We start from the raw sequence: 42062 nt of genomic DNA on the forward strand, positions 1-42062 counted from the left end.
CCCCCCCCCCCCCCCCCCCCCCCCCCCCCCCCCCCCCCCCCCCCCCCCCCCCCCCCCCCCCCCCCCCCCCCCCCCCCCCCCCCCCCCCCCCCCCCCCCCCCCCCCCCCCCCCCCCCCCCCCCCCGCCGCGATGGTGCTGTGGTCCCTGTCAGGCGACGACCACGCGCTCGTTCGGCACGCAGTGCGTCATGACGTGACCGGTCACGTCCCGCGGACCGTTCTTGCCGAGGTTGGCCGCCCGCTGCAGCTCCTCCTCGGACAGGGTCTGCGTCTGCAGCGGCTCCAGGCCCCGGACGTCGTCGGCGGAGATGCCGAGGGCCTCGCCGACCCGCTGGCCCCACTCGTCGTCGCACATGAAGAAGTGCCAGACCATCCGCTCCTGGATCTCGCGGCGGCACTGCTGCAGGGCGCCGACCAGGTTGGTGACCAGGTCGTCCTTCTCCCACTGCTCGGAGAGCTGGTAGCGCTCACCGGCCTGCTTGTAGTCGTTGGTGCGCGGGATCCGCTTGCGGGTGAGCCGGCCGGTGATGACCGGGCCCTGCTCGTCGTGCGTGGGGTAGGTGTCCTCACGCAGGCCGCCGGTGATCGACGGCTCGTAGTTGACGTGCGGGTTGTCACCCACGATGTCGCGGCCGTAGGACATCGGGCCGCCCTGCTGGTTGGTCCGGACCTCGACCTTGGGCCGGTTCACCGGCAGCTGCAGGTAGTTCGGGCCCACCCGGTAGCGCTGGGTGTCCGAGTAGGAGAACGTCCGGCCGACCAGCATCTTGTCATCGGAGAAGTCCAGCCCGTCGACCAGGACGCCGGTACCGAAGGCGATCTGCTCGTTCTCGGAGAAGAAGTCCTCCGGCATCCGGTTGAGGGTCATCGTCCCGACCTTGCGGAGCGGGAAGACCTCCTCCGGCCACACCTTGGTGTCGTCGAGCGGGTCGAAGTCGAGCTCGGGGTGCTCGTCGTCGCTCATGATCTGCACGTGCAGTTCCCACGACGGGAAGTCGCCGGCGGCGATCGAGTCGTAGAGGTCCTTGGTGTGGGCACCCAGGGTCTGCGCCTGGATCTTGGCGCCGTCCTCGGCGGTGTAGGACTTCACACCCTGCTTGGGCAGCCAGTGGTACTTGACCAGCACGGTCTCGCCCTGGGCGTTGACCCACTTGTAGGTGTTCACGCCGAAGCCCTGCATGTGCCGGTAGCTGGCCGGCAGGCCGCGGGGGCTGAAGACCAGCGAGACCATGTGCATGGCCTCGGGGGTCTGGCTGAAGAAGTCGAAGGCCCGCTCGGCGACGCTGGCCTCGAAGGTGACCGGGTCGGGCTTCTGCGAGTGGATGAAGTCGGGGAACTTGATGGCGTCCCGGATGAAGAAGACACCCAGGTTGTTGCCGACGAGGTCCCAGTTGCCGTCCTCGGTGTAGAACTTCACGGCGAAGCCGCGCGGGTCGCGCGCCATCTCCGAGGAGTCCCGGCCACCGGCGACGGTGGAGAACCGCAGCGCGACGTCGGTGCGCTTGCCCTTCTCCTGGAACAGCTTGGCGCGGGTGTACTTGCTGACCGGCTCGTCACCGACGGTGCCGTCGGCCTCGAAGTAGCCGTAGGCGGTCACGCCGCGGGCGTGCACCACGCGCTCCGGGATGCGCTCCCGGTCGAAGTGGCTGATCTTCTCGAGGAACTGGTAGTTCTCCAGGGTCGCGGGACCACGGGCGCCCACGGTGCGCTGGTTCTGGTTGTCGTAGACCGGGTGGCCCTGACGGTTGGTCAGGACCGGCTTGCCGGCCTGGCTGGGCGCCGTGCCCTGCGATGCGACGTCGGTCATGCTCCTGCTCCTCCTCGGATGTGGTGCTGGTGTTCGACCTGCATGGAGTCGGTGCCTGCCGCGACCTCCCGGTCACGGCTCCGACAGGTGGCGCAGAGCCCCCAGAACACGACCTCGGCCTCGTCCACGACGAAGCCGGCGGTGTCCGACGGGCTCAGACAGGGGGCCGCACCCACGACGCAGTCCACGTCGGCGACCGCGCCGCACGAGCGGCAGACCAGGTGGTGGTGGTTGTCCCCCACCCGCAGCTCGAACAGCGCGGGCGCCCCGGCGGGCTCGATCCGGCGGGCGATGCCGGTGGAGACGAGGGCCTTCAGCACGCCGTACACGGCCTGGGGGGACAGCGAGGGGTGCAGCTGCCGCGCGCCGGTCACGATCGTGTCGGCGTCGGCGTGGGGATGATCGGCCAGCACGCTCAGCACCGACAGGCGGGGCCGCGTCACGCGCAGCCCGGCCTCCCGCAGCTCGTGCGCCCAGGTCGTCTCCATCGAGGACCATCGAACGCGCTTTTCTTGAACGAGTCAAGACAAGCGGGTGAACGATCGCGGACGTGTCCCCCTGCGGGGGCCCTGATGATCAGGTCACCTGATCACCAGGGGTCCTGGCTCACTTCCAGCACTGAGCCAGGACCCCGAACGATCAGGTGACCTGATCGTCCTGCGGGTCAGGCGAAGACGATGGTGCGGTCGCCCTCGACGATGACGCGGTCCTCCACGTGCCAGGTCACCGCCTGCGCGAGCACCTGCCGCTCGACGTAGCGGCCCACCCGGCGCATGTCCTCCACCGTGGCGCGGTGGTCGACGCGGGCGACCTCCTGCTCGATGATCGGCCCGGCGTCCAGCTCCGCGGTCACGTAGTGCGCGGTGGCACCGATGAGCTTCACCCCGCGGTCGTGGGCGGCCTGGTACGGGTTCGCGCCCACGAAGGCCGGCAGGAAGCTGTGGTGGATGTTGATCAGCCGCTCGGGGAACCGGGCGCAGAACTCCGGCGAGACGATCTGCATGTACCGGGCCAGCACCACCAGGTCGACGTCGCCCACGATCTCCAGCGCCCGCGCCTCGGCCTCGGCCTTCGTGCCCGGGGTGACCGGCACGTGGTGGAACGGGATGCCGGCCGCGGCGGCCACCGGCTCCAGGTCCGGGTGGTTGCTGATGACAGTGGTGATGTCGGCCCGCAGGTCGCCGGCGCGCACCCGGTAGATGAGCTCCTGCAGCACGTGGTCGGTGCGGCTGACGAAGACCGCGACGGTCGGGCGGTGCGCGGCCTCCACCAGCCGCCAGGTGAGCTGCCACGTGCGGGTCAGCTCGGCCAGCCGCTGCTCCAGCTCCGCCCGCCGGGCGGCCAGGTCGGCCAGCACGAACTCCAGGCGCAGGGTGAAGGTGCCGCCGCTCGGGTCGGAGGAGTGCTGCTGGGAGTCGGTGATGTTCGCGCCGACGTCGGCCATCAGGCCGCTGATCGCCGCCACGATCCCCGGCCGGTCGGGGCAGCGGACGACCAGTCGTCCCAGGTCGGCGGTGCGGTCGTCGAGCGGGCGGGCAGCAGACACGGTGCTAGATCGTCCCAGACCCGTGCGACGCGCGGTCGGGGCCGCCCCGGCGGAGGGCCGCGAGCACGGTGCACGCCGTCCAGACGACGTCGACGGCGAACACGATCACCCAGATCCGGCCCACCCCGTGGACGACGCCGGGCAGGCCCTCCAGTCCGGGCCGCGCGCCGCGCAGGAGGGCGTCCCACCCCTGCTCGGCGGAGGCCACGTCGACCACCCAGGAGAGGTCGACGAGCGCCAGCAGCACCTGGACGAGGACGAACAACACCGCGTGGGCGGCCAGGAGCGACAGCTGCCGGCGCGGGCCGCGGGAGCTCGCGCCGACCGTGCCGCGGCCCGCCGTCCGGCCGTCGAACCCGGCGGTGTCCCCGACGGCGGCCGCCGGTGCGGTGGCGGCTGCGTCCGGGACGGCGGGTGCGCCGGCGGGCACGGGAGCCGCCGCCACCTCCGGCGGGGCGGCGGCGGGCCGGTCCCGCACCCCCAGCCGGCCCACCGCCCACGGCCCGAGGACCGCGCCGGCCAGGCTGGGCAGTGCGAGGACCAGGCAGGCCGTCGTCCACGACCCGCCCTGGTAGAGCGCGCCGGCCAGCACCGCACCCACGGCGGCGCCCACCAGCGCGGCCGCCTCGTACAGGCCCATGCCGCGGCCGATGCCGGCGCCCGCGGCCTCGGCGACGACCGCCTGCTGCACGGGGATGACCGCCGCCCAGGCCGCCGCGCTCAGGACCCACGCCGCCGCCAGCACGCCCGGGGTGGGTGCGAAGGACAACCCGACCGCGAAGAGCGCGCTGGCCACCGATCCCAGCGCCAGCACCCGGCGGCGGCCGAACGCTACGGCGAGGCGGTGCAGCGGCCCGGGCAGCAGGCCCATGACGACGGCGCCCGGGAGGTAGACCAGCGCGATCTCCACCGGCTCCAGGCCGTGCCCGCGCTGCAGGTGCAGGAGCAGCAGGATGCCGACGGCGGACTCCGCGGCCATGGTGGCCGCGACGGTGAGCAGCAGCGGGCGCAGTCTCCGGCCGGTGCGCCGCAGGGCGGCAGGCGGCCCGGCACCGGCCACCGGGCCCGGCCGGATCGGCGCGGAGTACAGGAAGCCGGCACCCACCAGGCAGGCCGCGGCGCAACCGAGGAACAGCCCCCGGTAGCCCAGCGCCGGCAGCAGCGACAACCCGGCCACGAAGGCCACCCAGACGCCGGTCTCCTGCCAGGAGAGCAGCCGCGCGAAGACGGCGGGGTCCACCGCCAGCCGCTCACCGACGATGGCGCGCAGCGGCACCCACAGCAGCGCACCTCCCACTCCGCCGACCACCGCGGCCAGGAACGCGAGGGGAAGCGCGCCGGCGAACGCGTACCCGGCGGTGGAGAGCGCGTACAGCAGCGCGCCGACGGCGGCGACGGTCCGACGCTCCCGCGCATCCGCGAGCACGCCGGCCAGCGGCCTGGCGACCACGGAGACGGCCAGCTCGGTCGCCACGAGCAGGCCGACCTCCACCGCGGCGGCCCCGAGGGCGGCGCCCGCCCACAGCGGCAGGAGGAAGTCGAGCAGTTCAGCGGGCCCACGGGTCAGTGCGGCGGCCGCCAGCGCGCCCGCCTCGCGGCGTGCGGCAGGGCTCCGGTCGCGGTCCGCCATGCCCGGCAGCGCAGCGGAACAGCTGTTCCACTAACATCGGCGCATGCCCCGGTCCGTGGATCCCGACGAGCGCCGGCGGACCATCGCCGAGGCGCTCTGGCGCGTCGTCGCCCGCGACGGCCTGGCCGCGGCCACCGTGCGCAGCGTGGCCGCGGAGGCAGGGCTGTCACTCGGCGCGGTGACGCCCTTCTTCGACGGCCAGGAGGCGCTGCACCTGTTCGCGATGCGGCTCGTGGTGGAGCGCACGGCCGCGCGCGTCGCACGCCTGGATCCGCAGGGGTCGCCTCGAGAGGTGGCCGAGCAGCTCCTCACCGCGGCCATGCCGTTGACGGAGGAGACCCGGCAGGAGGCCGCGGTCTACTACGCCTTCCTGGCCCGCGCCCGCGTGTCCCCGTCCTTCCGCGCCGTGGCCGACACCGTCGACGACGACCTGCGCCGCCTGCACGCCCTCGTCGTCCGCCTGGTGCTCCCCGACGCGCCCCATCCGCATCGGGAGGCGGCGGTCAGGGAGCTCCAGGCGCTCAGCGAGGGGCTGGCCTTCCAGCTGGTCACCTGGCCGCACCGCTACTCGGTCGAGGACGCGCGCGCCGCAGTGCGGACGTGGATCGACCGGACCGCGGCACCGGCCGGCCGCTCCTCTTCCGCGGAGTAGGCCGGGGTCAGACCTCCGGCAGCGGGGCGCGCCGAGCGCCGGCGACGTCGAAGAGGTCGCCGTACTCCTCGACGCGGGCCAGCACCTGCTCCGTGGTGAACCGCAGGGCCGCGGGATCCAGGGAGCCGTCGCGGACCGCGTCGACCTCGTCCCAGCCGATCGGCGTGGAGACCGTCGCCCCCGCCCGCGCCCGCAGCGAGTACGGGGCGACGGTGGTCTTGGCCGGGTTGTTCTGGCTCCAGTCGACGAGCACCTTGCCCGGCCGCAGCGCCTTCTCCATCCGCCAGACGACGTCGTCGGGGGTCTCGGCCGACAGCTCCTGCGCCAGCTTCTTCGCATAGCGGCTGGGCTGCTCGCGGTCGGTGACCTCGATCGGCGCGTACACCTGCATGCCCTTGGAGCCCGACGTCTTCACCACCGGGTCCAGGCCGTCGGCCTCCAGCCGCACGCCGAGCCGCTCGGCCACCTCGCAGCACTCGGCGATGCCGGTCTCCGGGCCCGGGTCGAGGTCGAGCACCAGCAGGTCGGGCAGCTGCGCCACCCCGTCGTCGTCCACCCGCCACTGCGGGACGTGCACCTCCAGGGCGGCCAGGTTCGCCGCCCACGCCAGATCGGGGACGTCGGCCAGCAGCACCATGTCCAGCGTCTCGCGGCCGCGCGAGCTGCCCGGGCTCGGCAGGGTCACCCGGCGCACCCACTCCGGGGCGTGCCGCGCGCTGTTCTTCTCGAAGAACGCCGGGCCCTCGACCCCGTCGGGCCACCGGGTGAAGGTCACGGGCCGGCCGGCCACATGCGGCAGCAGCACCGGCGCGATCCGCACGTAGTAGTCGATGACCTGAGCCTTGGTGAAGCCCACCTCGGGGAAGAGAACCTTGTCCAGGTTGGAGACCGCCAGCTGCCGCCCGGCGATCTCCACCCGCTGCCTGGCGGGGCTCACGGTCCGCTACCGCGGCGCCGGCCGTTCACGACTCCCGCACCACGTCGTCGGGCTCCAGGTCGTCGCGGACCCCGCGCCAGACCGGGTGCCGGAGCCGCCCGTCCGCCGTCCACACCGCGTAGGCGACCTCGCCGACGAGGTCGGGCTCCACCCAGCGCGCGTCCCGGGTGACCTCGCGCGGCAGTGCGCCGGCGAAGGGCGAGGTGCGGCGCGGGGTGAGCAGCCGCTGCAGGTCGCGCAGCCCCTGGTCGGTGAACCCGGTGCCCACGTGCCCGACGTAGACCAACCGCCCCTCGTCGTCGGGGACGCCGACCAGCAGCGAACCGATGGTGCCGGCGCGCCGTCCCTGGCCCGGCCGCCACCCGCCGACGACGGCGGACTGGGTGGAGAAGTTCTTGACCTTGCGCCAGTCGGGGCTGCGGACGCCGTCGCGGTACGGGGAATCCAGCCGCTTGGCCACGATCCCCTCCAGCCCGTTCTCCTCGCTGGCGGCCTGCACGTCGGCGCCGCGGCCCGGGAACCACGGCGTGAGCACCCAACGGCGCCCGGCCGGGTCGAGCTCGTCGAGGAGCGAGCGGCGCTCGGCGTACGGGCGTCCGCGGAGGTCCTGCCCGTCGAGCTCCAGCAGGTCGAAGACGAGGTAGCTGACCGGAGCGGCGGCCGCCATCCGCGGCACCTCGGGACCGGTGCGGTGCATCCGGTTCTGCAGCGCACCGAAGTCGGGGCGGCCCTGCCCGTCCATCAGCACGATCTCCCCGTCGACGACGGCGTCCCGACCGGTGAGCGTGCCGGGCAGCCGGGCGACCTCCGGATACCGGACGGTGATCTCCGTGCCCTTGCGCGAGGCCAGCGTCAGCCGCCCGTCCCGCACCGCGGCCAGGGCACGCACGCCGTCCCACTTGAACTCGTAGCCCCACCCGCCGTCGTCGGCGGGCAGGTCGCCGGGGACGGCCAGCATCGGCAGCGGGAGGTCGGCCGGCTCGGGAGCCACCACCTCAGGCGCTGCGGCGGGCCCGCTTGGCCGGCGGCTTGTCGTCGCCGGCGGCCCGGGCGGTCGTCTTCTCCGCCGGGCCGGCCGCCTTCTTCGGCGCGGCCTTCTTCGCGGCGGCCTTCTTCGCCGGAGCCTTCGCGTCGGCCTTGTCGGCGGCGGCCTTGCGGGGCGCGGCCTTCCGCGCCGACGCCGGCTTCCTCGCCGGCGGCGCCGTGGGCTCCTCGTCCGCGGTCGCGCCGCCCCGGGCGCGCTCGACGCTGCGCCGCAGCGCGCTCATCAGGTCGACGACGGCGGCCCCGTCGTCGGGGGTCTCCACCGGCTGGGCCACCTCGCCCCCGGTCTGCTTCGCCTCCAGCAGGGCGGTCATCGCCTCGCGGTAGTCGTCGGTGAACTCACCCGGGTCGAAGTCCGTGGTCATCGAGCCGATGAGGGCCTCGGCCATCTTCAGCTCCTGCGGCCGCACCGAGATGTCCTCGTCGAGGAAGGCGAAGTCGGGCGTGCGGATCTCGTCGGGCCACCGCATGGTGTGCAGCACTAGGACGCCGTCGCGCACCCGCAGCGCCGCCAGCGACTCCCGCTGCCGCAACGCGATCTTGGTGATCGCCACCTGGCCGGCGTTCTCCAGCGCGTCGCGCAGCAGCACGTAGGGACGCGCCGCGGGACCGTCGGGCTCGAGGTAGTACGTCTTCTCGAACATGATCGGGTCGATCTCGGACTGGTCGACGAACTCCAGCACCTCGATCTCCCGGCGGGTGGTGAGCGGCAGCCCCTCGAAGTCCTCGTCGGTGAGGATGACCACCTCCCCGCTGGGCAGCTCGTAGCCCTTGGCGATGTCGGAGTACTGGAGCTCCTCGCCGTCGATCGAGCACACCCGCCGGTACTTCACCCGGCCACCATCGGCCGCGTGCACCTGGTGGAAGCGGATGTCCTTGTCCTCGGTGGCCGAGTACAGCTTCACGCCGATGCTGACCAGGCCGAACGACACGGCGCCTCGCCAGATCGATCGCATGCCGCCCTCCCTCGCACCCGTTCCGCCGGGCGTCCCCGACCCGGAGCCGGGTCAAGATCGCAGGATAGGTCCGGAGCGCCCTCCACGGCAGGGCGAACGACGCGGCCACTCCCCCCGACGGAGGACCGCCGGCTCCTCAGCCCTGCTCGTCCGCCCCCTCGTCGGCCGGGGCCAGGGCACCGTTCTGGATCGAGTCGTACACGAACTGCAGGACGTCGGAGCCCGCGACCGTCGTCATCGTCAGCGCGGCAAGCCGGGTGGCCCGGGGTGCGGTCACGTACCCGAAGACGAACGCCGTGCCCACCCACTGGGCCAGGCAGAAGGGGCAGGTGAGCAGCTCACCGACGGCGTGCTTCACGCCGCCGTGCTCCCGCACCTCCTCGGCCACCTCGGCGTGCCCCGAGGCACCCTCGAAGCGCACGAACGGCGCACGGAGCGGACTGGTCACCGGGTCCTTGGCGATGCGGCGGGCCAGCCGGAAGGTGGCGATGGTGAGCAGGACGGCGTCACCGAGCGGGATCCTCTCGGGCAGCTGCTTGCCCGCGGCCCGCACCGCCACGGCGCCACCGGCCACCAGGCCCGCGTACACGCCCATGGCGCCCAGGTCACCGCCCAACGGCCTGGGTTCCCCGTTGGTGTACTCGCGCTTCTGGGTGCGCGCCCACCGGCGGAGCGGCGCCCCGACCCGCTGGACCTCGTCTGCGATCGCCATGGCCCCCTGCTACCCCGCGGACGCGCTCTCATGCCGCGAGGGGCGGCAGTGCCGCGACGCACACCGGCGCATGGCCGCACGGCCCCCGGGTAGGGCGGTGGAACGACGCCGGTCCCCCGACCGGCCCACGGCCCCTCCGGGGGCGAGAGCGCGGGCACGCCCGCCGACGAACGGAGGCCCGATGACCAACCCCGCCAACGACGGCACCGACCCCGGTACGTACGACGGCACCACCCAGACCGAGGGGCAGACGGCCCGGGACATCTTCCCCGCGGACGACGGCATCCCGGACGTCGCGCAGGACGACTCCCCCACCCAGGCGTGGAAGGAGGACCCGCAGTTCCAGCCGATGCCGAACGAGAGCGCGACCGCCACGGTCGACTTCGGCACCACCGCCTTCGAGCAGTCCCAGGGCGAGTCCCTCTCCGGCCGGCTGGATCGCGAGCTCCCCGACGACGCGGCCGACGTCCGCCCCGCCGAGGACCCGCAGCGGGCCGACGCGCAGCTGGAGCAGGACACCTCGACCACGCCCGAGAGCGACTCCGGCACCAACCGCACCGCAGACGACGTCGAGGCCACCGCGGACCAGCCCGTGGGCGGCGAGGGCCCCGAGGAGTCCGCCGTCCACGTCACCGACGGCTGACGCTCCCCCGCACACCAGCGACCCACCCCTCGGCGCCCCTTCGGGTGCCGTCAGGGGGGTGGGTTGGCGCGCGCGCGGCAGGTTGTCTACGTTGAGTCAGCGGTTCAGCAGGTAGCCGCGACGTGCTGGGCCCGGTGGTCCGGCACGCAACACATTCGACCACCGCGAGCCGGGGGCCCGGGCCCCCGGAGATGTGCAGCGGTAGATTGTCCGGGCGGCCCGTCGTCCGGGTTCCGCCGAGAGGAGCCACTGTCCGTGACCACTTCCGACCTGCCCGCCGAGGGGCAGCCCGACGTGTCGACCGAGGGCACCGAGGCACCCTTCGACGACGTGATCACGCTCTCGACCTCCACCGACGAGGACGGCGCTGTCACGGTCACGGTCGTCGGCGAGGTGGACACCTTCACCGCTCCCGTACTGCGCTCGACCCTGGACAGCCAGCTCGAGCAGCAGCCGCGAGAGCTGGTGATCGACCTGTCCGGTGTCCAGTTCCTGGGCTCGGCCGGTCTCGCCGTGCTCGTCGAGACGCAGAAGTCCGCCCGCAGCCGTGAGGTCGCCCTGCGGCTGATCGCCACGACCCGCGCCGTCACCCGGCCGCTCGAGGTGACCGGGCTGATCGACCTCTTCACCATCGCCGACGCCCGCTGAAGAAGGACCTCGTCCGGAGGCCCCGCTCCACACCGGAGCGGGGCCTTCGTCGTCACTGGGCCGAGAGCAGCCGGCAGACGGCCTCCTCCAGCACCTTCTGCGTGTCCCGGTCGGCCACACCCCCCGACGACAGGACCTCGTCGGCGTCGCGCAGGGCCTCGGCGACCGTCTCGCCGTGCTCGAACCGGTCGACGACGCGCGGGTCGACGTAGCTGGCCTTGCAGACGGCGGGGGTGTTCCCCAGCTGCTCGCTGACCCGCTTGTAGGCGGCGCTGACGACCTTCTTGCGGGCCGTCTTCGACGTCGGCGGGGGCACCTCGGCGAGCGCGGCGGCCATCAGCACCGTCGCCGTCCACGTGCGGAAGTCCTTGGCCGAGATCTCCGCGCCGCTGATCTCCTTGAGGTAGGCGTTGATCTCCGCGCTCGTCACGTCCCGCCACGTGCCGTCCTCGGTCTGGTAGGCGAGCAGGTCCTCACCGGCGTCGGCGGGGCGCTCGAGCAGCTGGCGGACGACGGTCGCCGTGGACCGGTCGGTGATCTCCACCTCCCGCTCGATGCCCCCCTTCGCGAGGTAGGAGCAGAAGGTCCGCTCGCCGCGCACCGACACGTGGGCCCGTTTCAGGGTCGCCAGGCCGAACGTGCCGTTCTCCTCCTCGTACTGCTCGCTGCCCACGCGGAAGGCGCCCAGGTCCAGCAGCCGGATGGCGGTGGCCAGGACGCGCTCGCGGGTGAGGCCGCGGGTGCGCAGCCCGGCCCGCACCGCGTCGCGCACATCGGGCAGCTGGCGCGCGATCTCCAGCACCCGCTCGTGCTTCTCCGCATCGCGCCGGGCACGCCAGGCGTCGTGGTAGCGGTACTGCCGCCGCCCGGCGGCGTCCACCCCGGTGGCCTGGATGTGCCCGTTGGGCCACGGGCAGATCCAGACGTCTTTCCAGGCCGGCGGGACGGCGAGGGCCCGGATGCGGTCCAGCCGCTCGTCCTTGATGAGGCTGCCGTCGGTGTCGTAGTACGCGAAGCCGCGCCCGGCTCTGCGGCGTCGGTAGCCGGGCCCGTGCACGTCGCTGCGCCGCAGTCTCACGGGCGGGGAATGGGCACCGCAGGCACTCCGCAAACCCCCCGGGACGGAGAGTCACGCCTCAGCGCAGCTCGACCAGCCCGTCCAGACCGCTGATCTCCAGCACGTGCCGGGTCACGCCGCCCGCGGGGGCCTGGACGACGAGGCGCCAGGACTCGTCCCGGGCGATGCGGGCCACGGCCAGGACGACGCGGACGGCGGCGCTGCTGAACAGGCCGACGTCGCAGAGGTCGAGCTCCATCGGGGTGGCGCCGCCGTGACTGGCCTCCAGCATCCGGATCCGCAGCTGCTCCGCGGCCGCGGCGTCGACGGCCCCCCGGGCCCGCACGACCGGGCGAGGACCCTCGCGCTCGACCACCACGTCCGCACCGTCGACGACGCGGTGCGCGTCGATCTCCTCGTCCGGGGTCCGCCGCAGACGGAAGCTCAGCGTGACCGTCGTCCCGTGGTCCTCGGCCAGGGTCACGCCATCGACGAGCTGGCGCATGATCAGCAGCCCGCGGCCACGGTCACCCGGGTCGCGGTCCGGCGGGCGCCAGGTGCCCTGGTCCCGCACGGTCACGGTGAGCACCCCGTCCACGTCGACCTGGGCGGTCACCGACATGGGCCCGGGCTCGGTACCCCGGTAGGCGTGCTCGGCGGCGTTCGCGCACGCCTCGCCGACGGCGACCATGACACCCACCCGGTCCTGCTCGCCCATGCCCAGGTCGGTCAGCCAGGCGTTGAGGCGCCGGCGCACGCCGGGCAGCGCGGAGGGCACGGCGAGCAGGTCCAGCTGGAGGGCCTCGTGCGCGGTGGCCCGCCGGTGGGCGACCAGGACGGCGACGTCGTCCAGCCAGCCGTGCGGCCGGCGCACGCCCTCGGCGATCGCCCCGGCCAGCCCGGCCGCGGCATCGACGCCGAGGGCCCCCGGATCGTCCAGCGCCTCGCGCGCGGCCGCACCGAGCCGTTCGAGCGCCTCGGCGGGTGGCTCGTCGAGCCCCGCGACCACACCGTTGGAGAAGAGCACCAGCGTCGCGCCCTGGGGGAGCTGGGCCTCGTGCAGCGGCGCCGGCGCCCCGGGGAGGCTGCCGAGCGGCGGCCGGGCGGTCACCTCGAGGAACGTGCTGCTCCCGTCGGCGTGCACGACCAGCGGGGCCGGGTGACCGGCCGCGCTGTAGACCAGCCGCCCGGTGGCGACATCGAGGACGCCGTAGAACACCGACGCCCCCTCGACGTCGTCCATCTGGGCGGCGAACGCGTCGAGAGCGGCGAGCACGGCCGCCGGCTCCGGGTCGCCGAGCACCGTGGAGCGCATCGCCCCGCGCAGCCGGCTCATCGCGCCGGCCGCGGCGACCCCGTGCCCCACGGCGTCGCCCACCACCAGGGCGACGCGGCCCTTGCCCAGCGGCACGGCGTCGTACCAGTCGCCACCGGCCGCGGCGAGCTCGGTGGCCCGGTGGTAGCTGCCGGACAGGACCACGTCGGGGAGCATCGGCAGCGACGGCGGGAGCAGCGCCTGCTGCGCGCGGCGCACGTCGTCGGCCGCGAGCGCTTCGATCACCACGAAGGCACCCGGCTCGCCGGCGACCGTCATGGGCCGCACCGTGGCCGTCACCATCGGCCCCTCCGGCCCGAGCGCGCCGCTGAGGGTCTCGGTGTTCCCGCTGCGCACCGCGGCCTCGACGAGGTCGGCCAGCGGGCGCCCGGAGACCTCGGGCAGGCCGCCGCGCTGGGCCTCCAGGCCGCGGGCTCGGGCGTTGGCCCACAGCGGTCGGGCGGCGTCGGCCGCCAGGCAGAACAGCGCGTCGGGCGACGTCTCCATGGCAGCGAGCAGCACGGCGGAACCCTCGTCCAGGGCGCCGTCGTCGGTGGGTGGCAGACTGCCGGAACCGGTGCTCATCTCGGGCCAGCCAACAACAGGCCGCGGGTGGCGGCAACCGCGTGCCCGGCACGCGAAGGGCGTGGTCCAGGCCACGTTTGGGCGTCGGCGCCGGTCGGGTAAGCAGCAGTCTTGTGCACCGATCGGTGCCGGTCCGCGCCGCCACCGGTGGCCGGGCCGACCGGCACGGGGCACCACCGCGGCTCGAAGGTCGAGTGCGCCGGGAACGAAGGAGCGGACGACGGATGGTCGATTCGAGGGCCCCCCTCGCGCAGGACGGACGGCGTGCGGAGCGACTGGAGCTGCGGGTGCCCACCACCGCGACCCAGCTGCCCGCGGTCCGGGCCATGGCCGGTGACCTGGCGATGCGGATGGACTACGACCTCGACGCGGTGGAGGACCTCCGTCTCGCGGTCGACGAGGCCTGCGCCACCCTGTCGACGATCGTCCAGGGGGACGCGCCGCTGACGGTCGTCTTCGAGACCACGCGGGCCGGCCTGCACATCAACGCCTGGGTGCCCACCGCGGACGGCACGGAGGTCCCCACCGACGGCTTCGGGTGGGCGGTCCTCGCCGCCCTGGTCGACTCGGTCGAGGGCCGGCGCTCCACCGAGCGCGAGGTCCCGGGCGGGACCGGCAGCGACTCGCCGGTCGCCGTGATCGCCCTCGCCAAGTACCTGCCGGGGCAGCACCCGGCGGGCGTGGGCGACGAGAACCTCTCGGTGGCCCGGTGACCAGGTCGGCCGCCGCCGCCGACTCCATCGAGGAGGAACCCCTGGACGCCACCGAAGGCACGCCCGTCGACCCCTCGGCCGAGCAGCCGGTCGAGACCCCGGACGAGCCCGCGCCCGGCCTCCCCGGCCCGCCGGCCGCCCCCGAGCCCGATGCGCCACCGCTGTCGGAGAACCGGCGCCGGGCCGAGCGCACGGCGCCGCTGTTCGCCGAGCTGGCCACCCTCGACAAGGACGACCCCCGCCGGGAACGGCTGCGCGAGATCCTCGTCGAGGAGCACCTGCCCCTGGTGCGGCACTTCGCCCGGCGGTTCAGCAACCGCGGCGAGCCCTTCGACGACCTGCTGCAGGTCGGCACGCTCGGGCTGATCGCCGCGATCGACCGGTTCGACCCGACACGGGGCGTGGAGTTCCTCTCGTTCGCCGTCCCGACGATCACCGGCGAGATCAAGCGGCACTTCCGCGACCAGGGCTGGTCGGTGCGCGTACCGCGCCGGCTGCAGGAGCTGCACCTGTCGCTGAACGCCGCCGTCGGCGAGCTGGCGCAGAAGAACGGCCGGGCCCCGACCCCCAGCGAGCTGGCCGAGCATCTGGGCATCCCCCGCGCCGAGGTGCTGGAGGGGCTCGCCGTCGCCAACGCGTACCGGAGCAGCTCGCTGGACGAGCGGCTCTCCGGTGAGGACGACTCCCCCACCCTGGCGGCGACGCTGGGCGAGGAGGACGCGGCGCTGGAGGGCGTGGAGTACCGCGAGTCGCTGCAGCCGCTGCTGGCCACCATCCCGGCCCGGGAGCGGCGGATCCTGATCCTGCGGTTCTTCGGCAACATGACCCAGTCGCAGATCGCCGCCGACATCGGCATCTCGCAGATGCACGTCTCCCGGCTGCTCAGCCAGACGCTGGCCAAGCTCCGCGAGGGCCTGCTCAAGGATTAAGGACCCTCTTCTCCCCACCCTTCGCAAGCTCAGGGCGGGCCCCTGAAGAGGGCCGTGGACGCCGATGGCCCAGAACTCATGAGTTCTGGGCCATCGGCGTTCGGTGCGTCAGGAGGGCGGCAGCTGCGCCGGGCCGTCCGGGGCGTCCGGGTCGTCGCTGCCGATCCGGTTGCGCGGGTCCGCCGCGGGACCGGACTCCTGCACGTCCTGCTTCACCTGCGACAGCGGCGGCGGTGTCGGCACCGCCGGGGCGCTGTCGGTGATCGACGACAGCTCGATCTTGGCCTCCGGCTGGTCGGCTGCCCGCGGCAGCTGCGACTCGAACCAGCTGCTGGTGTCCAGGCCGCCGTCCTTCGGGCCGCCGCCGTCGCCGGACGGCTCGACGTCCATCCACGACTTCCCGCCCTCGGCGCCGCCCAGGCTGGCCAGCCCCTCGAGCGCCTTGCTGAACTCGCTGGGCACGATCCACATCTTGTTGGCGTCGCCCTGGGCGATCTGCGGCAGCGTCTGCAGGTACTGGTAGGCCAGCAGCCCCTGGTCGGGCTTGCCGTCGTGGATGGCCTGGAACACCGTCTCGATCGACTTCGCCTGCCCCTGCGCCTGCAGGTACAGCGCCGCCCGCTCACCCTCGGCGCGCAGGATCCGGCTCTGCCGCTCGGCCTCCGCCTCGAGGATCGCCGACTGCTTCTTGCCCTCCGCGGAGAGGATCGCCGCGGCCTTCTCGCCCTCGGCGGTCGTGATCGCCGACTGACGGGCACCCTCGGCGGTCAGGATGATGGCGCGCTTGTCGCGGTCGGCGCGCATCTGCTTCTCCATCGAGTCCTGGATGGACGGCGGCGGGTCGATCGCCTTGATCTCCACGCGCGCCACGCGCAGCCCCCACGGCCCGGTCGTGCCGTCGAGGACCGAGCGCAGCTGGCTGTTGATGCCGTCGCGGCCGGTCAGGGCGCCCTCGAGGTTGAGGCCACCGACGACGTTGCGCAGCGTGGTCGTGGTCAGCTGCTCCATGCCGGTGATGTAGTTGGCGATGCCGTAGACGGCCAGTCGCGGATCGGTCACCTGGAAGTAGACGACGGTGTCGATGCCGACCTGCAGGTTGTCGGCGGTGATGACCGGCTGAGGCGGGAAGGAGATGACCTGCTCGCGCAGGTCGATGGTGGCCCGCACGCGGTCGATGAACGGCACGAGGATCGACAGGCCCGGCGACAGGGTCCGGCTGTACCGGCCCAGTCGCTCGACGACCTTGGCCTGCGCCTGGGGGACGATCGTCACGCTCTTGGCGATCACGATGATCACGAGCACGGCGATGACGATCAGTGCGATGAGTGCCGCATCCACGGCGAGCTCCCTTCGTCGGGGGTCACCGTTGATCCTGCCCTGCCGGATCCCCCGGGTCAGCACCTTGGGGACAGGCGTCACTCCAGCGCGTCGCCGACGACCGCCGTCGCACCGTCCACCTGCAGGATGCGCACCGTCTCACCGACGCCGAAGGACTCCGCGCTGTGCTGGCTGCGCGCACTCCACTCGTCGGCCCCGAGCCGGATCCGGCCACCGGAGGCGTCCACGGGCTCGGAGACCTCCGCCGTCTTGCCGATGAGCGTGTCGACGCCGTCGAGCTGGAGCGGGGTGCGATCGGTCAGCTGCCTCTTCGCCACGGGGCGCACCGCAACCAGGAGCACCCCCGACACGATGATGAAGGTGGCGAGCTGCAACCAGAGCGCGCCACCCAGCAGCGCGACGGTCATGCCACCGACTGCGCCACCGGCGAGCATGAGCAGCACCAGGTCGAGGGTGAGCATCTCGCCGACGGCCAGCGCCCCTGCACCGATCAACCACAGCAACCACGCCATGCACCGAGTCTGGCAGAGCCGCAGCCCCGGGAGGCCGCGCGGCGGCCCGGCCGCGCCGACGTAGCCTCGACCGGTGCACGACTACCCCGCCGGCCGGCTCGCGGTCTGGACGACCGCCTGGCTGGGCGGGCGCGCCTCCTACGACGAGACGCTGGAGGCGCTGACCGGCGAGCACGCCCACCTCGTGGCCGGCATGCCCGGGAGCGCCGGGACGGTGCCGCTCGGCGAGGCGCTGACCGCGCTGCGCGGCCTGGGCGAGCAGCGGCTGCGGCTGGTGCTGCCGGTACCCGGCGACGTGCGCGGGCTGCCCGCGGTGCCGGGCCTGGCCGCCGCGGCGCTGGAGGCGGGGCAGGCCGCCGTCGGGACCCGGCTGGTCCTGGTCCCGCGGACCGGCCCGGAGGTCGTCACCTGGACGGCGTTCCCGCTCGACGGTGCGGCGCCCCCGCCGCCGCCTGCCGAGGGCAGGCTGCGCGCGGTCTCCGGGGCGCTCGACCTCGCCGTCACCGACGCCGCCCGGACGCTGGCGGACCTGGACCTGGCCCGCTGGCACCCCGAGGTCCCCGCGCTGCTGGCCGACCTGGCACGCCCCAAGCCGGCCCCCGGCCTGCCGTTCGACCACGACCCGCTGGCGCTGTCGGTGCTCGGGCGGGCGCAGCGGCTGGCGGCCGTGCTCGACCTCGCGACCACCGACGCACCCGGGGCGGCGGTCAACCAGGCCCAGATCGCCGCCCGCGACGCCGCCCTGCGTCCGCTCTCCGACGCGGTGCGCGAGGCGGTCACCGCCGCGTACAACGACGTCCCCCGATGACACCGCGGCCACGTGCGGTGCCCTGCACCGTGCAGCCGTTGCACCGGGGGTAGGGCACGACCCCGCCACGCTCTGGGGGTGTTCCGCGCGCCCTGCGGGTCCTGCAGGACCCCCGGAGCGGGAGCACGGCCCCCAGAGCGGGTCAGCCGGCGGCGGGACGGCTCGGGCGCGGCGGGACGAAACAGCAGAACGCCGGGCAGTTGGTGCCCAGGCGCGGCTCGCCCCCGGCGCGTCGCTCCTCGAGCAGCCCGCGCAGCGAGGTCACGAACGCCGGGTGCGTCCCCGCCGTCGCCGCGCGGGCGAAGGCGAGGCCCAGCCGCTCGGCGGTCTCCTTCGCCTCGTTGTCGAGGTCCCAGATCACCTCGAGGTGGTCGCTGACGAAGCCGACCGGGAAGAGGACGACGGCGGTCTCCCCCGCCTCCGCCAGCGCCTCCAGGTGGTCGTTGACGTCCGGCTCCAGCCACGGCACCGACGGCGGGCCGCTGCGGCTCTGCCACACCAGGTCGAACGGCCGGCCCGGGGCGGCGAGGTCGACGACCTGCTGCGCGGCGGCCATCAGCTCCGCCTCGTAGGCGTGCCCCTCCGGTCCGGCGACGGCGGCCATCGTGTCCGGGATGCTGTGCGCGGTCGCCACGAGGCGGGCGGAGGCGCGCAGCTCCTCGGGGAGCTCGGCCAGCGCCGCGGCGAGCGCGTCGGCGTTGGCCCGCACGAAGCCGTCGGCGTCGAAGTAGTGCGGGAGCTTCTCCGCGGTCGGCCCGCCCGGTGCGGCGGCGTCGCCGGTCAGCGCGGCCCGGGCGCGGGCGATGTCCTCGTGGTACTGCCGGCAGCCGGAGAAGGAGGCGTAGGCCGACGTCGCCAGCACGTAGGCGTGCTGGATGCCGTCGTCGGTCATCTGCTGCCAGACGTCCTCGACGTAGGGCGCCCAGTTGCGGTTGCCCCAGTAGACCGGCAGGTCGATCCCGGCCGAGCGGAGCTCGGCCTCCAGCGCCGCGAGCAGCGCCTTGTTCTGGTCGTTGATCGGGCTCACGCCGCCGAAGTGGTGGTAGTGCTCGGCGACCTCCGCCAGCCGCTCGCGCGGGATGCCCCGCCCGCGGGTGACGTTCTCGAGGAAGGGCATGACGTCGTCGTGGCCCTCCGGGCCGCCGAACGACAGGAGCAGCAGCGCCTCCCGCCGGCCGGGCGGGGCGGGCTCGGCCGACGGCGCGACGCCGCCGTTGTTGCGGACGGCGAGTGAGGGGTCCTCGTCGGGTCGCTGACCGGCAGGGGCGATGTCGACGATTGCGCGGGGCACGTGGGTTCTTCCTGTTGCGGGGCGTCGCCGGATGCGCTCACACGCCGACGGCGTGGAAGCCCCCGTCGACGTGGACGATCTCGCCGGTGGTCGCGGGGAACCAGTCCGACAGCAGGGCCACGACCGCCTTCCCGGCGGGCTCGGTGTCGGTGACCGACCAGCCCAACGGCGCGCGGCCCTCCCAGGCCTCCTCGAACTGCTTGCTGCCGGGGATGGACTTCATCGCCATGCTGCGCAGCGGGCCGGCGGCGACGATGTTGGACCGCACGCCCTCCGGGCCGAGCTCGCGGGCGACGTAGCGGCTGACCGACTCCAGCGCCGCCTTCGCCGCGCCCATCCAGCCGTAGACCGGCCAGGCGACGGTCGCGTCGAACGTCAGCCCGACCACCGAGGACGGGTTGGCCAGCAGCGGCCGGCAGGCCTGGGTCAGCGAGGCGTAGGACCAGCTCGACACCTGGAACGCGGTGGCGGCGTGCTCCCAGGCGACCTCGGGGAAGCCCTCGCCCATCGCCTCCTGCGGCGCGAAGCCGATGGAGTGGACGACGCCGTCGAGGCGGTCGAAGCCCTGCTCGCGCAGCCGGTCGGCCAGCGTGGCCAGGTGCTCGGTGTTCGTCACGTCGAGCTCGACGACGGCGGCCTCCTGCGGCAGCCGCTTGGCGATCCGCTGGCACAGCGACAGGGCGCGGCCGAAGTTGGACAGGACGACGGTGGCGCCCTGCTCCTGCGCGATCCGCGCGGTGGCATACGCGATCGACGCCTCGGTGAGGACCCCGGTGACCAGGATCTTCTTGCCGTCCAGGATGCCCATCAGTGCCCCATTCCGAGTCCGCCGTCGACCGGGACGACCGCCCCGGTGATGTAGGCCGCCGCGTCCGACGCCAGGAACCGCACGACGCCGGCGACCTCGTCGGCGTGGGCGTACCGGCCCAGCGGCACCTGGCCCAGGATCTCCTGCTGCCGCGCCTCGGGCAGCTCCGCGGTCATGTCCGTGGTGACGAACCCGGGCGCCACCACGTTCGCGGTGATGTTCCGGCTGCCGAGCTCGCGCGCGATCGACCGGGCCAGGCCCACCAGCCCGGCCTTGCTCGCCGCGTAGTTCGTCTGCCCGGCCGAGCCGAGCAGCCCGACCACCGACGACACGAAGATCATCCGCCCCGACCGGGCGCGCACCATCTTCGGGGTCGCGCGCTTGGCGACCCGGTAGGCGGCGGTGAGGTTCGCGTCCAGGACGTCGGCGAAGTCCTCCTCCTTCATCCGCATGAGCAGGCCGTCGCGGGTGATGCCGGCGTTGCTCACCAGCACCTCGACCGGCCCCTGGTGCTCCTCGACCTCGCCGAAGGCGCGGTCGACGTCCTCGGCGCTGGTGACGTCGCACCGGACGCCGAACAGCCCGTCGGGGGCGCCGCTGCCGCGGTGCGTCACCGCGACCGAGTCGCCCTGCTCGGCGAACGAGCGGGCGATGGCCAGCCCGATCCCCCGGTTACCGCCGGTCACCAGTACCGACCTGCCCACGTGCCACTCCCCTGCGCCGACGACCCGGTGTTCCGGTCCGAACCTAGCCCTTGGGCGCAGGTCACACCGCCTACGGGCCGGTAGGCGGTGCGGGGGGACGCCGCGCGCGCGTCGCAGCGGCCGTCCAAGCTGACGGGATGTTCTTCCTCTTCGGCTTCGGGACCAAGCAGCGGGACGCGGGCCCGGGGGCGACCCGCACCTGTCCCCGATGCGGCAACACCGCGCGGTGGACCCGGGTCCGGCAGTTCCGGCAGCTCACGGTCTTCTTCGTGCCCGTCCTGCGGTGGCGACGCCGGCAGCTCGAGGTGTGCCCGGTCTGCGGGGCCGCGGTGGACGCCCGGGCCGGGTGATCAGCGCCGGCCGCCGGCCGTTCCGCCGTCGGACCGGCCCGCGTCCAGCGCGCGCGCGACCGCCCCCGCCGCCTCGGCCAGGTGGCCGACCCACTCCGGCAGCCGGTCGCGGGAGTACCGCGCGGAGGGTGCGGCCAGGGAGAGCCCCGCACCGTCGAGCCCGCCCGCCGCCGGGACGGCGACCCCGACCGCCGTCAGCCCCGCCTCGGTCGCCTGGTCGTTGAGGGCGAAGCCCCGACGCCGGACCGTGCGCAGCTCCCGCTCCAGCCGGGCGGCCGCGGGCTCGTCCAGGCCGGCGAGGACGTCGGCCCGGCGCTCGGCGCCGAGAGCGGCGAGCACCGCCTTGCCGCCCGAGGTGAGGTGGGCGGGCAGCGCCCGCCCGGTGCGGTCGCCAACGCGCAGCACCTGGTGGCTCTCCACCGTCGCCACGAACCGGACCTCCCGACCGGCCAGCAGCATGACGTTGGCCGTCTCCCCCACCGCATCGACGAGCCGCCGCAGGCTCGGCAGGGCGGCGTCCCGCAGGAGGGCGACCGACGCCGGGGGCGCCGTGGCCGGACGCAGGGCCGATCCGGGCCCGTACCGGCGATCGGGCAGCTGCTCGGCGAAGTCCCGGTAGACGAGCATCCCGAGCAGCCGGTGGGCCGTGGACGCGGAGACGCCCAGCCGACCGGCGACGTCGGTCACCCGCATGGGGCCCTCCTGCTGCAGAAGGCTGGCCAGCAGGAGAGCGGAGTCCACCGAGGCGATCGCGTACGCGGGCTTGTTCTTCACCGCAGAAAACTCTATTCCCTTCCGCGGGAGGTGGGGCAGCGTCGCGGTACCAGCACACGTACGGATGTCAGGGGACGAGACGTGCAGTTCTACCTCGACGGCTACCGGCCCGGCGACCCGCTGGTCGAGGAGCCGCACCCGTCGGTCGCCGACCGGCCGGAGGGACTGCCCACCGAGGCGGACGTCGTCATCGTCGGCACCGGCCCGGCCGGGCTCGTGCTCGCCGCGCAGCTGGCCGCCTTCCCCGACATCCGCACCGTCGTGGTCGACCGGCGGGACGGGCCCCTGCAGGTGGGCCAGGCCGACGGAGTGGCCTGCCGCACGGTCGAGATGTTCGAGGCCTTCGGCCTGGCCGACCAGCTCGTCGCGGAGGCCTACTGGGTCAACGAGGTGGCCTTCTGGCGGCCCGACCCGGCCGACCGCACCCGCATCGCGCGGACCGGTCGCGTCCAGGACGTCGAGGACGGGCTCTCGGAGTTCCCGCACGTCATCGTCAACCAGGCGCGGATGCAGGCCTGGCTCCGCGAGCACATGGCCCGCTCGGCCAGCCGGCTGGCGCCCTCCTACGGGCTGCACGCCACCGGCGTCGACGTCGACACCAGCGGCACCTCGGACCACCCGGTCACCCTCATCCTGCAGCACCTCCGGGGCGGGCGGGCGACGGGCGAGGTCTCGACGGTCCGGGCGCGGTACGTCGTCGGCTGCGACGGCGCGCGCAGCAGCATCCGCACGGCGATCGGCCGCGAGCTGGTCGGCGACGCGATGAACCAGTCGTGGGGTGTCATGGACGTCCTCGCCGTCACCGACTTCCCCGACATCCGGCTGAAGGCGGCGATCCACTCGGCGAACCAGGGCAACCTGCTGATCATCCCGCGCGAGGGTGGTTACCTGGTCCGGCTCTACATCGAGCTCGACGCCGTCACCGACCGCGAGCTCCGCGACCGGCGCGCCGTCACGCCGGAGAAGCTCGCCGCGGTGGCCAACCGGATCCTGCACCCCTACTCCATCGACGTGAAGGGCGTCGGCTGGTGGTCGGTCTACGACATCGGCCAGCGGCTCTGCGACAAGTTCGACGACGTGCCGGCGGAGGAGACCGCGTCGCGCCTGCCGCACGTCTTCATCGCCGGCGACGCCTGCCACACGCACAGCGCCAAGGCGGGCCAGGGCATGAACGTCTCCATGGCCGATGCCTGGAACCTCGGCTGGAAGCTGGCCGCGGTGCTGCGCGGCACCGCCCGCCCGGAGCTGCTGCACACCTACTCCGCGGAGCGGCAGGCGATCGCCCAGGAGCTCATCGACTTCGACCGCGAGTTCGCCCGCATGTTCAGCGCGCCACCGAAGGAGGACGAGAGCGACCACGGCGTCGACCCCGAGGAGTTCCAGCGCTACTTCGTGCAGCAGGGCCGGTTCACCGCCGGCGTCGCCACGCGCTACGCGCCGTCGATGATCACCGGGAGCACCGAGCACCAGTCGCTCGCCGCGGGCTACCCGGTCGGCATGCGCTTCCACTCCGCCCCGGTGATCCGGGTCGCCGACGCCAAGCCGGTGCAGCTGGGGCACGCGGCCCGGGCCGACGGCGCCTGGCGGCTCTACGTCTTCGCCGACTCCACGGAGCCCGCCGACCCCGGGTCCCGGGCCCGGGCGTTGCTGGAACACCTGGGGTCGGCGAACTCACCCCTGGCCCGGTACACCCCCGACGGCGCCGAGCCCGACTCGGTGATCGACGTCCGCGCGATCTTCCAGCAAGGGCACCGCGAGCTGGCCGTCGACCGGTTGCCGGCGGTGCTGCTGCCGCGGAAGGGCCGCCTCGGGCTGGTCGACTACGAGAAGGCCTTCTCCCCCGACCACGCCGCCGGGAACGTCTTCGCGATGCGGGGCATCGACCGGGAGCGCGGCTGCATGGTTCTCGCGCGACCCGACCAGCACGTGGCGGCGGTGCTGCCCCTGGACGCGGCGGACGAGCTGGCCCACTTCCTCGCCGGAGTGCTGGTCGAGGCACGGTAGCGGCCCGGCGCGAGCCCCGGGCATCGGTGAGCGCACCTGCGCCGCGTCCCCCACCCCCGCACGGCGGCACCCGGTGTGCCCGCCCGGGAACAGGGGTAGGCGCGTTGCCGGCCAGGGCCGTCCCCGAACGGCCGCCACGACCAGGCACCGAGGAGTGATCCGCCCGCCATGCCGTTGTGGCCGCGCCGGCGTCGGGAGCCCCCCTGGGTGCGCCGGTTGGGCGGCGGGCACCCGTGGCTGCTCACCGCCGAGCAACGCGGGAACTCCGCGACAACGCTGCCGGCGTGGCGGGAGGGCAACGCGGTGGACGCGGTCGTCGACGGGCGCCCCTATCTCCGGCAGCTGCGCGCGGTGCTGGACGCCGCCGGCGCGGAGGACCTCGTCCTGCTGGCGAGTTGGCGCGCCGAGCCGGAGGAGCTGCTCGACGACGACGGTCCGCCGTTCGCCGCGGCGCTGGTCGGCGCTGCCCGCCGCGGTGCGGACGTCCGGTTGCTGCTGTGGCGGTCGCACGCGACGGCGCTCGGCTTCACCCTCGGCCCCCACCGGGAGCTGGCGCGAGCGGTGCACGCGGCGGGGGGTGAGGCGGTGCTGGACGCGCGGGTGCGACCCCTGGGGTCGCACCACCAGAAGCTGGTCACGGTCACCGGCGCGACGGGTGAGGTCGCGTTCCTCGGTGGCATCGATCCGGCCCGGACCCGCCGGGACGGGCCGGCGCACACCGGCGACCCGCAGCGGCAGCGGTTCAACGCCGCGTACGGCCCGACCCCGGCCTGGCACGACGTCCAGCTGCGGCTGACCGGGCCCGCGGTGCACGACCTGGCGACCGTGTTCCGGGAACGGTGGGCCGACCCGGCACCGCCGGTCCGCTGGCCCTGGCAGCGCGTGACCGACCGGTTGCTCGGGGCGGCCCGCCCGGTCCACCCCGTCCCGCCGCCGTCACCTCCACCGGCGCCGAGCGGCACCTGCACGGTGCAGCTGCTGCGCACGTACCCCCGCCGCCGCCCTGCGCATCCCTTCGCCCCGGAAGGCGAGCGCAGCATCGCCCACGGCTACGCGAAGGCGCTCGCCCGCGCCCGTCGGCTGGTGTACGTCGAGGACCAGTACCTCTGGTCCAGCGAGGTCGCGCGGATCTTCGCGGCCGCGTTGCGCCGGTCCCCGGAGCTGCGGTTGATCGCCGTCGTCCCCCGGCACGTCGACGGCGAGGGGCGCCTCGACCGGCCGGCCACCCTGCGCGGCCGCAACGCGGCCTGGCGCACCGTGCTGGCCGCCGGGGGCGAGCGGGTGCAGTTGTTCGACCTGGAGAACGAGGCCGGCTTCCCCGTCTACGTGCACGCCAAGGTGTGCATCGTCGACGACGTGTGGGCCGCCGTGGGCAGCGCGAACCTCAACCGGCGCTCGTGGACCCACGACTCCGAGCTCACCGCTGCCGTGCTCGACGAGTCGCGCGACGGTCGCGAGCCGGTCGACCCCGGTGGCCTGGGCGACGGCGCACGGACCTTCGCCCGCCGGCTGCGGCTCGACCTGATGCGCGAGCACCTGGACCGGGCCGAGGGCGACGACGCCGACCTCCTGCACGCCGACGACGCGGTGGCGGCGATGCGTCGATCCGCGGCGGCGCTCGACGCCTGGCACGACAGCGGCCGCCGCGGACCGCGACCGACCGGCCGGCTGCGTGCCCACCCCCGGCGCAACGGGCCGCTGTGGAAGCGCTGGCTCATCACACCGGTCTACGACGCGGTCTACGACCCCGACGGGCGCCCCTGGACGATGCGACTGCGGCGGGAGCTCTGACCCGGCCCACCCGAGGCCGGGCGCCCTGTCCCCGAGGTGGGCGTCGGCGAGTTCCGGTCCTGGCTCACCGAGTCGTGGGTGGACCTGCTCGTCGGCTGAGTCGATCCCGCCTCCGGCCGCGCCGCAGCCAGCCGCCGCCGTACAGCGCCCACGGCACGAGCAGCGGCTGGAAGAACAGCCGGGCGAGGCGCTTGCGGTCGGTGTCCAGTCCGAAGGCGTCGGTGCCCTCGAGGTACTGCGCGACGTTCCCGGGGAAGATCACCACGAAGAACACCGCCAGCAACCCCCCGACCAGCCGCCGCTTCCGCGGCAACGCGAGGAAGGACGCACCGAGCGCGATCTCGGCGACGCCCGAGCCCAGCACCGTCAGGTCCTCGTCGACGGGGAACCAGCCGGGCACCTGAGCCTGGAACTCCTGCCGCTGGGTGGTCAGGTGCAGCACCCCGGCGCCGACCATCGTCGCGCCGAGCAGCAGCCGGGCAGCGGTACGGGGCAAGGAGGTCATGGCGCAGCGTAGGCAGGGGCGTCGGCCCACCCACCGCGCTCGTTGACACGCCGGTCCGGCCGCCCGTAGACAGCGGAGGTGGACAACGACGTGTCGCGCCGGGTGGCGCTCGAGGTGGCCGACGGCGTGGCGACGGTGCGGCTGGACCGGCCGGAGAAGCTGAACGCGCTGGACCCCGCGATGTTCGAGGCGCTCGTCGCCGTCGGGACCGGGCTGATGGAACGGGACGACGTCGGCGCGGTGGTGCTCACCGGGGCCGGCCGGGCCTTCTGCGCCGGCCTGGATTTCGGTTCCTTCGCCGCGATGGCCGAGGGCGGCGAGCGCGTCGTCGTCGCCCGGGAGCCGCTGGGCGCGGCGGGTGCGCTGGCCCAGCAGGCCGTGCACGTGTGGTCGCTGGTGCCCGCCCCGGTGATCGCGGCGGTCCAGGGCGTCGCGTTCGGCGGCGGCCTGCAGATCGCCCTCGGTGCCGACATCCGGCTGGTCGCGCCCGACGCGCAGCTGTCGCTGATGGAGATCCTGTGGGGCATCGTGCCGGACATGTGCGGCACCCAGCTGCTGCCCGAGCTGGTCGGCCGCGACGTCGCCAAGGAGCTCGCGCTGACCGGGCGGAAGGTGTCGGGTGCCGAGGCGGTCCGCCTCGGGCTGGCTACCCGCGAGGCCGCCGACCCGCTGGCCGCCGCGCTCGAGCTGGCCAGCGAGATCGCCGGGCACAGCCGCAGCGCCACCCGGGCGGTCAAGCGGCTGATCGACCTCGCCGGGCGGGTGCCGCTCGCCGAGGGGCTGGCCGCCGAGCAGGCCGAGATCGGCGCCCTCATCGGCTCGCCGGAGCAGGCCACGGTCGTCCGCCGCCGGCTCGAGAACCGCGCCTGAGCAGCCGCTCCCGACCCGCTACCGCGGGACGAGGACCGACCAGGCGGCGGGCTGCACCCGCCACGTGCGGGCGACGGCGATCTCGTCGAGTTCCCCGTCGGCGTCGACGGCGACGGTGCTCCCGGACAGGCGCACCTCCCGGGCGCGCGCCACCAGCACGTCGTCCCGATCGACGTGACCGCCGGTGGTCAACGCCGTCCCGAAGGCCACCCGCGCCACCGGTCCGGTGGCGACGCTCACGACGACGTCGGCCTCCCCGTCGTCGGGCCGCGCGTCCGGCGCCAGCGGGGTGCCGCCCCCGATGGTCGAGCCGTTGCAGATCCCGACCATCAGCACGCCCAGCCGGCCGTCGGCGGCCCACTCGCCGGTCGCGGCCACCTCCCCGTCGATCTCGACGCACAGCTTCCACCCGGCGCCGGACACCCCGGCGATGGCGGCGCCGAGCGGGTAGGCCGCCGCGCCGAGCCGCCTCTTGAGCCGGTGGGCCTCGGCGGCCGCCTCGGCGCCCACCCCGGCGTGCACGGCGTTCACGACGATCCCGCCCGCGTCGTCGCGCAGCAGGTCCAACGGGCGGGGCCGGCCGGCCAGCACCGCGGCCGCGCCCTCGGCCGGGTCCAGCGGCAGCCCCAGGCTGCGGGCCAGGTCGTTGCCCGTGCCGCAGGCGATGATGCCGACGGGGTCCTCGGGCGTCAGCCGGCCCACCCGGTCGAGGGCGGCCACCACCGCGTGCACGGACCCGTCCCCGCCCAGCGCGACCACCCGACGGCCGGTGTGGTCGCGCAGCACCTCGTCCAACTCCGCGGCGTCACCGGTGGCGGCAACGGCGACGTCGGCGCCGGTGCGCAGCTCTGCCACCGCCGCCTCGACCGCCTCGTCGTGCGCGGTACCGGCCGCCCGGTTCACCACCAGGAGCAGTGCGTCGTCGGGCACGGGGCCTCCTCGCTCGACTCGTCGGACGGGGAGCACCCCCTGTGGCAGCATGACGGACGCCGACCGTAGCGCTGCCGAGGAGCCGCCGTGCCACTGCCCGCGACCTGCCCCCGCTGCAGCAGCGAGCTCGAGCGGGGACACATCGTCGGCCAGTCGATCTACCTCAACTGGATCCCCGAGGGCGAGTCGGTCGGGGTCACCGCCCTCGGCAAGGAGCACCTGGCCACCGGCTCCCTGCTCCGGGCTCCCCAGCTGCCCGCGGCGCGCTGCCCCTCCTGCGGGCTCGGGGTCTTCTAGCGGGCAGCGCCCCGCCGGGCCCGGGCCGCCTCGGCCAGCTCGGCCAGCATCCGCTCGGTCGTCGGCAGGTCGACGCAGGCGTCGGTGACGCTGCAGCCGTACTCCAGCCGCTCCGGGTGCCGCTGGTCGAGGTCCTGCCGGCCGGCCACCAGGTTGCTCTCCACCATCACGCCGCGGATCGCCCGCTCGCCCCCGGCGATCTGGCCGGCCAGGTCGCGCACCACCTCGATCTGGCGCAGGTGGTTCTTCTGGCTGTTGCCGTGCGAGGCGTCGACGACGACGACCTCCGGCAGCCCGCGCGCGGCCAGCCGGCGCTTGGTGTCGGCGATGTGCGCGGCGGAGTAGTTGGGGCCGTCCTTGGCACCGCGCAGGATGACGTGGCCGGTGTCGTTGCCCGTCGTCGACAGCTGGGCGGAGACACCGTGGGCGTCCACGCCCAGGAACTCGTGCGGCGCGCGCGCCGTCACCATCGCCTGGATCGCGGAGTCGACGCTGCCCTCGGGCGAGTTCTTGAACCCGACGACCGAGGAGAAGCCGGACACCCGCTCCCGGGCGGTCTGGTCGGTGACGTTGCGCGCCCCGACGCCGTTGTAGGTGACCAGCCCGTTGACGTACTGCGGCGTCAGCGCGTTCAGCGGTTCGGCGGCCACCGGCACACCCGCCGCCGTGATGCGGCGCATGAGCATCCGGGTGGCGACGAGCCCGACGCTGATCCGGCTCGACCCGTCCAGGAACGGGTCGTAGGCGAAGCCCTTCCAGTCGACCTCGGTGCGCGGCTTCTCGGTGTAGGTCCGCATGAGGATCTCGAGGTCCGCACCGTGCCGTTCGCGCATCCGCGCGATGAAGGCGGCGTACTCGAGGGCGGCCTCGGGGTCGTGGATCGAGCACGGCCCGGCGATGACGGCGAGGCGGTCGTCGGCACCGGTGAGGACGCCGGCCACCGCCCGGCGGGCCGCCCGCGTCGTGGCGGCCGAGTCCGGCGGTACCGGCACGGCGGCGGCGACCGCGGCCGGGGTGACGACGACGCTCAGGCCGGTGATCCGCGCGTTGACCAGGTCCGACAGGTCGGCGGCGTCGTCCGGTGCGACGCCGACCTGCCGCTGGACGCCGGGCAGCAGCTCGGCCAGCTCGGCGTCGATCCGCCGGTTGACGCGGGTCTGCACCTCGAGCAGCAGCTCGGCCACCCGCGTCGCCGCGGCCAGGACCGGTTCCGCGGTCTGCTGGTCGGTCATCGGTTCTCCAGGGCGTCGGTGAGCAGCGCGACGAGCGCCTCCAGCTGGACATCCGCCGAGGCCTGCATCTCCTCGTCGGAGCCGTCCAGGGCCCGCGCGGCGAGCCCGGCCTTGCTGTCGATGAGCTCGGCGATCCGGGCGTCGAGGGTCTGTGCGGCGATGATCCGCCACGCCGTGACCGGCTCGGTCTGGCCGATGCGGTGGCTGCGGTCGATGGCCTGGGTCTGCTCGGCGTCGGTCCAGGACAGCTCGGCGAGCACGAGGTCCGACGCGACCTGCAAGTTCAGCCCCACCCCGGCCGAGGTCAGCGAGCAGACGGCGACGGCGACGTCCGGGTCGTTGACGAACGCGTCGATGTTGCGCTGCCGCACCGAGGGCGTCTGGTCACCGCGGATCGAGGAGTACCGCAGGCCGATGCCCTCGAAGGTTTCCTCGGCCACGTCCATCACGTCGACGTGCTTGGCGAAGAAGACCACCTTGCCGGCGCTGCGGGCCAGCTGCGCGGCGTAGTCGGCGGCGAGCCCGGCCTTCGCCTGGCCGATGCGGCGCATCATCCCGAAGACGTTCTCGCCGGTGGTCTTCGTGCTGGTGTCCTTGAGCTCCCAGCCGGCGACCTTGCGCACCAGTTCGCGGTCGATGCCCTCGACCTCGGTGGCCGACTCGCGGGCGGCCAGGGCGCTCTCGTAGCGCTTCACCAGCCGTCGGGCGAGCTCCCGCTCGGCCGCCCGGATGGACCGGCCGGCCTTGTCGTCGAGCTCGACGGGGAGGTCGGCGATGCGGCGGGCGGGGATGTCGGCGGCCACGTCCACCTTGCGACGGCGCACGATGCCCTGGTCGATCACGCACTGGCGGGCCGCTGGGTAGAAGCCCGGGTCGGCCGGGGTCAGGCCGGTTTCCTCGAGGCACTCCATCAGCCGCCCGAGCGGCTTCTCGTCGTCGATCCAGCCGAGGAACTGCCAGATTGCCCGGAAGTCGTCGATGTCGTTGATCAGCGGGGTTCCGGTGAGGGCCATCAGCAGCGGCCGCCCGGCGCGGGTCCGGATCCGCTCGGAGAGCTCGAGCACGTGCTGGGAGCGCTGCGAGGTCTTGTTCTTGATGAAGTGCGCCTCGTCGACGACCATCCCGCCGAAGCCGAAGCCGCCCAGCCAGCCCACGTGCCGGTCGAGCACCTCGTAGTTGACGATCACGATGTCGGCGAAGCCGTCGGCGTTCTCGCCGTTGCCCTGGATCACGGTGGCCCGGCGCTGGGGCACCCAGCGGGCGGCCTCCCGGGCCCAGTTGGTCTTGACGACGTTGGGGACGACGACCAGCAGCGGGAACGCCTGCGCCGCCTCGGCCGCCAGTAGCGACTGCGCCGTCTTGCCGAGGCCGGGCTCGTCGGCGAGCAGGAAGGTGCGGTGGCCGTTCGCCGCCGCCGCGACCAGCTGCCCCTGGTGCGGCATGAGCTCCAGCCCCGCCGGGGTGAACTGGGAGCTCGGGAACGGCAGCGGCATGCACGCAGGGGCGCCGCCGCCGGCGCGCTCGAAGGAGTTGAACAGGGGCTCGAGGAGCTCCCAGCCGGCGAGCCGGCGCGGGCGGACGGTGCTCTGCCGGGCTGCCTCGAAGTCGGGGGCGAGGAACGGGTTGGCCAGCTGCCGCGAGATGACCGACTGCGGCACCACCTGGCGCTCGGCGGCGGCGGAGGTGGCGGCGGCCACGGGGGCGGCCGGGGCCGGCGTCGGGTCCTCCTCCACCGGCACCTCGACGCCGGCTGCGGCGAGCAGCTCCCGCCGGTGCGACCGCGCCGCCTCCGAGGCGACGGCGTCGTCGGAGAGCAGCGCCAGCAGGCCGGAGTTCCGCACCGCGGTGGTGGCCAGGATCGTCGCGATGCCGTCCAGGCGCTTGAGCTGCTCGGCCCGGCGGGCCTCGCCGGTGCCCTGGTCGGCCTGCACCCGGGCGCGCTCCTCGCGCAGCACCAGGGCGATCGCCTGGAACTCCGCGCGCACGGAGGGGGTCACGCGGTCGCGCTTGACGGCCGCCTCGACGTCCCGGACGGCGCGGGCCAGCACGGCGACGACGTCGCCGTCGCGCACGCGCCGCTGGGTGCGCGGGGCGCCGCGCCGGGCGCTCGTCGAGCGCCGTCCTGGTCGAGCCACGAACTCCTCCTCTGCACTGCCCGGCACGGTCGCCGCGGCAGGACGTGCACGCGGCCCCGCGAGCGGACGGTGCAACCGCACCGGCGCCGCCCAGTACCGCGCGGACCCGGACCCGCTGGTGCACCGGGCACCGACGCCGGAGGCCGTGCCCCCGAGCCGGGTTCGGTCCGCCGGCCGCCGGTCGATGGCGGCGGCACCGACCGCGCGAGCAGGCGTGCTGCCGGGCGGGGCGGTGCCGGCGAGCAGCCGGTACGCCCTCCACAGTAGCCCCCCGGCGGCCTCGCGGCGGGAGCGCGGGTCCGTGGGCCCGCCCCGGCCGCACGCGCCGGTGCGGCGCGCGTCGGTCAGGCCGGTCGTGGCGCAGGGGTACGCGCCCGCGTGCCCGGCGCGGTCGAGGAACCCGTCCGGGCGGGGGCCGGTGCGGCACCGCGCCCCGCGCGTACCAGCCCGACCGCGACCGCGAAGGCGACGGCGCCGGCCCGGTTGCCGCAGTCGAGCTTGGCGAGCAGGTGTTCCACGTGCGTGGCCACAGTCCGCTCCCCCACTCCGAGGGAACGCGCCACCATCCGGTTGGTCGCGCCGGTCGCCAGCGCGGCCAGCACCTCGAGCTCGCGCAGCGACAGCCCCGCCGGTGGTGCGGACGCCCGGTGCTCGACCACGACCCAGCGGCCCGCCGGACGCGCTTCCACCGCGAGCAGCTCCGCGCCGGTGATCACCAGCAGGTGACGCCCCATCCGTGAGGGCCACCGCGCCGGCTGGAGCAGGGCGGCCAGCGGAGATGCCGGCGCGACCAGCGACGGCCGGCCGGACGGCGTCAGCACCAGCCACCGCCCGTCCGCCGGCGACCAGGCGAAGGCCCCCGCGTCCTCCGCCACCGGGACCGCTGCACCTTCCAACGGATCCAGGAGACAGGTCAGGTCCGCCGACATCAACCGGAGCACGCCCGCCGTCTCGTCGTCCACCTCCCCGTCCGCGGTGGAGGCGTGCACCGAGCCGACGTACCGCCCGGCCGCCGACAGGCACAGGGTCACGCCGTCGGTGAACCGGGCCGGTCGGATCACCTCCTCGAACATCAGCCCACGACGCTGGTCGGGCCGGATGTCGTGCACCCGCAGCGGTCGCCCCTGGCTGCGGGCGACCGGGAACCGCGGGTCGTCGTGGAAATGCGCCTCCATGAGCGCGAGCGCGTCCTCGCGGTAGCCGGCGCTGGCCACCGTCCGGTGCCGCCCGCGCACCGGGTCCCACTGCGAGACGGCCGCGGCCGACGGTCGGACCACGGACAGCAACGCTTCGAGCACCGCATCGGCGCGACCGGACTGGGCCTCGCCGCGAACCACCGCATCCGCGGCGTCCCGCACGGCCAGGGCGGCGCCGAGCCGCGATGCCCCAGAGCCGGAAGCGGACCTCATGCGGCATCCAAGCACGCACTCGAGCCACCCGGTAGCTGCCCGGTGGTCCGCATTTCCACCGATGTGCACCGCCCGGCCACCGGGCAGCATCCGTCGCCGACGCGAGAACCGGCCGACGACGAAGGAGTGACCGTGGAGGTCTCCGAGTACACCGAGCACGACGCCACCGGGCTGGCCGGCCTGGTCCGCACCGGGCAGGTCTCCCCCGAGGAGGTGCAGAAGGCCGCCCGGACCGCCGTCGAGTCGGTCAACGGTGAGCTCAACGCCCTCGTCGGCGACCTGTTCGACAGGCCGCTGGCCGCCAGCGCCGACGGCCCGTTCGCCGGGGTGCCCTTCGTCATCAAGGACCTCGTCATGCACGCCGAGGGCGTTCCCCAGCGGGACGGCTCCCGGCTGCTCGGCCCCGGCATCCCCTTCCCCTACGACACCGCGCTGATGCGGCGGTTCCGGAAGGCCGGCCTGGCCGCCATCGGGGTGAGCGCCTGCCCCGAGTTCGGCTTCAACGCCACCACCGAGTCGGTGGCCAACGGCCCGACCCGCAACCCCTGGGACACCTCCCGCTCCCCCGGCGGCTCCAGCGGTGGATCGGCGGCGCTGATCGCCGCGCGCGCCCTTCCCGTCGGGCACGCGAACGACGGCGGAGGTTCGATCCGCGTGCCGGCCGCTGCTACCGGCCTGGTCGGCCTGAAGCCCTCCCGGGGGCGGATCACCGTCGCACCCGACTTCGCCGATCCGCTGCTCGGCCTCGGCGTCGAGTTCGCCGTGACCCGGACCGTCCGCGACGCCGCCGGGCTGCTCGACGCCCTGCACGGCTCCGAGCCCGGCGACAAGTACCTGCTGCCGGAGCCGGTGACCAGCTTCCGCGACGCGGCACGCCCGCCGTCGCGGAGGCTGCGGATCGCCGTCGCCACCGCCGCGCCCAACGGCGTCCCCGTCGACCCCGCCTGCGTCGCCGCCGTCCGGGCCACCGCCGACGCCCTGGCTGCGGCCGGGCACACCGTCGAGGAGGCAGCACCGGAGTTCGACGTGGCGGCGTTCGACAGCGCCAACCTCACCGCCTGGTGCAGCTTCCTGGCCGACGGCGCCTACGGGGCCGCCGCCGCGCTGGGCGTGGAGCTGGGCAGCGATGTGCTGGAGCACGCCACCCTGGCTTGCGCCGAGTACGGCGCGTCGCTCACCGCGATGGACCTGTACGCCGCCGACCGGGTCTTCAACGCCACCACCCGTGCAATCGCCCAGTTCTTCCTGCACCACGACGTGCTGCTGACGCCGACCACGGCCAGCCCGAACACCGTGCTCGGACAGCTGGACCAGAACGACCCGAGCCTCGACGCGCGGGGCTGGTACGACCGGATCTTCGCGTTCGCGCCGTTCACCGCGCCGGCCAACGTGACGGGCATGCCCGCGGTCAGCGTCCCCGGCATCCCGACGGCCGAGGGGTGGCCGGTCGGGGTCCAGCTCTGCGGTCGCTACGCCGACGAGGAGACGCTGCTGTCCGTCGCCGCCTTCTTGGAGGAGGCGCTCCCGTGGGCCGGCCGCCGGCCCCGGGTCCTCGCCGGCTGAGCCCTGCCGCCGCGCGCAGCGGGGACCGCGACGGCGTGGCGCGCAGATCTCGTCGCCCGCCCGGTCGACCGGCCGCCGCACGCCGGGACGCCGCGTCGAGGGCGTGGGCCCGGGAGGAGCCGCGTAGGTTCTGACGCACCAGGGGCGCCCGGACGATGCCCGGGCACCCCTGGTGCGTCGGAACAGCGGCGCGGCGAGAGGACGAGCGCGGACGACCCGCCAAGGGGGCAGGGCCGAAGGGGAGAGCCGACACGAGCGGCCGGCCCCGCCACCTCGTCCGTCCCGCCTCAGCGGGGCACGCTCTCCGCCTGCCACATCCAGAGGTGCTTCTCCAGAGCCCCGGTCACCTCGATCACCAGGTCCTGGGACACGGGGTCGTCCCGCGTCGCGTCGATCCGTTCCCGCATCCGCGCGACGACCCCGTCAAGGGCGCGGACGAGGAAGCCGATCGCCTCACCGGCCGGGATCCAGTCGAGCGGCGGTTGCGACAGCGCCGACTGCTCCTGCAGGGCCGTCGACCGGCCGTCGGGCAGCACGCCGATCGCGACCGCCCGCTCGGCGAGCGCGTCCGAGTACTGCCGGGTGGTGGCGACGACGTCGTCCAGGTGCAGGTGCACGCTCCGGAAGTGGGGGCCCACCACCGTCCAGTGCACCTGCTTGGCGACCAGCCCCAGGTCGACCAGGTCGACGACGGCACCCTGCAGCGCCTCCCCGACGGTCTTCCGGACGTCCTCGGGCAGCCGGCTCCTCATCTCGGTCATGGGCGGTTCCTCCTCCAGCGGTCGTAGGGATGGGTGCCACGGCCCTGCGACAGGGCCGTGGCGGTGGGCTCACTTCAGGACGATGTCGTCACCGGCAACGTCGACGTGGACGGTGTCGCCGTCCCGGTAGACGCCCGAGAGCAGCTCCAGCGCCAGCGGGTCCACGATCGCGTGCTGGATGAGCCGCTTCAGCGGCCGCGCGCCGTAGTCGGGGTCGTACCCGCGACGGGCGAGCCAGCGCCGGGCGTCGTCGCTGACCTCGAGCGTCAGCTTCCGCTCGGCCATCCGCGTCTCCAGCTGCCGCAGCTGGATCTCGAGGACCTGCTCGATGTCGTCCTCGGTGAGCGACCGGAACCGCACGATCTCGTCGACCCGGTTGATGAACTCCGGCTTGAAGAAGTCCGCCGGGTCGCCGGGGAGGTTCGACGTCATGATCAACACGGTGTTGGTGAAGTCCACCGTGCGGCCCTGACCGTCGGTCAGCCGGCCGTCGTCGAGGACCTGCAGCAGGATGTTGAAGACGTCCGGGTGGGCCTTCTCGATCTCGTCGAGCAGGACGACGGCGTACGGACGCCGGCGGACCGTCTCGGTGAGCTGCCCGCCCTCGTCGTAGCCGACGTAGCCCGGCGGCGCACCGACCAGGCGGGACACGGAGTGCTTCTCCATGTACTCGCTCATGTCGATCCGGACCATCGCCCGCTCGTCGTCGAACAGGAACTCCGCCAGGCTGCGGGCGAGCTCGGTCTTGCCCACGCCCGTCGGGCCGAGGAACAGGAAGCTGCCGATCGGCCGGTTGCGGTCCGCCAGCCCGGACCGGCTGCGCCGGATGGCGTTGGCGACGGCGCGGACGGCGGCGTCCTGCCCCACCACGCGGGCGTGCAGCACGTCCTCCATCCGGACCAGTTTCGCCACCTCGCCCTGCATCAGCCGGGCGACGGGGATGCCGGTCCAGCGGCTGACCACCTCGGCGACGTCCTCCTCGTCGACCTCCTCCTTGAGCATCTTCTGGGTGGACTGCAGCTCGGCCAGCCGCTCGGTCGCCTGCTCCACCTCACGCTCGACCGAGGGGATCCGCCCGTACCGGATCTCCGCGGCCCGGGTCAGGTCGACCGCGCGCTCGACCTCGCCGCGCAGAGCCTCCAGCTCCTCCTTGAGCTCCCGGATGCGCCCGATCGCCTCCTTCTCGGCCTGCCAGTGCGCCTTCATCCCCGCCGACTGCTCGCGCAGGTCGGAGAGCTCCTGGTCGAGCGCCGCGAGCCGGTCGCGGCTGGCGTCGTCGGTCTCCTTGGCCAGCGCGACCCGCTCGATCTCCAGCTGCCGGATCCGCCGCTCGATGACGTCGATCTCCGTGGGCAGGGAGTCGATCTCGATCCGGAGCCGGCTGGCCGCCTCGTCGATCAGGTCGATGGCCTTGTCGGGCAGGAACCGGCCGGTGACGTACCGGTCGGAGAGCACCGCGGCGGCCACCAGCGCGGCATCCTGGATGCGGACCCCGTGGTGCACCTCGTAGCGCTCCTTGAGACCCCGCAGGATGGCGACGGCGTCCTGCACCGACGGCTCACCGACGAAGACCTGCTGGAAGCGGCGCTCGAGAGCCGGGTCCTTCTCGATGTGCTTGCGGTACTCGTCGAGCGTCGTGGCGCCGATCATCCGGAGCTGACCGCGGGCGAGCATCGGCTTGAGCATGTTGCCGGCGTCCATCGAGCCCTCGGCCGAGCCGGCGCCGATGACTGTGTGCATCTCGTCGAGGAAGGTGATCACCTGGCCCTCGGCGTCGGCGATCTCCTGCAGGACCGACTTGAGCCGTTCCTCGAACTCGCCGCGGTACTTCGCACCCGCGACCATCGACGCCAGGTCGAGCGCCACCAGCCGCTTGTTCTTCAGGCTCTCCGGGACGTCGCCCTCGACGATCCGGCGGGCCAGCCCCTCGGCGATGGCGGTCTTGCCGACGCCGGGTTCACCGATGAGGACCGGGTTGTTCTTGGTCCGGCGGGACAGCACCTGGATGACGCGGCGGATCTCCTCGTCCCGGCCGATGACCGGGTCGAGCTTGCCCTTGCGGGCCTCCTCGGTCAGGTCGCGGCCGTACTTCTCCAGCGCCTGGTACTGCTCCTCGGCGTCCGGGGAGGTCACGCGGTGACTGCCGCGGACCTGCTGGAGCCCGGCGAGCAGCTGCTCACGCGACACCTGTAGGTGGCCGGCGACCGCCAGCAGCAGGTGCTCGGTGGAGACGTACTCGTCGTGCAACTGCTGGCGCACCCGGTCGGCCTCCTCGATCGCGGCACGCAGCTTGCGACCGACCTGCGGCTCGGACCCGTAGGCGTGCGGCAGCCGGTCGAGGGCCTCGGTGACGCGGTCCCGCAGTCCGGGGATGCCGATCCCGGCCTTCTGCAGCAGCGGCAGGACGACGCCGTCCTCCTGCCCGAGGAGCGCCGCGACCAGGTGATCGGGCGTGACCTCGGGGTGCGACTCCTGCCGTGCCCGCTCCACGGCGGCCTGGACTGCTTCCTGGGTCCTGCGTGTCCAGCGGTTCGGGTCGAATGCGCCCGCCACGGTGGAACACCTCCTCACTGTCGTTGATCTGTCGGTGGCGGGGTGTCGGCCGGTGCCTCACACCCCGAGGTGGGCTCGCGGCGACCCGGGGGTCGCCGCCGCCAGTGCCTGCACGGCAGCCCGCTGGCGCTCGTCCAGCTCCCTCGGCACGTCGACCTCGACGGTGACCAGCAGGTCGCCCGCGCCGTCGGCGGCCGGCACACCCCGGCCCGGCACCCGCAGGGTCGTCCCGCTCCGCGTCCCGGCCGGGATCCGGACCCTGACCGGGCGGTCGAGCGTGGGCACCCGGACGTCGGCGCCCAGGGCCGCCTCGGCGAAGGTCACCGGCACGGTCACCGCGAGGTCACGGCCGTCCCGCCGGAAGAACGGGTGCGGTGCCACCCGGACCCGCACGACGAGGTCACCGGCGGGCCCGCCGTTCTCACCCGGCTCCCCGCGTCCGGCCAGCTGCAGCGTCTGCCCGTCCGCGATCCCCGGCGGGATGCGCGCCGTGACGGTCCGCGACCCCAGCCGGAGCCGGCGAGTGGTGCCGCGCACCGCCTGGTCGAACGGCAGCTCCACCGCCACCTCCAGGTCGGCCCCGCGGCGGGGTAGACCGGTCCCCCACCCGCCGTCGTCGGCGGACATGCCGAACAGGTCCTCGACCGTGACCCGGTGCCCCCCGGCCCGGGGACCGCGCCGGTTGACCCGCACGGACCGACCGTGCGGCCAGCCCGGCCCGCCCGTCGACCGACCGGCGGGAGCGAGCCGGCGGACCTCGTCGTACTCGCGCCGGCGCGCGGGGTCGTGCAGCACCTCGTAGGCCGACGTGACCTCCCGGAACCGCTCACCGGCCCCGGCGTCGGGGTTGGTGTCGGGGTGCAGTTCCCGGACCAGGCGGCGGTAGGCGCGGGTGATCTCCTTGTCCGACGCGGACTCCGCGACGCCGAGCACGCGGTAGTAGTCCTTGTCCAGCCACTCGGCGGTCATCGCCACGGTCGTCCACCTCCTTCCCACCAGAGGGCAGCCGGGCTCACGCCCGGCTGCCCTCGTCGACCACCTCGGCGTCGATCACGTCGTCGTCACCGGCGGCCGTCGCCGCGCCACCGTCGGGAGCCTGCTGCTCCTGGAGCCGGGCGGCGAAGGCGGTGCCCGCCGCGGTCAGCCGCTCGGTCGCCGCGCGGAGAGCAGTGACCTCGCCGTGCTCGACGAGGCCCCTCACCTCGCTGACCGCCGCCTCCAGCTGGTCGCGTTCGGGGCCGGTCACGTCGCGGTGCTCGGCCAGCAGCTTCTCGCTCCGGTAGAGCAGGGCGTCCGCGTCGTTGCGGGCCTCGGCCTCCTCCCGCCGTCGGCGGTCCTCCTCGGCGTGCGCCTCGGCGTCGCGGACCATCCGGTCGATGTCCTCGCGGCTGAGGGACGACTGCCCGGTGATGGTGATCGACTGCTCCTTGCCCGTCGCCCGGTCGGTGGCCGAGACGTGCACGATGCCGTTGGCGTCGATGTCGAAGGTGACCTCGATCTGCGGCACACCACGCGGCGCCGGGGGCAGGTCGGTCAGGTGGAACCGGCCCAGGGTCTTGTTGCCGGCGGCCATCTCCCTCTCGCCCTGCAGGACGTGCACCTCGACGGAGGGCTGGTTGTCCGTCGCCGTGCTGAAGACCTCGGTGCGGCGGGTGGGGATGGTCGTGTTCCGCTCGATGATCGTGGTCATCACGCCGCCCTGCGTCTCGATGCCCAGGGAGAGCGGCGTGACGTCGAGCAGCAGCACGTCCTTGACGTCGCCGCGGAGCACACCGGCCTGGACGGCAGCCCCGACGGCGACCACCTCGTCGGGATTCACACCCTGGTGCGGGTCCTTGCCGCTGAGCTCGCGGACGAGCTCCACGACCGCCGGCATTCGGGTGGAGCCACCGACCAGGACCACGTGGTCGATGTCCCGCGGACCGAGTCCGGCGTCCCGCAGCGCCTGCTCGAACGGCCCGCGACACCGCTGCAGCAGGTCCTCGGTCAGTTCCTGGAACTTCGCGCGGGTCAGCGAGACGTCCAGGTGCCTGGGCCCCTCCGCGGTAGCGGTGATGTAGGGCAGGGTGATCTGGGTCTGCGTGGCGCCGGAGAGGTCGATCTTGGCGCGCTCGGCGGCCTCCTTGAGCCGCTGCATCGCCATCGGGTCCTTCGACAGGTCGACCCCTTCCGCGGTGCGGAACGTGTCCACGAGCCAGTCGATGACCTTCTGGTCCCAGTCGTCACCGCCGAGCCGCGTGTCACCGGCCGTGGACTTCACCTCGAAGACGCCGTCGCCGATCTCCAGCACCGAGACGTCGAAGGTGCCGCCGCCGAGGTCGAAGACGAGCACGGTCTCGTCCTTGGCGTCCTTGTCCAGCCCGTAGGCCAGCGCCGCAGCCGTCGGCTCGTTGATGATGCGCAGCACCTCCAGGCCCGCGATGGTGCCCGCTTCCTTCGTCGCGGTCCGCTGCGCGTCGTCGAAGTAGGCAGGGACGGTGATCACCGCCTGCGTGACCGGCTCGCCCAGGTACGCCTCCGCGTCACGCTTGAGCTTCTGCAGGACGCGGGCGCTGATCTCCTGGGCGGTGTACCGCTTGCCGTCGATGTCGGTGGCCCAGTCGGTGCCCATGTGCCGCTTCACCGACCGGATCGTGCGGGCCGCGTTCGTCACCGCCTGACGCTTGGCGACCTCACCCACCAGGACCTCGCCGTTCCGGCTGAAGGCGACGACCGACGGTGTCGTGCGCCCTCCCTCGCTGTTGGGGATGACGGTGGGGTCGCCGCCCTCGAGGACGGCGACGGCCGAGTTCGTGGTGCCCAGGTCGATACCGACCGCACGTGACATGTCCGAACCTCCCTGACTCTCCTCACGTCGGGACGTGGCCGGGACCCCGTGCCGGCGCCCCGGGCAGCGTTCCGACCGACGTGCCACGCAGCCGAAATATTCCCCCGGTCGCTGCAGGTTTTCTAGTCCGTCGGTACGAGGTACAACGTGCCCGGGTGGAACCGGGACTGTCGACGAGGGGGTTCGATGGGGACCACGTACTCCACGCGGGCGGCGGAGCCCGCCCGCCTGACCCGACTGGAGGAGCGCTTCGCCGAGCTCGGTGAGCAGCTCGACGACTCGCCGGTGTCGGAGGCACTCTCCGTGCTGCACGCGATGGTGCAGGAGGTGGCGAACCGGACGCCGTCGGCCGGGGACAGCCGTGACCGGCGAGCGGAGACGGCCCTCGGGGACGTCGCCGACCTGTACCTGACCGCGCCGCCGATGGGCGGCGCTGCCGAATCGACCGGCTTGACCGTGGGCACCCGGGCGCCCGAGTTCACCCTGCCCGACGCCGAGGGCCGGCCGGTGAGCCTGTCGGACTTCCGGGGCCGACCGGTCGTTCTGGTGTTCTACCCGCTCGACTGGAGCCCCGGGTGCAGCCGGCAGCTGGAGCTGTACCAGCAGGAGCTCGCGGAATTCGAGAGCCGGGACGCCGAGCTGGTGGGGATCTCCGTCGACTCGCTGTACAGCCACGGCGCGTGGGCCGCCGTCCGGGGGCTCAGCTTCCCGCTCCTGTCGGACTTCCACCCGCGGGGCGAGGTGGCCCGCCGGTACGGCGTCTGGCGTGAATCCGACGGCTTCAGCGACCGGGCGCTGTACGTGGTGGACGCCGACGGCGTCATCCGGTGGGCCCACGTCTCGCCGCGCGTCGACCACCTGCCCGACATCTACGAGCTGTTCACCGCGCTCGACGAGCTCACCGGCCGCGAGGCGGCCTGAACCGATCGAGCGCCGACACGTGCGAAGGAGGCCTCGATGGCGACCACGTACATGGTCCCGAAGCAGCCGGCCGTCCGGGTGCGGCCGGCCGTCGGGACAGCACCGGTCACCGTGTACGGCAATCGGTGGTGCGGGATCACCCAGATGACCCGCCGACTGCTCGACCGCGCCGGGGTGCCCTACCAGTACGTCGATCTCGACCTCCATCCGGAGGCGGAACGCCGGCTGCGCTGGATGACCGGCGGCGTCCTGAGGAACCCGGTCGTCGACGTGGGCGGCCAGTGGCTGGAGCAACCGACCGCGAGGGAGCTGGAATGGGCGCTGACACGGCACGGCCTGCTCTGACCACCTGCCGGGCCTGCGGACGGCGCAACCGGCTCCCCGCCGCCGCCCGGGGGGGGGGGGGGGGGGGGGGGGGGGGGGGGGGGGGGGGGGGGGGGGGGGGGGGGGGGGGGGGGGGGGGGGGGGGGGGGGGGGGGGGGGGGGGGGGGGGCGGGGCGCGCGG

General features: G+C 74.1%; 39 protein-coding genes. 14 read left to right on the forward strand and 25 right to left on the reverse strand.

The features are described 5' to 3' along the window. Positions 1-148 precede the first annotated feature (148 nt). From ACI8AG_RS19380 to ACI8AG_RS19395, 4 genes are all read right to left on the reverse strand, one after another. Positions 149-1807, reverse strand: coding sequence for a catalase (locus tag ACI8AG_RS19380; RefSeq protein ID WP_456598316.1), 1659 nt, complete (start codon positions 1805-1807; stop codon positions 149-151). Further along, positions 1804-2295 carry a Fur family transcriptional regulator gene (locus tag ACI8AG_RS19385; RefSeq protein WP_456598317.1) on the reverse strand — a complete coding sequence of 164 codons (492 nt, stop codon included), beginning with the start codon at positions 2293-2295 and terminating at the stop codon, positions 1804-1806. Before ACI8AG_RS19385 ends, ACI8AG_RS19380 begins: the two co-directional genes overlap by 4 nt. A 176-nt stretch (positions 2296-2471) precedes the next feature. After that, positions 2472-3353, reverse strand: coding sequence for a formyltetrahydrofolate deformylase (purU, locus tag ACI8AG_RS19390; protein ID WP_456590476.1), 882 nt, complete (start codon positions 3351-3353; stop codon positions 2472-2474). Positions 3354-3357: 4 nt separating this feature from the next. Next, positions 3358-4983 (reverse strand): MFS transporter, encoded by a 1626-nt coding sequence (locus tag ACI8AG_RS19395; RefSeq protein ID WP_456598318.1) that lies wholly within the window; start codon positions 4981-4983, stop codon positions 3358-3360. A gap of 43 nt (positions 4984-5026) precedes the next feature. On the opposite strand from ACI8AG_RS19395, the gene ACI8AG_RS19400 reads away from it, so the two are divergent. Next, positions 5027-5635, forward strand: a complete 609-nt coding sequence (locus ACI8AG_RS19400; RefSeq protein ID WP_456598319.1) for a TetR/AcrR family transcriptional regulator — start codon at positions 5027-5029, stop codon at positions 5633-5635. A 7-nt stretch (positions 5636-5642) separates the two neighbouring features. On the opposite strand, the gene ligD (ACI8AG_RS19405) is transcribed toward ACI8AG_RS19400, so the two are convergent. The 4 genes from ligD (ACI8AG_RS19405) to ACI8AG_RS19420 form a co-directional block, all read right to left on the reverse strand. Next, positions 5643-6572, reverse strand: a complete 930-nt coding sequence (gene ligD / locus ACI8AG_RS19405) for a non-homologous end-joining DNA ligase (RefSeq protein WP_456590479.1) — start codon at positions 6570-6572, stop codon at positions 5643-5645. A gap of 25 nt (positions 6573-6597) precedes the next feature. After that, on the reverse strand, positions 6598-7563 hold the full coding sequence (gene ligD, locus ACI8AG_RS19410; RefSeq protein WP_456590480.1) for a non-homologous end-joining DNA ligase: 966 nt from the start codon (positions 7561-7563) through the stop codon (positions 6598-6600). A gap of 4 nt (positions 7564-7567) precedes the next feature. After that, the gene (ku, locus tag ACI8AG_RS19415) at positions 7568-8572 is read right to left on the reverse strand and encodes a non-homologous end joining protein Ku (RefSeq protein ID WP_456598320.1); all 1005 of its coding nucleotides are present in this window, start codon (positions 8570-8572) and stop codon (positions 7568-7570) included. A gap of 136 nt (positions 8573-8708) precedes the next feature. After that, positions 8709-9284 carry a DUF1360 domain-containing protein gene (locus ACI8AG_RS19420; protein ID WP_456598321.1) on the reverse strand — a complete coding sequence of 192 codons (576 nt, stop codon included), beginning with the start codon at positions 9282-9284 and terminating at the stop codon, positions 8709-8711. 181 nt (positions 9285-9465) lie between these two features. Here ACI8AG_RS19420 and ACI8AG_RS19425 point away from each other — a divergent pair, with 181 nt between their 5' ends. Both ACI8AG_RS19425 and ACI8AG_RS19430 read left to right on the forward strand, forming a co-directional pair. Next, positions 9466-9927: a hypothetical protein gene (locus ACI8AG_RS19425; RefSeq protein ID WP_456598322.1), complete on the forward strand. Its 462-nt coding sequence runs from the start codon at positions 9466-9468 to the stop codon at positions 9925-9927. Between the two features lie 255 nt (positions 9928-10182). Beyond that, entirely contained in the window at positions 10183-10575 is a 393-nt protein-coding gene (locus ACI8AG_RS19430; RefSeq protein WP_091933845.1) for an STAS domain-containing protein, read from the forward strand. 52 nt (positions 10576-10627) lie between these two features. On the opposite strand, the gene ACI8AG_RS19435 is transcribed toward ACI8AG_RS19430, so the two are convergent. Both ACI8AG_RS19435 and ACI8AG_RS19440 read right to left on the reverse strand, forming a co-directional pair. Next, complete coding sequence (locus ACI8AG_RS19435; RefSeq protein ID WP_456598323.1) at positions 10628-11653, reverse strand: DNA topoisomerase IB; 1026 nt, start codon at positions 11651-11653, stop codon at positions 10628-10630. A gap of 58 nt (positions 11654-11711) precedes the next feature. Further along, entirely contained in the window at positions 11712-13532 is a 1821-nt protein-coding gene (locus tag ACI8AG_RS19440) for an ATP-binding SpoIIE family protein phosphatase (protein ID WP_456598324.1), read from the reverse strand. Between the two features lie 224 nt (positions 13533-13756). On the opposite strand from ACI8AG_RS19440, the gene ACI8AG_RS19445 reads away from it, so the two are divergent. Both ACI8AG_RS19445 and ACI8AG_RS19450 read left to right on the forward strand, forming a co-directional pair. Next, complete coding sequence (locus ACI8AG_RS19445; RefSeq protein ID WP_456590486.1) at positions 13757-14245, forward strand: ATP-binding protein; 489 nt, start codon at positions 13757-13759, stop codon at positions 14243-14245. Next, complete coding sequence (locus tag ACI8AG_RS19450; RefSeq protein WP_456598325.1) at positions 14242-15174, forward strand: RNA polymerase sigma factor SigF; 933 nt, start codon at positions 14242-14244, stop codon at positions 15172-15174. Before ACI8AG_RS19445 ends, ACI8AG_RS19450 begins: the two co-directional genes overlap by 4 nt. 108 nt (positions 15175-15282) lie before the next feature. Here the strand turns inward: ACI8AG_RS19450 and ACI8AG_RS19455 are convergent, their stop codons facing one another. Then, entirely contained in the window at positions 15283-16512 is a 1230-nt protein-coding gene (locus ACI8AG_RS19455; RefSeq protein ID WP_456598326.1) for an SPFH domain-containing protein, read from the reverse strand. A 77-nt stretch (positions 16513-16589) separates the two neighbouring features. Beyond that, positions 16590-17024, reverse strand: a complete 435-nt coding sequence (locus ACI8AG_RS19460) for an NfeD family protein (protein ID WP_456598327.1) — start codon at positions 17022-17024, stop codon at positions 16590-16592. Positions 17025-17097: 73 nt separating this feature from the next. Here ACI8AG_RS19460 and ACI8AG_RS19465 point away from each other — a divergent pair, with 73 nt between their 5' ends. After that, positions 17098-17832 carry a hypothetical protein gene (locus tag ACI8AG_RS19465; protein WP_456598328.1) on the forward strand — a complete coding sequence of 245 codons (735 nt, stop codon included), beginning with the start codon at positions 17098-17100 and terminating at the stop codon, positions 17830-17832. A gap of 142 nt (positions 17833-17974) precedes the next feature. Here ACI8AG_RS19465 and ACI8AG_RS19470 read toward each other — a convergent pair whose 3' ends face one another. From ACI8AG_RS19470 to fabG, 3 genes are read right to left on the reverse strand one after another with little or no spacing between them, the layout of a single operon-like run. Then, positions 17975-19123: a ferrochelatase gene (locus ACI8AG_RS19470; RefSeq protein ID WP_456598329.1), complete on the reverse strand. Its 1149-nt coding sequence runs from the start codon at positions 19121-19123 to the stop codon at positions 17975-17977. Between the two features lie 37 nt (positions 19124-19160). Further along, a complete protein-coding gene (fabI, locus tag ACI8AG_RS19475) occupies positions 19161-19931 on the reverse strand; it encodes an enoyl-ACP reductase FabI (RefSeq protein ID WP_456598330.1) in 771 nt (256 codons plus the stop codon). Then, positions 19931-20617: a 3-oxoacyl-ACP reductase FabG gene (fabG, locus tag ACI8AG_RS19480; RefSeq protein WP_456598331.1), complete on the reverse strand. Its 687-nt coding sequence runs from the start codon at positions 20615-20617 to the stop codon at positions 19931-19933. Before fabG ends, fabI begins: the two co-directional genes overlap by 1 nt. A gap of 155 nt (positions 20618-20772) precedes the next feature. Between fabG and ACI8AG_RS19485 the strand changes: the two genes are divergently transcribed. Beyond that, positions 20773-20985: a zinc-ribbon domain-containing protein gene (locus ACI8AG_RS19485; RefSeq protein WP_456590494.1), complete on the forward strand. Its 213-nt coding sequence runs from the start codon at positions 20773-20775 to the stop codon at positions 20983-20985. On the opposite strand, the gene ACI8AG_RS19490 is transcribed toward ACI8AG_RS19485, so the two are convergent. After that, positions 20986-21759: an IclR family transcriptional regulator gene (locus ACI8AG_RS19490; RefSeq protein WP_456598332.1), complete on the reverse strand. Its 774-nt coding sequence runs from the start codon at positions 21757-21759 to the stop codon at positions 20986-20988. An 81-nt stretch (positions 21760-21840) separates the two neighbouring features. On the opposite strand from ACI8AG_RS19490, the gene ACI8AG_RS19495 reads away from it, so the two are divergent. Both ACI8AG_RS19495 and ACI8AG_RS19500 read left to right on the forward strand, forming a co-directional pair. After that, on the forward strand, positions 21841-23763 hold the full coding sequence (locus ACI8AG_RS19495; RefSeq protein ID WP_456598333.1) for an FAD-binding monooxygenase: 1923 nt from the start codon (positions 21841-21843) through the stop codon (positions 23761-23763). A gap of 207 nt (positions 23764-23970) precedes the next feature. Beyond that, entirely contained in the window at positions 23971-25554 is a 1584-nt protein-coding gene (locus tag ACI8AG_RS19500) for a phospholipase D family protein (RefSeq protein WP_456598334.1), read from the forward strand. Between the two features lie 64 nt (positions 25555-25618). Here the strand turns inward: ACI8AG_RS19500 and ACI8AG_RS19505 are convergent, their stop codons facing one another. Further along, a complete protein-coding gene (locus ACI8AG_RS19505; protein ID WP_456598335.1) occupies positions 25619-26059 on the reverse strand; it encodes a DoxX family protein in 441 nt (146 codons plus the stop codon). Between the two features lie 78 nt (positions 26060-26137). On the opposite strand from ACI8AG_RS19505, the gene ACI8AG_RS19510 reads away from it, so the two are divergent. Further along, the gene (locus ACI8AG_RS19510; protein WP_456598336.1) at positions 26138-26929 is read left to right on the forward strand and encodes a crotonase/enoyl-CoA hydratase family protein; all 792 of its coding nucleotides are present in this window, start codon (positions 26138-26140) and stop codon (positions 26927-26929) included. An 18-nt stretch (positions 26930-26947) separates the two neighbouring features. Here the strand turns inward: ACI8AG_RS19510 and ACI8AG_RS19515 are convergent, their stop codons facing one another. Next, positions 26948-27859: a diacylglycerol/lipid kinase family protein gene (locus tag ACI8AG_RS19515; RefSeq protein ID WP_456598337.1), complete on the reverse strand. Its 912-nt coding sequence runs from the start codon at positions 27857-27859 to the stop codon at positions 26948-26950. 87 nt (positions 27860-27946) lie between these two features. On the opposite strand from ACI8AG_RS19515, the gene ACI8AG_RS19520 reads away from it, so the two are divergent. Beyond that, the gene (locus tag ACI8AG_RS19520; protein ID WP_456598338.1) at positions 27947-28156 is read left to right on the forward strand and encodes a PF20097 family protein; all 210 of its coding nucleotides are present in this window, start codon (positions 27947-27949) and stop codon (positions 28154-28156) included. Here the strand turns inward: ACI8AG_RS19520 and ACI8AG_RS19525 are convergent. From ACI8AG_RS19525 to ACI8AG_RS19535, 3 genes are all read right to left on the reverse strand, one after another. Next, positions 28153-29388 carry a 3-deoxy-7-phosphoheptulonate synthase gene (locus ACI8AG_RS19525; protein ID WP_456598339.1) on the reverse strand — a complete coding sequence of 412 codons (1236 nt, stop codon included), beginning with the start codon at positions 29386-29388 and terminating at the stop codon, positions 28153-28155. The genes ACI8AG_RS19520 and ACI8AG_RS19525 overlap by 4 nt on opposite strands. Continuing rightward, positions 29385-31523 carry a DEAD/DEAH box helicase gene (locus ACI8AG_RS19530; protein ID WP_456598340.1) on the reverse strand — a complete coding sequence of 713 codons (2139 nt, stop codon included), beginning with the start codon at positions 31521-31523 and terminating at the stop codon, positions 29385-29387. The genes ACI8AG_RS19525 and ACI8AG_RS19530 overlap by 4 nt, the downstream gene beginning before the upstream one ends. Before the next feature lie 344 nt (positions 31524-31867). After that, positions 31868-32932 carry a helix-turn-helix transcriptional regulator gene (locus ACI8AG_RS19535; protein ID WP_456598341.1) on the reverse strand — a complete coding sequence of 355 codons (1065 nt, stop codon included), beginning with the start codon at positions 32930-32932 and terminating at the stop codon, positions 31868-31870. 132 nt (positions 32933-33064) lie between these two features. Between ACI8AG_RS19535 and ACI8AG_RS19540 the strand changes: the two genes are divergently transcribed. After that, a complete protein-coding gene (locus ACI8AG_RS19540) occupies positions 33065-34495 on the forward strand; it encodes an amidase (protein ID WP_456598342.1) in 1431 nt (476 codons plus the stop codon). A gap of 287 nt (positions 34496-34782) precedes the next feature. Here ACI8AG_RS19540 and ACI8AG_RS19545 read toward each other — a convergent pair whose 3' ends face one another. The 4 genes from ACI8AG_RS19545 to dnaK form a co-directional block, all read right to left on the reverse strand. Beyond that, positions 34783-35256, reverse strand: a complete 474-nt coding sequence (locus ACI8AG_RS19545; protein ID WP_456598343.1) for a Dps family protein — start codon at positions 35254-35256, stop codon at positions 34783-34785. 69 nt (positions 35257-35325) lie between these two features. After that, a complete protein-coding gene (locus ACI8AG_RS19550; protein ID WP_456598344.1) occupies positions 35326-37809 on the reverse strand; it encodes an ATP-dependent Clp protease ATP-binding subunit in 2484 nt (827 codons plus the stop codon). Positions 37810-37866: 57 nt separating this feature from the next. Beyond that, the gene (locus ACI8AG_RS19555) at positions 37867-38778 is read right to left on the reverse strand and encodes a DnaJ C-terminal domain-containing protein (RefSeq protein WP_456598348.1); all 912 of its coding nucleotides are present in this window, start codon (positions 38776-38778) and stop codon (positions 37867-37869) included. 43 nt (positions 38779-38821) lie between these two features. Then, positions 38822-40636 (reverse strand): molecular chaperone DnaK, encoded by a 1815-nt coding sequence (gene dnaK, locus ACI8AG_RS19560; RefSeq protein ID WP_456598345.1) that lies wholly within the window; start codon positions 40634-40636, stop codon positions 38822-38824. Positions 40637-40822: 186 nt separating this feature from the next. Here dnaK and ACI8AG_RS19565 point away from each other — a divergent pair, with 186 nt between their 5' ends. After that, positions 40823-41557, forward strand: a complete 735-nt coding sequence (locus ACI8AG_RS19565) for a peroxiredoxin (RefSeq protein WP_456598346.1) — start codon at positions 40823-40825, stop codon at positions 41555-41557. Between the two features lie 36 nt (positions 41558-41593). After that, complete coding sequence (locus ACI8AG_RS19570) at positions 41594-41902, forward strand: glutaredoxin family protein (RefSeq protein ID WP_456598347.1); 309 nt, start codon at positions 41594-41596, stop codon at positions 41900-41902. Positions 41903-42062 lie beyond the last annotated feature (160 nt).

It is taken from the genome of Blastococcus sp. SYSU DS0552, assembly GCF_054050815.1.

What these genes read in the sequence shown, in the direction of transcription:
- ACI8AG_RS19380 (WP_456598316.1), bottom strand. Translation starts at nt 1,807, where the DNA reads ATGACCGACGTCGCATCGCAGGGCACGGCGCCCAGCCAGGCCGGCAAG.
- ACI8AG_RS19385 (WP_456598317.1), bottom strand. Translation starts at nt 2,295, where the DNA reads ATGGAGACGACCTGGGCGCACGAGCTGCGGGAGGCCGGGCTGCGCGTG.
- ACI8AG_RS19395 (WP_456598318.1), bottom strand. Translation starts at nt 4,983, where the DNA reads ATGGCGGACCGCGACCGGAGCCCTGCCGCACGCCGCGAGGCGGGCGCG.
- ACI8AG_RS19400 (WP_456598319.1), top strand. Translation starts at nt 5,027, where the DNA reads ATGCCCCGGTCCGTGGATCCCGACGAGCGCCGGCGGACCATCGCCGAG.
- ku (WP_456598320.1), bottom strand. Translation starts at nt 8,572, where the DNA reads ATGCGATCGATCTGGCGAGGCGCCGTGTCGTTCGGCCTGGTCAGCATC.
- ACI8AG_RS19420 (WP_456598321.1), bottom strand. Translation starts at nt 9,284, where the DNA reads ATGGCGATCGCAGACGAGGTCCAGCGGGTCGGGGCGCCGCTCCGCCGG.
- ACI8AG_RS19425 (WP_456598322.1), top strand. Translation starts at nt 9,466, where the DNA reads ATGACCAACCCCGCCAACGACGGCACCGACCCCGGTACGTACGACGGC.
- ACI8AG_RS19440 (WP_456598324.1), bottom strand. Translation starts at nt 13,532, where the DNA reads ATGAGCACCGGTTCCGGCAGTCTGCCACCCACCGACGACGGCGCCCTG.
- ACI8AG_RS19445 (WP_456590486.1), top strand. Translation starts at nt 13,757, where the DNA reads ATGGTCGATTCGAGGGCCCCCCTCGCGCAGGACGGACGGCGTGCGGAG.
- ACI8AG_RS19460 (WP_456598327.1), bottom strand. Translation starts at nt 17,024, where the DNA reads ATGGCGTGGTTGCTGTGGTTGATCGGTGCAGGGGCGCTGGCCGTCGGC.
- fabI (WP_456598330.1), bottom strand. Translation starts at nt 19,931, where the DNA reads ATGGGCATCCTGGACGGCAAGAAGATCCTGGTCACCGGGGTCCTCACC.
- ACI8AG_RS19485 (WP_456590494.1), top strand. Translation starts at nt 20,773, where the DNA reads ATGTTCTTCCTCTTCGGCTTCGGGACCAAGCAGCGGGACGCGGGCCCG.
- ACI8AG_RS19505 (WP_456598335.1), bottom strand. Translation starts at nt 26,059, where the DNA reads ATGACCTCCTTGCCCCGTACCGCTGCCCGGCTGCTGCTCGGCGCGACG.
- ACI8AG_RS19525 (WP_456598339.1), bottom strand. Translation starts at nt 29,388, where the DNA reads ATGACCGACCAGCAGACCGCGGAACCGGTCCTGGCCGCGGCGACGCGG.
- ACI8AG_RS19535 (WP_456598341.1), bottom strand. Translation starts at nt 32,932, where the DNA reads ATGAGGTCCGCTTCCGGCTCTGGGGCATCGCGGCTCGGCGCCGCCCTG.
- ACI8AG_RS19545 (WP_456598343.1), bottom strand. Translation starts at nt 35,256, where the DNA reads ATGACCGAGATGAGGAGCCGGCTGCCCGAGGACGTCCGGAAGACCGTC.
- ACI8AG_RS19555 (WP_456598348.1), bottom strand. Translation starts at nt 38,778, where the DNA reads ATGACCGCCGAGTGGCTGGACAAGGACTACTACCGCGTGCTCGGCGTC.
- dnaK (WP_456598345.1), bottom strand. Translation starts at nt 40,636, where the DNA reads ATGTCACGTGCGGTCGGTATCGACCTGGGCACCACGAACTCGGCCGTC.
- ACI8AG_RS19565 (WP_456598346.1), top strand. Translation starts at nt 40,823, where the DNA reads ATGGGGACCACGTACTCCACGCGGGCGGCGGAGCCCGCCCGCCTGACC.
- ACI8AG_RS19570 (WP_456598347.1), top strand. Translation starts at nt 41,594, where the DNA reads ATGGCGACCACGTACATGGTCCCGAAGCAGCCGGCCGTCCGGGTGCGG.